Annotated in this window: 50 protein-coding genes, 1 tRNA gene and 1 pseudogene (1 of these 52 running past the window's edge); 34 read left to right on the forward strand and 18 right to left on the reverse strand. The window is 53.5% G+C overall.

The window, feature by feature from the left end; all coding sequences use genetic code 11:
- Positions 1–333: 333 nt before the first annotated feature.
- Positions 334–410: transfer RNA gene (locus tag K2184_RS14510), tRNA-Arg, on the forward strand.
- A gap of 234 nt (positions 411–644) precedes the next feature.
- A complete protein-coding gene (locus tag K2184_RS14515) occupies positions 645–1,328 on the forward strand; it encodes a hypothetical protein (protein WP_004099802.1) in 684 nt (227 codons plus the stop codon).
- 347 nt (positions 1,329–1,675) lie between these two features.
- On the opposite strand, the gene K2184_RS14520 is transcribed toward K2184_RS14515, so the two are convergent.
- Positions 1,676–1,807 (reverse strand): hypothetical protein, encoded by a 132-nt coding sequence (locus K2184_RS14520; protein ID WP_257020572.1) that lies wholly within the window; start codon positions 1,805–1,807, stop codon positions 1,676–1,678.
- Positions 1,808–2,355: 548 nt separating this feature from the next.
- Between K2184_RS14520 and deoD the strand changes: the two genes are divergently transcribed.
- The 3 genes from deoD to K2184_RS14535 all read left to right on the forward strand — a co-directional run bounded on the left by deoD (position 2,356) and on the right by K2184_RS14535 (position 5,168).
- A complete protein-coding gene (gene deoD / locus K2184_RS14525; protein WP_016808742.1) occupies positions 2,356–3,063 on the forward strand; it encodes a purine-nucleoside phosphorylase in 708 nt (235 codons plus the stop codon).
- Positions 3,064–3,098: 35 nt separating this feature from the next.
- The gene (gene tsgA / locus K2184_RS14530; protein ID WP_004099812.1) at positions 3,099–4,262 is read left to right on the forward strand and encodes an MFS transporter TsgA; all 1,164 of its coding nucleotides are present in this window, start codon (positions 3,099–3,101) and stop codon (positions 4,260–4,262) included.
- Between the two features lie 84 nt (positions 4,263–4,346).
- Complete coding sequence (locus K2184_RS14535; RefSeq protein ID WP_004099814.1) at positions 4,347–5,168, forward strand: nucleoside-specific channel-forming Tsx family protein; 822 nt, start codon at positions 4,347–4,349, stop codon at positions 5,166–5,168.
- 32 nt (positions 5,169–5,200) lie between these two features.
- On the opposite strand, the gene K2184_RS14540 is transcribed toward K2184_RS14535, so the two are convergent.
- Together K2184_RS14540 and K2184_RS14545 are read right to left on the reverse strand one after the other, a co-directional pair.
- The gene (locus K2184_RS14540; RefSeq protein ID WP_004099815.1) at positions 5,201–5,887 is read right to left on the reverse strand and encodes a Crp/Fnr family transcriptional regulator; all 687 of its coding nucleotides are present in this window, start codon (positions 5,885–5,887) and stop codon (positions 5,201–5,203) included.
- Positions 5,888–6,169: 282 nt separating this feature from the next.
- On the reverse strand, positions 6,170–8,344 hold the full coding sequence (locus tag K2184_RS14545) for an extracellular solute-binding protein (protein ID WP_029496862.1): 2,175 nt from the start codon (positions 8,342–8,344) through the stop codon (positions 6,170–6,172).
- A gap of 333 nt (positions 8,345–8,677) precedes the next feature.
- Between K2184_RS14545 and K2184_RS14550 the strand changes: the two genes are divergently transcribed.
- From K2184_RS14550 to K2184_RS14560, 3 genes are read left to right on the forward strand one after another with little or no spacing between them, the layout of a single operon-like run.
- A complete protein-coding gene (locus tag K2184_RS14550) occupies positions 8,678–9,502 on the forward strand; it encodes an MBL fold metallo-hydrolase (RefSeq protein WP_004099819.1) in 825 nt (274 codons plus the stop codon).
- A gap of 12 nt (positions 9,503–9,514) precedes the next feature.
- On the forward strand, positions 9,515–10,750 hold the full coding sequence (locus K2184_RS14555) for an MFS transporter (protein ID WP_004099821.1): 1,236 nt from the start codon (positions 9,515–9,517) through the stop codon (positions 10,748–10,750).
- A gap of 31 nt (positions 10,751–10,781) precedes the next feature.
- On the forward strand, positions 10,782–11,495 hold the full coding sequence (locus tag K2184_RS14560) for an MgtC/SapB family protein (RefSeq protein WP_004099822.1): 714 nt from the start codon (positions 10,782–10,784) through the stop codon (positions 11,493–11,495).
- Between the two features lie 363 nt (positions 11,496–11,858).
- Here K2184_RS14560 and K2184_RS14565 read toward each other — a convergent pair whose 3' ends face one another.
- Positions 11,859–12,179, reverse strand: a complete 321-nt coding sequence (locus K2184_RS14565) for a hypothetical protein (RefSeq protein ID WP_004099830.1) — start codon at positions 12,177–12,179, stop codon at positions 11,859–11,861.
- 639 nt (positions 12,180–12,818) lie between these two features.
- Here K2184_RS14565 and K2184_RS14570 point away from each other — a divergent pair.
- Both K2184_RS14570 and K2184_RS14575 read left to right on the forward strand, forming a co-directional pair.
- Complete coding sequence (locus K2184_RS14570) at positions 12,819–13,592, forward strand: winged helix-turn-helix domain-containing protein (protein ID WP_004099833.1); 774 nt, start codon at positions 12,819–12,821, stop codon at positions 13,590–13,592.
- The gene (locus tag K2184_RS14575) at positions 13,585–14,076 is read left to right on the forward strand and encodes a hypothetical protein (RefSeq protein ID WP_024273862.1); all 492 of its coding nucleotides are present in this window, start codon (positions 13,585–13,587) and stop codon (positions 14,074–14,076) included. The genes K2184_RS14570 and K2184_RS14575 overlap by 8 nt, the downstream gene beginning before the upstream one ends.
- A gap of 70 nt (positions 14,077–14,146) precedes the next feature.
- Here the strand turns inward: K2184_RS14575 and K2184_RS14580 are convergent.
- The 3 genes and pseudogenes from K2184_RS14580 to K2184_RS14590 all read right to left on the reverse strand — a co-directional run.
- Positions 14,147–16,120: pseudogene (locus K2184_RS14580) on the reverse strand (glycosyl hydrolase family 28 protein); the annotation flags it as partial.
- A gap of 185 nt (positions 16,121–16,305) precedes the next feature.
- Positions 16,306–17,133: an MBL fold metallo-hydrolase gene (locus tag K2184_RS14585; RefSeq protein ID WP_163524704.1), complete on the reverse strand. Its 828-nt coding sequence runs from the start codon at positions 17,131–17,133 to the stop codon at positions 16,306–16,308.
- A gap of 9 nt (positions 17,134–17,142) precedes the next feature.
- On the reverse strand, positions 17,143–17,685 hold the full coding sequence (locus K2184_RS14590; protein WP_032727901.1) for a hypothetical protein: 543 nt from the start codon (positions 17,683–17,685) through the stop codon (positions 17,143–17,145).
- A gap of 137 nt (positions 17,686–17,822) precedes the next feature.
- Between K2184_RS14590 and K2184_RS14595 the strand changes: the two genes are divergently transcribed.
- The gene (locus tag K2184_RS14595) at positions 17,823–18,698 is read left to right on the forward strand and encodes a LysR substrate-binding domain-containing protein (protein WP_032727902.1); all 876 of its coding nucleotides are present in this window, start codon (positions 17,823–17,825) and stop codon (positions 18,696–18,698) included.
- A gap of 26 nt (positions 18,699–18,724) precedes the next feature.
- Here K2184_RS14595 and K2184_RS14600 read toward each other — a convergent pair whose 3' ends face one another.
- Entirely contained in the window at positions 18,725–19,591 is an 867-nt protein-coding gene (locus tag K2184_RS14600; RefSeq protein ID WP_023320478.1) for a GNAT family N-acetyltransferase, read from the reverse strand.
- A gap of 496 nt (positions 19,592–20,087) precedes the next feature.
- Here K2184_RS14600 and K2184_RS14605 point away from each other — a divergent pair, with 496 nt between their 5' ends.
- The 6 genes from K2184_RS14605 to K2184_RS14630 are packed head-to-tail and all read left to right on the forward strand — an operon-like array spanning position 20,088 to position 26,398.
- Positions 20,088–21,068, forward strand: a complete 981-nt coding sequence (locus K2184_RS14605) for a TIM barrel protein (protein ID WP_023320479.1) — start codon at positions 20,088–20,090, stop codon at positions 21,066–21,068.
- A gap of 46 nt (positions 21,069–21,114) precedes the next feature.
- Positions 21,115–22,155 (forward strand): sugar ABC transporter substrate-binding protein, encoded by a 1,041-nt coding sequence (locus tag K2184_RS14610; RefSeq protein ID WP_023320480.1) that lies wholly within the window; start codon positions 21,115–21,117, stop codon positions 22,153–22,155.
- Between the two features lie 16 nt (positions 22,156–22,171).
- Positions 22,172–23,671 carry a sugar ABC transporter ATP-binding protein gene (locus tag K2184_RS14615; RefSeq protein WP_023320481.1) on the forward strand — a complete coding sequence of 500 codons (1,500 nt, stop codon included), beginning with the start codon at positions 22,172–22,174 and terminating at the stop codon, positions 23,669–23,671.
- Positions 23,672–23,703: 32 nt separating this feature from the next.
- The gene (locus K2184_RS14620; protein WP_023320482.1) at positions 23,704–24,672 is read left to right on the forward strand and encodes an ABC transporter permease; all 969 of its coding nucleotides are present in this window, start codon (positions 23,704–23,706) and stop codon (positions 24,670–24,672) included.
- Positions 24,672–25,529, forward strand: coding sequence for a MurR/RpiR family transcriptional regulator (locus tag K2184_RS14625; protein WP_023320483.1), 858 nt, complete (start codon positions 24,672–24,674; stop codon positions 25,527–25,529). The genes K2184_RS14620 and K2184_RS14625 overlap by 1 nt, the downstream gene beginning before the upstream one ends.
- Before the next feature lie 2 nt (positions 25,530–25,531).
- The gene (locus tag K2184_RS14630; RefSeq protein WP_023320484.1) at positions 25,532–26,398 is read left to right on the forward strand and encodes a PfkB family carbohydrate kinase; all 867 of its coding nucleotides are present in this window, start codon (positions 25,532–25,534) and stop codon (positions 26,396–26,398) included.
- Between the two features lie 105 nt (positions 26,399–26,503).
- Here the strand turns inward: K2184_RS14630 and K2184_RS14635 are convergent, their stop codons facing one another.
- Positions 26,504–26,641 carry a hypothetical protein gene (locus tag K2184_RS14635; RefSeq protein ID WP_162556697.1) on the reverse strand — a complete coding sequence of 46 codons (138 nt, stop codon included), beginning with the start codon at positions 26,639–26,641 and terminating at the stop codon, positions 26,504–26,506.
- A 74-nt stretch (positions 26,642–26,715) separates the two neighbouring features.
- Here K2184_RS14635 and cadC point away from each other — a divergent pair, with 74 nt between their 5' ends.
- The 6 genes from cadC (at position 26,716) to K2184_RS14665 (ending at position 36,355) form a co-directional block, all read left to right on the forward strand.
- The gene (gene cadC, locus K2184_RS14640) at positions 26,716–28,248 is read left to right on the forward strand and encodes a lysine decarboxylation/transport transcriptional activator CadC (RefSeq protein ID WP_016808755.1); all 1,533 of its coding nucleotides are present in this window, start codon (positions 26,716–26,718) and stop codon (positions 28,246–28,248) included.
- Between the two features lie 364 nt (positions 28,249–28,612).
- A complete protein-coding gene (gene cadB / locus K2184_RS14645; RefSeq protein ID WP_004099844.1) occupies positions 28,613–29,950 on the forward strand; it encodes a cadaverine/lysine antiporter in 1,338 nt (445 codons plus the stop codon).
- A gap of 81 nt (positions 29,951–30,031) precedes the next feature.
- Positions 30,032–32,179, forward strand: a complete 2,148-nt coding sequence (gene cadA, locus K2184_RS14650) for a lysine decarboxylase CadA (protein WP_004099846.1) — start codon at positions 30,032–30,034, stop codon at positions 32,177–32,179.
- Positions 32,180–32,239: 60 nt separating this feature from the next.
- The gene (dtpD, locus tag K2184_RS14655) at positions 32,240–33,715 is read left to right on the forward strand and encodes a dipeptide permease DtpD (protein ID WP_004099848.1); all 1,476 of its coding nucleotides are present in this window, start codon (positions 32,240–32,242) and stop codon (positions 33,713–33,715) included.
- Between the two features lie 374 nt (positions 33,716–34,089).
- Positions 34,090–35,607 carry a lysine--tRNA ligase gene (gene lysS / locus K2184_RS14660; protein WP_004099849.1) on the forward strand — a complete coding sequence of 506 codons (1,518 nt, stop codon included), beginning with the start codon at positions 34,090–34,092 and terminating at the stop codon, positions 35,605–35,607.
- Between the two features lie 334 nt (positions 35,608–35,941).
- The gene (locus tag K2184_RS14665) at positions 35,942–36,355 is read left to right on the forward strand and encodes a hypothetical protein (RefSeq protein ID WP_004099850.1); all 414 of its coding nucleotides are present in this window, start codon (positions 35,942–35,944) and stop codon (positions 36,353–36,355) included.
- Between the two features lie 171 nt (positions 36,356–36,526).
- Here the strand turns inward: K2184_RS14665 and K2184_RS14670 are convergent, their stop codons facing one another.
- Positions 36,527–37,399 carry an extended-spectrum class A beta-lactamase OXY-2-8 gene (locus K2184_RS14670; RefSeq protein ID WP_053064676.1) on the reverse strand — a complete coding sequence of 291 codons (873 nt, stop codon included), beginning with the start codon at positions 37,397–37,399 and terminating at the stop codon, positions 36,527–36,529.
- 161 nt (positions 37,400–37,560) lie between these two features.
- Between K2184_RS14670 and K2184_RS14675 the strand changes: the two genes are divergently transcribed.
- Positions 37,561–38,592 (forward strand): Gfo/Idh/MocA family protein, encoded by a 1,032-nt coding sequence (locus K2184_RS14675; RefSeq protein ID WP_004111092.1) that lies wholly within the window; start codon positions 37,561–37,563, stop codon positions 38,590–38,592.
- A gap of 43 nt (positions 38,593–38,635) precedes the next feature.
- Here the strand turns inward: K2184_RS14675 and K2184_RS14680 are convergent, their stop codons facing one another.
- Positions 38,636–39,643: a Gfo/Idh/MocA family oxidoreductase gene (locus K2184_RS14680; protein ID WP_163524651.1), complete on the reverse strand. Its 1,008-nt coding sequence runs from the start codon at positions 39,641–39,643 to the stop codon at positions 38,636–38,638.
- 103 nt (positions 39,644–39,746) lie between these two features.
- On the opposite strand from K2184_RS14680, the gene K2184_RS14685 reads away from it, so the two are divergent.
- The 4 genes from K2184_RS14685 to K2184_RS14700 all read left to right on the forward strand — a co-directional run bounded on the left by K2184_RS14685 (position 39,747) and on the right by K2184_RS14700 (position 44,690).
- On the forward strand, positions 39,747–40,766 hold the full coding sequence (locus tag K2184_RS14685) for a LacI family DNA-binding transcriptional regulator (protein WP_004099857.1): 1,020 nt from the start codon (positions 39,747–39,749) through the stop codon (positions 40,764–40,766).
- Positions 40,767–41,215: 449 nt separating this feature from the next.
- Positions 41,216–42,139 carry a sugar ABC transporter substrate-binding protein gene (locus K2184_RS14690; protein ID WP_004099858.1) on the forward strand — a complete coding sequence of 308 codons (924 nt, stop codon included), beginning with the start codon at positions 41,216–41,218 and terminating at the stop codon, positions 42,137–42,139.
- A gap of 24 nt (positions 42,140–42,163) precedes the next feature.
- Entirely contained in the window at positions 42,164–43,648 is a 1,485-nt protein-coding gene (locus K2184_RS14695) for a sugar ABC transporter ATP-binding protein (protein ID WP_163524653.1), read from the forward strand.
- A gap of 19 nt (positions 43,649–43,667) precedes the next feature.
- Entirely contained in the window at positions 43,668–44,690 is a 1,023-nt protein-coding gene (locus tag K2184_RS14700; RefSeq protein WP_024273870.1) for an ABC transporter permease, read from the forward strand.
- A gap of 45 nt (positions 44,691–44,735) precedes the next feature.
- Here K2184_RS14700 and K2184_RS14705 read toward each other — a convergent pair whose 3' ends face one another.
- Genes K2184_RS14705 through K2184_RS14735 form a run of 7 tightly spaced genes read right to left on the reverse strand, consistent with a single transcriptional unit; the run spans position 44,736 to position 51,205 of the window.
- Positions 44,736–45,980, reverse strand: a complete 1,245-nt coding sequence (locus K2184_RS14705; protein ID WP_004111098.1) for a Zn-dependent hydrolase — start codon at positions 45,978–45,980, stop codon at positions 44,736–44,738.
- Positions 45,977–46,459, reverse strand: a complete 483-nt coding sequence (locus tag K2184_RS14710) for an L-2-amino-thiazoline-4-carboxylic acid hydrolase (RefSeq protein WP_004099867.1) — start codon at positions 46,457–46,459, stop codon at positions 45,977–45,979. Before K2184_RS14710 ends, K2184_RS14705 begins: the two co-directional genes overlap by 4 nt.
- A 17-nt stretch (positions 46,460–46,476) precedes the next feature.
- On the reverse strand, positions 46,477–47,634 hold the full coding sequence (locus tag K2184_RS14715) for a branched-chain amino acid ABC transporter substrate-binding protein (RefSeq protein WP_032727907.1): 1,158 nt from the start codon (positions 47,632–47,634) through the stop codon (positions 46,477–46,479).
- A 27-nt stretch (positions 47,635–47,661) separates the two neighbouring features.
- Positions 47,662–48,381 carry an ABC transporter ATP-binding protein gene (locus tag K2184_RS14720; RefSeq protein WP_163524655.1) on the reverse strand — a complete coding sequence of 240 codons (720 nt, stop codon included), beginning with the start codon at positions 48,379–48,381 and terminating at the stop codon, positions 47,662–47,664.
- Positions 48,374–49,141 carry an ABC transporter ATP-binding protein gene (locus K2184_RS14725; protein ID WP_016809094.1) on the reverse strand — a complete coding sequence of 256 codons (768 nt, stop codon included), beginning with the start codon at positions 49,139–49,141 and terminating at the stop codon, positions 48,374–48,376. Before K2184_RS14725 ends, K2184_RS14720 begins: the two co-directional genes overlap by 8 nt.
- Positions 49,138–50,244, reverse strand: coding sequence for a branched-chain amino acid ABC transporter permease (locus tag K2184_RS14730; RefSeq protein WP_004111103.1), 1,107 nt, complete (start codon positions 50,242–50,244; stop codon positions 49,138–49,140). The genes K2184_RS14725 and K2184_RS14730 overlap by 4 nt, the downstream gene beginning before the upstream one ends.
- Positions 50,245–50,254: 10 nt before the next feature.
- The gene (locus K2184_RS14735) at positions 50,255–51,205 is read right to left on the reverse strand and encodes a branched-chain amino acid ABC transporter permease (protein ID WP_016809096.1); all 951 of its coding nucleotides are present in this window, start codon (positions 51,203–51,205) and stop codon (positions 50,255–50,257) included.
- A gap of 171 nt (positions 51,206–51,376) precedes the next feature.
- Here K2184_RS14735 and K2184_RS14740 point away from each other — a divergent pair, with 171 nt between their 5' ends.
- The 6 genes from K2184_RS14740 to K2184_RS14765 all read left to right on the forward strand — a co-directional run.
- The gene (locus K2184_RS14740) at positions 51,377–52,306 is read left to right on the forward strand and encodes a LysR substrate-binding domain-containing protein (protein WP_004111106.1); all 930 of its coding nucleotides are present in this window, start codon (positions 51,377–51,379) and stop codon (positions 52,304–52,306) included.
- A gap of 211 nt (positions 52,307–52,517) precedes the next feature.
- Positions 52,518–54,398, forward strand: coding sequence for a beta-glucoside-specific PTS transporter subunit IIABC (locus tag K2184_RS14745; protein WP_024273873.1), 1,881 nt, complete (start codon positions 52,518–52,520; stop codon positions 54,396–54,398).
- Positions 54,395–55,819 (forward strand): glycoside hydrolase family 1 protein, encoded by a 1,425-nt coding sequence (locus tag K2184_RS14750; RefSeq protein ID WP_024273874.1) that lies wholly within the window; start codon positions 54,395–54,397, stop codon positions 55,817–55,819. The genes K2184_RS14745 and K2184_RS14750 overlap by 4 nt, the downstream gene beginning before the upstream one ends.
- Positions 55,816–56,655, forward strand: a complete 840-nt coding sequence (licT, locus tag K2184_RS14755) for a BglG family transcription antiterminator LicT (RefSeq protein ID WP_023320493.1) — start codon at positions 55,816–55,818, stop codon at positions 56,653–56,655. The genes K2184_RS14750 and licT overlap by 4 nt, the downstream gene beginning before the upstream one ends.
- A gap of 149 nt (positions 56,656–56,804) precedes the next feature.
- Positions 56,805–57,143, forward strand: a complete 339-nt coding sequence (locus K2184_RS14760; protein ID WP_023320494.1) for a helix-turn-helix domain-containing protein — start codon at positions 56,805–56,807, stop codon at positions 57,141–57,143.
- Positions 57,133–57,671, forward strand: partial view of a type II toxin-antitoxin system HipA family toxin gene (locus K2184_RS14765; RefSeq protein ID WP_032726132.1) — the beginning only. The gene runs 751 nt beyond the window's last position; 539 of the gene's 1,290 nt are visible here — the first part of the coding sequence; it begins with the start codon at positions 57,133–57,135; its stop codon lies off the right edge, out of view. The genes K2184_RS14760 and K2184_RS14765 overlap by 11 nt, the downstream gene beginning before the upstream one ends.

The raw sequence follows: 57,671 nt of genomic DNA on the forward strand, positions 1-57,671 counted from the left end.
GATTCCATCTGTATCTTTACGAAAGGGGGATGGCGATATTTTGTCAGAAGCCAGCCTCGCTGTCAGTCTTCGTTTAAGATTTTATCTTGCTTTGGTAAGGCGACCGCTGCAATCCCTGCATAATCCTGCCGCGAGCGGAGCCAAAAAGCGCATGGAGTCGAAAGCAAAGTTACCGTGCATAAACATAAGGTTGAATAAACTTTATACTCCTTTCGCAGCTAAACCAGGCAGGTTGCACAGACAACCGCAGTTTCGCGGCAAAATACATTGACTCATCAGGCGTGGACCGTATAATTCCGGCGATTGCACATCACGAAGCTCCCGCTTCTCAATGCGCCCTTAGCTCAGCTGGATAGAGCAACGGCCTTCTAAGCCGTAGGTCACAGGTTCGAACCCTGTAGGGCGTACCATTTTGCAGTAAACAGACGTTATTCTACGTCTTTTTTTATGCCCTAAATTCAGTAGGTTGGCTGATTTCTGTGCGATAAGGTCGTTTATTATTCTGCCTGCTTAGCCATTATTCAGCCCTATCTGCTGGCGGAACACTACGTTGTTTTGACCAGCACAAAAATCTTTTACTTTAAATCTCTCCCCTGTATTCTGTGCAGCTGGATTTCTCCCAGCGACAATTCGCAGAGATACCCATGGCCCGCAATCATGTTCTCTTCACCTCACTTTCGCGCCGTAAACGTCGGAGCGCGACTCTCAAAATCAAAAATCTTATCTACAAAGAGCGTGCTGTCTGGGGCGGCGTCTTCTATGACGAATGCGAACATGATGCGGCAGTTGCCAGCGGGGGCTGGACCTGGAGCGATATAGTTTTTCTCGGTCGTGACCCAGCCGTTTTCTGGAATGCGGAGATCATCACGGCGAATGTGGCTTTTAGCGATGAGATAGAAGAGGCTGCTTTCAATGAGGCGCTATTGCGGCTTGACGCTGCCAGCCAGCGTCAGGCAATGCATCTCGATTTCATACCAGATATTAATCGCGATGGAAAAACGATTAGCTATACATGGGGACGAAAGCCTCAACGGAATGACTCGCAGCTTGAGGGATTATCCATAAGTGATTTTGCCGATAAACGTGCGCGAGAAATTGCGCGTACTAATCCACCGCCAGTTTATTGCGGTTACCGCATATTGCCGGGCTACGCAGCAGGAATCGGCTTGAAAATGGTGGTTGACGCTGAAGTGCTCAGTCGGAGTGTAATTGAAAGCGCTATTGCTGATTTTCTCGCTCGCGGAGAACAAAACTGGTTTTCTGACGTGCCTGCCCTTGTCCACTACATTGACAATATCTACTGCAAACCGCTTAACGAGGCATCCTGAGCGAGTCAATATGGCCCCATTGAACGCCAAAATGACTTTCTTCATATCCACGCGGTTGATGACCGCGCTCAATATGAGGAAGAACCATGGCAAGAACCCGTGCGGAACGACGCCATCACATGCGTCGCATGAGGCATAAACGGCGAAACGACAACGCTGTGCGTAACGGCAGTCCAAAAGATCAGGGGCGCCACTATACCACTCCATGTTGTTGTTCCTGTTGGATGTGTGGGCACAAGCGTGACTGGTACGGACCAGGCATACAGGAGCAGCGCGCGCAGGCAAAATATAAGGAGGACATATGAGGTAACTATCCATAGCAGGAACCTTTAATGTCTGTTTTTAATTCACGAAGAGACCGCGATCGTAACGGTAAACCCAAACCACATTGCCATGTTGGCTATCCAGGGTTCGAAGGAAAGATGATGCACCATCGTCATCGCGCTTCCTGGCTTTGGCCCGACTTTAACACTTGTCATTGCCCGTCGACCTGGACGCGTATGTTTATGACCAGACCCCGTCGGGCGAAGGAGTTCGTAGCGCTCCGGCGAATCATGAAAGGAGGCGATCCTGACGGGATCTTATTTCCTCATCGCTCCAGGCCCTACGTGTACTATTACTGAGTCCGGTTTTTTTCCTTAAGGACGCAGAGTGCTGACAAAGCCCTGGCAGAAAAGCCGGGGCTTTCATCTTATTATTATTCTGAATCCGGACGTTATTATAGCGCTGTGGGCCACGCTTCATTATTCCCTGGCGTAAATCTCAAGGGAGTAGAAGGAGGGCTTCGTATCGAGAATAACAATCGTTTCAGAACGTCCCCGGATCTATGTAGCAAAAGGAGCTGTCTTTTCCGAATATGCGGATGCGTCTTTTTATTATTTGTAAAGCCGGGATATTCGTGCCGCTTAAAAGAATAACTCTCAAAAATGAGAAGCCGATCGTTTGAGCAGGACTTTTGTCCTCCGTACCTGACTTACCGCAGGATACACTTTCAGCATATCTTCACTAATAAAATTCTGGAGCTGTTATGACTGCACATATTAATGCCAAATCCGGCGATTTTGCTTCAACTGTTATTATGCCTGGCGATCCCTTGCGCGCTAAATTTATCGCTGAAAATTATCTGCTGGACTATCGGGAAGTGACGAACGTTCGCAATATGCTGGGATACACAGGTTATTATTTCGGGCAGCCTGTATCGGTGATGGGACATGGAATGGGAATACCATCAATGACGCTTTATGCCCATGAACTGGTTAATGACTTTGGCGTTAAGAGAATCATTCGCGTAGGCAGCCTGGGGGCGACTCAGCAGCATGTTAAAATGCGTGACATTATATTGGCTGTTGCCGCCGGAACAGATTCTATCACCAACCTGAAACGCAGTTCAGGTTATTCAATGGCGACATCCGCTGATTTTAAACTGTTGCATCAGGCATGGTTGATTGCGCAAAAAAGTGGCATTGATATAAAAGTTGGCAACGTCTTTAGCGGCGATCTCTATTACGACCCGGATGAAAATCTGATCCCTGCGCTGGAGAAGTTTGGAGTGCTGGGGATTGATATGGAAGTTGCCGGTCTTTATGCCTTAGCTCATCAGTTTGCAATTGAAGCTCTTGCCATTTTAACGGTCTCCGATCATTGCCTCACCGGAGAAGAGACCACAGCTGAAGAACGGCAGTTAACTTTCAATAATATGATCGAGCTGGCTCTGAATACGGCGATTACAGCTTAGCTCTTGTTCAATTGACACCAGTAGGGGTGTTTTATATGAAAAATAAACTCTCACTTACCCTAATTAGCTTTCTGGCGAACTTTATTATGGCGGGGTTTGCCAGCCAGTTTGGCATGCTGATTGAGCCCATTGCAGAGCATTATAATGCGGATATCAACGCGGTTGCGTCTATTTTCTCTTTACTCAACGGAGGAGCCCTGGCAGGGACGATAGCGGCATTTTTCCTTATTGAAAAAATCGGCGTAAAACGCATGACGCTGATGATCTACTCCGTGGTTTTCCTTTGCGCGCTGGCGATGCATGTAAGCAGTGAACTGTGGTCTGTTATGGTGGCGATGACCCTGGTGGGGCTCTGCGGCGGCATTGGCCTGTGCGTAGCGGGTACCATCGTGGTTTCCGTTTGGCAGGACCGTATCCAGAGCACGATGCTGGTGGTCCAGGATGCCACCTTCAACGTTGCGGGCGTGATCTTCCCGCTGATCACCACCTTTGCCCTGACGCACAACATGTCATGGAGCTACAGTTACCTGAGCGTCGGTATGGTGGCGCTTGTCACGCTGGGGATTGTGGCCCTGACCCGCTTCAATGCCTGTGAAGCAGCGCCCTCTTCGGGCCCCTCAGACGCGGTAAAATCCGAATGGAACCCTGGAATTATCAGCGGCGGGATTGGCCTGTTTCTTGGCATGCTGGCGCTTTATACCTTCCTGACATGGGCGCCGCTGTTTGTGAAAAACAAATTTGGCATTCCCTTTGAAGAGGCTGGAAACATCATTACTCAATATTGGGGAGCTGCGCTGGTGGGGGCATTAGTTTCAACCGGTATTGTCGCCCGGGTGAAGATACACTATTTTTTGTTGAGCATTATTTTACTGGCCTGCGTCATTACGACGATTATCGTCACTAAAGAAACGCTTTCTGGCTTAGATTACCTGGCTTACAGCTATGGCTTTGTATGTGCAGCGCTTTACAACTCGTTTATTGCCTATGGCGTATCCTTTGTTAAACGCGCCAGCAGTCAAAATGTATCTTATATATTAATTAGCGGAAGCGCGGGCGCCATGTTTAGCCCGGCGATCAGCGCGTTAATGGAAAAAACGATGGGACTGCAGAAAATCATGTATGCGATACCTGTTTTATATTTCATTATTTTTGTCATGCTGGTGGCTACCCTTAAATTAAAACGTAAAGTAGTACAATAAAACCATCTCTCTTTTCAGTTTAACTTTGCGGAATTGCTCCATTGCAGGAGTAATAAGGCTCAGGTTTTATCAAAGGAATGGAATATGTTTAATGCCAAAAAAACATTATTAGCAATGATAATTAGCGTTGGCTGTTCTCAGGCAATAGCAGCTGACTATCGTGACGGCAATATCAGAAAGAATGACTTTAGCTGGATGCAAATGAATCTTATGCAGAGCGTGGATGCTAAAGTCCCATACGGAATTCGCAACGATACCTATCTTGAACTTGAGTTTGGCGCGCGCTCGGGTATTGTCGATCTTTACGGCTATGTTGATATTTTTGACATCTTTGACAGTAAACATGACGATCGCCATGGCGGAGATAACTTTTTTGCTAAGATATCGCCGCGTTTTTCACTGGATGCCATTTTCAACAAAGATTTATCCGTCGGCCCATTCAACGAGTTTTATATCGCAACGGTCAATAACATTGGCGATCGCGAATTATTTGAGCACTATATAGGGCTTGGTACGGATGTGAAAGTCCCGTGGTTCGGGATGGTAGGGATGAACGTCTATGCTCACTATGTACGGGAAAACTATGGCGCCGAAAACGAAGGCAAGTGGGACGGATATATGTTCTCCACGAACTGGTCAACCCCCTTTTACCAGTTTGCCAATGGTAGCTATTTAAATTACCAGGGGTATTTCGATTATCAGTTTGCGGCGAATAAAAATAGCGATCGGTCGCTTTACAGTAACAATGCGATTGAATGGTATAACGGTATCTACTGGCATACGGAAAATTATGCCGTAGGTTACGGCTTGAAATATTTCCGCAATATGGCGTTGATGCAAAACCACGGCGGCGCAGGCCGTACAACCGGGCTTGGGCACTACTTTAGTCTCACCTGGAAGTTTTAATTGGATATGAATGGCGCGCCGTCTCCGGCGCGTCATTCAGCAATATCGTTGCCGAGAAACTTCCGCAACCCATCAAGATCCTGAATTGCAATGCCTTGTTTAGTTCGTACTACCAGTCCGGCATCAATCAGCGCTTTAACCGCGCGGCGATAAACGCGGTCGGTGGTGCCGAATCTTTCCGCTTCCTGATAATTCTTACTGAATCCATCCATTGGCTGTTTGTTCAGGTGCTGCCGGTAGAGGTCATAGGCAACATTATGAACGATGGGGTAGAGCATGCGATGCAAGAAGATTTCCAGCATATCCTGGTAGTCTACCGCCATGGCGCTGGCAAAAAATATCGCCAGTTTAGGATGTTGATTCAATGCTTCTTCGAGCCGCTCGCAGCTGCATACCGCAACGGTAAGTGGTTCCTCTGCTACGATATCCAGCTGACAGCGATAGCCTGTGAAAAACTCCATTTCACCAAAGAGTTGCTCATCGCATTCCATTGCACCCAGCTGGAAGCGACGGCCGTTTTCCGCGCTGTAACGCAGAGATATTCTGCCCGATTCGACCATGATTAAGCGGTCAACAACCTGGCCCTGATGATAAAGATGCTCATTTTCGGCAATAAGCTGCTTATCTGAGAGTAGCTCGCGAAACGTTCTCTCGATAAATGCATCATCCTGTTGCCAAATGCTATGAAAACGACCTTTGGTGAGTGGTTTAAGCTGCATATTTTGCTATCTGTAAAGAAGCGAATCCCTGCTTTTGAATGATATTAGTAGAGGCTGATGACATGACGTTAATGGCGCATTCTACTCAATCGCCGTGTTAAAAAATATCAATAACTGGATGTCGCGCCTGCGCTGCAGAGAGAGCATCCTGGAAGTGGATTGACACGCTATCCATGCGGTTGCGCTTCGTCTCGGGCGCAGCCGCAGCTAAAACAGCATTTTGCCAGGACACCGGGGCACGCCTGAAGAAAAACGGTGAATGGCACGCTCGCTTTCCTGGCCTCAGGCGCCGGTTTCATTTTTTATTCGCCTGTTAATGTATTCCACGGCCTGAGAGACATCCATAATCCCATTTATCGCGTTCGTCACGCCCTGGCCGATAATAATTTCTGCCTGGCGCAGGTTGAAAGGCTTACCCTGCGTACCCTGCGACTCTCTTATCCCGACCATGCCCTTTTCATTCAATAAATTAAACCATGGATAGAGGTTAAGGACGTTCTGATCGTGACAAACCCCTGACCAGGCGCAGTTTCCTCCGAGCAGAACCAGATGACGCGCAATTTCATCGGAATAAAGCCAGTGGAAGAACTGCTCAACCTGTTTTTCCTTTTTGCTGTAGCGGGACATCCCAATGGATCCCCCTCCCAACTGTGGAAGCTGTCCCGGGACTGAAGCATAGCCGATAGTGGGGGCGATAGGGCTATGCGCGACGTCATTGAACAAATTGAGATACATGATCAACATGGCGAGGTTGCCGCGCTCAAACTGCTTAACGGCGTCACTCCACCATTCTCCTGAGAGATTCACGGCGACGGAGAGCTGTTGCAGGTACTGTTCAAGCGCCGTAGCGGCAAGCGAAGTCTCCAGTTGAACCGGTTCGCCTTCGCGAACCAGACGTCCGCCGAGCGCGTAGTAACGCAGCAGATATTCCGTGGCGATAAGCCCTGAGCTGCCTAAGGTCACCGCCGTGCCCATCGGGCGCAGTCTGTTATCCGGCTGATGCTGGCGGCTGAAGAAAGCCGCTAACTCATCAAATTGCGCAAAGTTTTCGGGTAGCGTTAACTCTTTGCCCGTCGTTTCGTAGAACATCCGTTTTATCGTCGCATCTTCAAAGAGATCGCGTCGGTAAAACAGGAGCTGCATACTGGCATCAAAGGGGATGGCCCACGCGGTGCCATTCACCATGCTGAAGTGCTGTCGAATCTGGTCAGAAAAATGAGTCAGCAGCTGCGGCAGCGCAGGGGAAATCGACTCCAGCGGCAATAACGCTTTTTCTGCAAACCAGGGAAAACAGGCCATATCGATGCGCAGGAGATCGTAATAGGGATGCAGATGAAGATGGGAAAGAATTTCAAACACTTCATCATAAGGATAAACCGCAAGATTTACCTTGATACCGGTCTGACGATAAAAGTGAGGTAACAGTTTTTTCAGCGCATCGGTTGAGGGGCTGGGCAAAATTAACATATTCAGCGTCGCCTCGGTCTCAGGCGGCTGGACGGATTGGCCATCTAATGAAAATCCGCTATTTGTCAGAATTCGATGCGTTACCTGTTTTTTAGGCTGGCGAATATGGGAAGCGATGGCGGTACCCAGGCGACCATAGTCCATCTGGTAGTTTGTGACGCCGTCGAAGGCTGCCGGAAGATTATCACTTAACTGCAGTATCGGCGGACAGGACTGCGCGCTACCAAACCAGGCTGCCTGCGTCACGGCTCGCGTTTTATCACTATCCTGAGTGATGAAAATATCGGGGGGAACGCCGCGGAAAAAATCAAACGCTACGGTGTTAGACTCGCCCGCCTGCGAGGATAAAACGGTGAGCTTAGTCTGCGGACTGACTGTCCGGCAGGTCTCCTGTATCGCCTGAATAAAACATGCGCTATGAGCATATTCAAGCGGTTCGCAAAAGATACCGATATGGCCCGGCCGCTGTGCGAGCGCTCTTCTCGCAAGGTGTTCACCCGCAGTGACGTAATCGAGGCTGAAATAGTTGTCAGCTCCGGCAGGTTGTCGGTACGCAAAAAGGATCTGTTCCGCGGGCAGCTTGAGCATTTCATAATAAGGTTGGCTATTGCTCAGGCAGCTGACGGTAACAATGGTCTGGTAAGATTTTGCCGCCAGCGTTTGCAGAATCTCCAGTTCCAGGTTGGGCAGATCGTTGGTCAGGTAAAGATCCAGCGGTTCGCTTAATGATGGCTGACAGACCTGATGTAAGCCCCGGTAAAGCTGGTAATACTGCTCCGCATTAATGTCTGGCAGCAGCAGCGCCACCCCCTGGCTTTTACTGGCTCTTAACGATTGCGCCTGCGCATTTAACTGATAGCCCACTTCCTTAGCCGCTCGTTGAACCGCTTCAATCTTCTCAACGCTGACATTTCCTCTGCCATTAAGTACGTTCGAGACAGTGCCGTGTGACACACCGGCTATCTTTGCTATGTCTTTGATTGTTGGCATATTTTAATCCTTACCCTCATGCGTTGATGCTAGCACGGCATACCGCTGAAAACTATCGTTACCGGTGTTATTTGAACGTTACAAAATAATTTTGTGTGATTTATAGACATTAAAAATATTAATCTTTTCCGGCTTGAGACGAGTAACCATGTAGTAAAAATGACAATTTGTTGAAATTTAAGATAAATACAATAAGTTTTTGAAGGGGATCACTTCTGGGAAAAAAGATCGTTGTTCCTGTTAAACGGCAGAATCATAATTGACACGTTCCAATTACGTTTGATTACATTTCTGATGATAAAAACAGCAACCTGTTAGTGATAAGAGGAAATCATGAAGATCCATTTTCTGGGAACGGCAGCGTCTGAAGGGATACCTAACCCGTTTTGCCGCTGCGAGCATTGTCAGCAAGCCCGTATACGTAAGGGAAAAGACATTCGTACACACTCTTCCGCGATTATTGATGATCAACTGTTGATTGACGTCGCGCCGGAATTTAGCCAGCAGCTGCTGCGCGACGACATGGACGCAACTGAAATCAGGTCGCTTCTGTTTACCCATACTCATCCCGATCATTTCAACGTCGGCGATCTTTTCAGCCGAATGGAGGGTTACGGATTTGAGATTACCCATCCGCTGAATATCTTTGGTAACGATCGTGCGATTAACGGTGCGGCAGAGGTTTTGCCGGGCTTTAGCGCAGAGCGCTTTGCCTTTCATTGCCTGGTGCCCTTCGTCACCGTAGAAACCCGTGGTTATCGGATAACTCCGCTGCTGGCTAACCATGCTAAATGGGAGCTTTGTTATACCTGGTTTATCGAAAAAGAGGGCCAGTCAATATTTTACGGTCATGACTCTGGCTGGTTTCCTGAGCTCACCTGGCAGTGGCTGGAAGGCAAAAAAATCGATCTGGCCGTTCTGGAGTGTACTTACGGCTTTAATGGAGAAAATCGTACCAATAACCATATGAGTCTGGAAACGGTGTTCGCTGCCAGAGACAGACTGGCGGAACTGGGCTGCCTGAAGAAAACAAGTCAACTTATCGTCTCGCATATTTCACACAGCGGCGGTCTCCTGCACGATGAGCTAGTAGCAGCATGCGATAAAGAGAACATTCTTGTCGCCTGGGACGGGCTTAACCTGAGCATTAACCAATAAAGGATATGCAATATGGACCTTAATAAAACACCACGCCTGTTAATTATGATGTTCATACAGTACTTTATGCAGGGCGCCTGGAATATGACCATGGGGCTGGTATTAAGTACCTATGGAATGGCGACCATAATCGGCTCATCCTATGCCTTGCTCGGATTAGCGACAATTATTTCACCGTTATTTATTGGTATGGTGGCCGATCGCTTCTTTGCGTCACAAAAGGTCATGGCGATCCTGCACTTAGTCAATGCTGGCGTTCTGCTGTTTGTTCCGCAATTTATTGAAGCGCAAAATACTGGCATGACGCTGACCATGATTTTCCTGGTCGGTCTGCTGTTTTATCCGACAACGGCGCTGGCTAACAGTATCAGTTTCAGCCATATCAATGGGGTTAAATATTTCCCATTCATCCGCGTTTTTGGCACCTTCGGCTTTATGGCAATCGGCTTTATCATTGGTGAAATGGGCTATTCCGGCAACACCGTTACCTGGTATATTGCGGCAGCTTCCGGCGTCGTCCTGGGCTTATATTGCTTCACATTGCCGAATACGCCGCCAAAAGCAAAAGGAAACGCTTTTGTGCTGCGCGATCTGTTATGTCTCGATGCTCTGGCACTCTTCAAAGATCGTAGCTTCAGCGTGCTGATGCTGAGTATCTTTGTCTTAATGATCCCCAAAACCGCATATTCCGCCTATATTCCGGTCTTTTTGAAAGCGCTGGGGTTCGAAAATGCCGCATCAATGATGCAGATCGGGATTGCCTGCGAAGTGATTTTCATGTTCCTGCTTTCGTTCTTCTTACTAAAAGCCGGCTTTAAAATCACGCTGATGCTGGGGGCCGTTTGCTGGATCATCCGCACGCTGTTGTTTGCTCATGCCTCGCTGGATGCCAACATGATGTTTGTGCTGATTGGCCTGATGTTACAGGGATTCTGCTGGGACTTTTTCTTTACCGTCGGCGATATTTATGTTGACCGCAAAGCCGCGCCAGAGATCAAAGCGCAGGCGCAAAGCTTGAGGTTTATCGTCTCCAACGGCGTCGGGCTGCTGTTTGCTTCTACCGTTTGCGGGCAGATTTTTAACAGTACCGTGACAGAGCAAGGGCCGGAAGCGTTACCGCAATGGGAAACATTCTGGTTAGTTTCAGCCGGTGTCGCCGCGGTAGTGAGCGTCTTCTTCCTGATTTTCTTCCGCGACGATCTGTCAAAACGCAAAACGGATCTCGCATTGAAGAAAGCGAACTCCTGATTGATAACGGATCTTTCATTAAGGTAATGATATGAATAATCTGGCCGCCACGATCGTCGATCACGGATGGTTTCCGTTATTGACCATCGTCAAAATCAGCATTGCGTTTATTCTGGGAGGCATCATTGGCCTGGAAAGAGAATCGAAAGGGAAACCTGTCGGATTCAAAACCTGCGTCATTTTGTCTGTCGCCAGCTGTGTGTTAACCATCGTTTCAATACAGTCGGCGGAATACTATGCTGAAATTTCGATGAACATTCGTAGCGATCCGATGCGCCTGGCGGCCCAGATTATCAGCGGCGTCGGTTTTCTGGGGGCGGGAGTGATTCTGCATCGACACGACGATGCTATTTCAGGCCTGACGACGGCGGCCATTGTCTGGGCATCAGCCGGGGTTGGAATTACCTGCGGCGCCGGTTTTTATTTTCATGCTTTTTTCGCCACGGGTTTGTTCTTATTGGCGATAAAATTAAGCCCGTTCATTATATTCCTGCAAACTAAAAATCAGTTCCCCGGAAAAGTGAAAGTACGGGTGGTTCTTGATGAACGAGGGGCCCTTGAAAAGCTGATAAGCCGTATCCATCAGCAAAAAAATATTATCGAGAATATTACGATTAGAGACCTTAAAAAGGGAAAGATTGAGGTTAATTTGAAAATGGTTATTCGCCAGAAAATGACCTTACCTGACTTATACCACGATCTGTCTCATGTTGAGCATGTCTGCGCGCTTGCCCTTGAACATTGATTAGTATAAAAATGTAAATTATGTGGCCGCTGGTTCTCTTTCACGTTGGCGGTACCAATACACCCGATATCGGGTGTATTGGTAAGCGTAATGATAGTGAAAATGAGGAATTAAAATGATTAATGCGCTAATTTAGCGTCAGCCCAGTACGTTACAATTCTCTGATGATGATCTCCTCAAGTTGTTCGATGCTTATCTTCCTGATTTGCTCACATGAGAGAGAGGGTCTGATAAGTCGGAGATGCATACTGTCGTTAACAATTATTATCAATGGTTTCTCATTGCTACTGCGAATAATATCCAGAATCGAACATATTTTCCACATTGTCATTATACCTGTAGTTGATAAAACAAGTTTTTCATTTATATCATACAGCCTTGAGTAAAATGATAGCCTATATCATCGCCGGGATGAGGAGAGGGATTCGTCCTAATATAATATCTACCAGCAACTTGGTTGAGAATTATTCTATCCTTCTTTTCCCATTTATTATTGTTTTGATTTAAAGTAAATAAAGTAGAACCATTAACTAATTGGCTTAATACCCATTGTCTGTTTCTGCAAATGCCTGGTTTAATGACGCCATCGAGTTCGTGATGAATATAAAACTCTACCAGCAGGAAATGACTGTCATTATATTTTGCGCCAGCAACCAGGAATTTGGCCCAACGATAGCTGTACATGATATGCCTCTTATTACTTATTGTTTAATCATTAAATTAAAATCTACATATTATTCGCTTTGAGTGCCGGGAAACTACTTTTTAAAATATATAAGGAGGCAAGGATTACTGCAATGGAAGATTTACTAATCAATAATTATAAACATATCAGGCGTAAGAAATTAATTATCATTTTCTTATAACCATTGTTTTAACTTTAAAAGTGATTTTTGTGCGAGATTTAAAGTTTTTTTAAATAAATTTAATAGGTATCGGGCATGGTTAATTAATGCATGATGTAATTTTTTGTTATAGATTATTTCTAGTTCATTCAAAAGTATTGGTTGTTGTTTCATTTGGCGCAAAGAATTTGAAACGGCACACAGAATCCAATTAAATAAAAAATGGTGATAACATTTATTATGTTTTTGTTGTTACTATTGGTTTACTGCTAAAGAGTAGTTTTGTGATGTATGCGCCGTTAGCAGGGATGAGCGGGTGTCGAAGAGCGAACATCAGGGCTCCACTGATGAGCTATAAGCCTCTAAAAAGCTGGCACAACGTGTTGACAATACTTCACTTTCTCCGGGATGCTGTAGGGCCCAATAGCTCCTTGCCTTTTATCAGCATACCCTGCTATTCACAGGATGCAGATAACATATGAAGTACTTAATTGAAAGCAAATTGTTTTATAACGCTGAGTCTGGTGAGCTTATTTATATTGATATCGGTGTAACGGAGAAACACCAGTTAACCAAAACGGCTAACCATATTCTGGCTATACTGATGGCGTCACATGGGAAGGTCGTTTCTCGACAAAGTTTCTTAGAGCAAGTCTGGGAATCCCGTGGACACGAGGCATCAAATTCATCTTTAAACCAATATATTAGTATCCTCAGAAAGAAATTATCATTCCTGATAAGAAAAGATAATATTATATTGACAAGCCCCGGCGTTGGTTTTTATCTCTCGAAAGACATCAAGGTCAAACGGTATGATGACGCAAGCCAGGAAGGACTACCTTCAGAAAAATTACGTCAGCAACGATTTCGTTACCTAAAACACGGAGGCGTGGTAGCTTTGATAGCCAGTTTGATTATTGTTTTTTTTGCCAGGTATGAAGTGGCCGCAACATCGATTCTGGCTAAGAGTTCAAATAACCTGGAAGAAATCGGTAAGTGTCAAATAAGATCTTATGTTCAGATCCCTGAAAGTATGCAGGAAAAATTACTTAATATTTTGGTTAGGCACCATCCTGGGTTACTTGAACATTGCCAAAGCAGTCCAGCCAGGTTGATAATATATGCACAAAGAAACGTTTTGCAGGGTAAGTCTGGGGGGATATTTTCATCTTTTTGCCCTATGGATAGTGTAAATAAGAAAATAATTTATTGTAATAACGTTTATGTAAGTCAATGGAGGCAGCATGACTAACAACGTGCTCTACCGTTCCTGCGGTTTATTAGGCTGCGCTATCATTGTTCTGATTATTTATGTGTTGTGCTTATTCAGTAAGAAAAGCAAAATGAAAACATGTGAGGCCAATGTATACTATAATATATCATCCTTAAATGATTCATATACATTTGATGGTCATGTTTTATTTGATATGAATAATAACACTGGTTATGTTTCCTTGTCCGGAAAAATAGTCGATGGCGATGAGACTTACTATCTGTCACAGGACATCAACTTTGACTACATGGCGGTGGGTGAGGGCCGGTATAAATTATTGCCAGGTAAACAAGGTACTAATAAATATGGAGATGTTCCTGATGATCTTGTAATGCCACTTTATGATATCATGGGCTTATCCGGGAAATCACCCATTTTTATCTTTGCTAAAAATCGGGATTATATAGTCTGGGGAACGCTGAATACGCCGGTTATGACCTGCGTCTTTACTTTGGATCACTGAGCGACAGATCTCTGTCGAGGCAGAAGCGCTGATAAAACCCGGCGACTGACGCCGCCGGGAACGCCATTACTTTATTGCCCCCCTCAAGGATAAGTTTGTCCTTTTCTCCCCGGGTGATGCTCTGCTGATGCAGGCTGTCAGCGAGCGTCACGTCATTGACGGCGAAAAACGCCCAGGCCTGCGGTGTATTAGCGAACGTTACCTCATCAAACTGGCTGTCGCGCAGGAAGGAGATACTGGTCGCTTTGGTGTTACGGAAACTGACGTTGGAAAAACGCAGATTCTGGTGGTAGGCATCGCGAGAATAGGTCAGTCCAAATGATTCTGCCATTTCGGCTACCGTCATGCCGTCAATCAGGATGCTGTGCTTAGCCGAAGTACCATCGACGGTGAGGTCCTGCACCTGAACGTCACGGAACTGAGCGGGCTCGTCGGCAGGGGTCGTATCATTCACGTCGGCGCTGTATTTGATAGTAAAAACGAACGGCTCTTTGGCGATATCTTTCATCGCATTATGGCGGAACAGCACATCCCTTACGCCACCGCCGTAGTAAGGGCGGCTTTTCATGCGCAGGCCGACATCGGTCATATACATGACGTTATCCTCGGCGCGAACTTTTTCGATCCATGCTCCGGTATGGCTACCGGTCACCACGGCGCCGTGGCCTTTACGGAAATAGTTATTAAAGATCCACGCCCCGCTTTGCGGCTGTTGATGAAAAGTTTCCGCGCCTTTACCAAACCCGGCGGCGAAATTGACGCAATCATCCCCGGTATCAAAGAAGTTGTTGAAAACCAGCGCATTCTGGCTATTGCCGAACTCCACGCCGTCGGCGTTATTGCCGTCAAAGGTCTGGTGAACCAGGCCATTGAGCGTGATATTTTTTGACTCCAGCGCCATTACCCCGTGGAACGCGGGGTTGCGGATTGTCAGCCCGGCAAGATAGAGGTTGTGCACGCCGCGCAGAGTCATCAGGCTGGAGCGGCGATTTTTATAGGCGCTATTGCTTTCGATGCCTTCCGCAATAGCCGCTTCGGTCTGATGCTTTGCCAGAATACCGTCTGCGCCAACTTTATTGGCATTACTGGCCCGGTACTGCGGCAGTTCATTGCCCATTTCATCGATAATTGTGGCCTCGCCGCCGCTTTTGACGCCCCGGGTCCAGCCGTTGCCGTCAATCGTACCTTGACCGACGAGGCGAATATTGCGAAACGTCCCGGCCGGAGACTCGCCCTTATCGTCCGCTTCCAGCACGTTAATTAATGATGGCGGGCGACGGGGCTGCGGATGATCGCTGTAGGGATAGAGGTAATAGCCTTTTTCCAGCGGATACTGGGCCGGATCGTCTGAACCCAGCAGGGTGGCGTCAGCCGCAATCTCCAGGGTCATATCGCTGTGCAGGAACAGCGCGCCGCTCTTGAATATGCCGCCGGAAATCAGCACCTTGCAGCCCTGAGGATAGTGCGAGACCGTACAGTTATCGATCGCCTGCTGCAGCGCCTGGGTATTCAGCGTAGTGCCATCACCCTTTGCACCAAAGGTTCTGGCTTCGATGACGTGCGGCGTTTTGCGGGTTTGCGCTTTAACCACCGCGCTGTCCGGAGATTCCTGGCCATCGGCGTAGACCGCGCGCACCGTAAAGGCATATTCCGTATCCGGCTGCAGGTGAGTGACCGTAAAGGTACGCAAATCGATTGGCTGCTGCCAGCCGTCGCTGGCAATCCGCTGATAGAAGTTATCAATATAGGGTTTGGCCGGTGAAAAATGGTTTTGATTTTCGCGCGCCAGACCCAGCCGCTCGCCCTGGCGGTAAATCGCGTAGTCCACCACCTGCTGCGTCTCTGATTCCGGCTTTTCCCAAACCAGCACCAGGCTATTTTCATCAGCAGACAGGACGGGAACCATGACGTTCTGCGGCGCGGAGGCGGGCGCTTCCGCCGGGTTATCGCGGTTTACGCCGCTGTCATTACAGCCGCCTGCGAGTCCGGCCAGGGCGATAGTCAGCGCCAGCATAGGGCGTGAAGGTCGGAAGGTATTGCGCATATATTTTCCTTAATGTCATATCTCATGGGAAAACAAAACAATAATTCATTTATAGTGAAATTCTATTTTATATTTGCTTTGGAAAATAAACGCGAGTCAGCTCAATCTTTCAGCAGATGCTAAATAAATGTGGGTTGGATAAGAGAAACGCGGCCAGAAGTAAACCTCGCTGGCCAGATTTCCTGTTACTGCGCGGCATAATCGAGACGATAGCCGCAGGAGGTCGGTAGCACATGTGCAAATCCCGAGCCGCCAAGATGCATACCGGCGACGAGCAGGTTTTCGCTTGCGGCCCGGGCGAGGAGCGATTCCCGCGTCGCTCTGGCCTGCGCGGGGTCGCTATCAAAAGCGATGGCAGCGGCGGGCCGGGCGGTCTGAACATGCGGAAAATGGACAATATCCCCCCAAATCAGCAGGCTTTGCGGAGCGGAGTCGATGCGAAACCCGCAATGGCCCGGCGTGTGTCCGGGTAGCCAAAGCGGGCGGATACCCGGGACGACCTCTCTCTCATCGAGAAAGCTGAGGCGGCGGGCCCACGCGCCCAGGGTTCGGCGGGCGAGGGCGAAGTTGCGCTGTCCCCGCTCATTTGCCCGATTCAACATACCGTCATCCTGCCAGTACTTCGCTTCCAGAGGATGCAGATGAAGACGGGCGTTGGGAAAGCATGGCGCGCCGTGAGCATCCAACAGGCCGCCAATGTGATCCGGGTGGCCGTGGGTCAGTAGTACGGTATCGATCTCTTCTGCTCCAACCCCCGCCGCTTGCAAACTCGCGGCAAGCGTGCCGCCTCCTGTACCTGCATCGACCAGAATCGTCCTTCCCTGGCCGCGAATAAGATAGGCATTAATGTCGATATCATCCGGCGCAATGATGCCGGCATGGCGCTGGATTTCCAGAGCATCATCGCTATTGATACCGGACAGCAGCGTCAGGCTGGCGGCCATACTGCCGTCGCTAAGGGCCATCACCTGAAAGTCGCCAATCTGGCGGGAGATAAAAGCGGGATTGCGCATCATGGCCTCTTAGCGTGCATCAGGTTGATTATCAAGGGAGCTGAGCAGCTGAGCGCCCATGGTCTCGTAGAGGCGGTATTTTTCCTGTCCCGCAAGCAGCCTGGCCTCCCGACGCGGCAGAATGTAGGCCACGCGCTGCGGTGGATTGTTATCCAGCCCGGCAGCGTGCAGTATTGTCGGCGGATACCCCAGTTCTGCGTCAATGAAGTCCAGCGGCGCCGGGCTGAGTAGCAGAACCTCATCCTGTGAGACCTGCGGAAATACACCGTCGTACCGATACAGGTTGCGGCGCCAGTCGCAAATATGCGCCTGCCAACGCGAAAAGTTGCCGCCGCCTTTAAGCCGATACTCTTCGCTGGCGATAACGGCTGCATCGGTAATGGTATGAATCGCCAGATACAGCGGGCTGCGGGAGGAAAGGGCGCGAAAGCGCTGCGAGGCGCGGAAACCGCCGACGGAAACCAGCGCCGGCAGCTTGTGCTGGCTGTAAAACGTATTCCAGCTGGCTTCGCTTTCCGGATCGGCGTAACTGCACTCAACGATATATAGCATGGGCAAGCCTCTGCATGATTGAAGGGTGATATTGACGTTTAATCATCCTACGTGCTGCACTGAGCCGCCTGAAACGATATTATTTCATCCTTCAATGATCTTTTGTCATCAATGCACCGCGTAAACCGGATACCCGTATGCGAAAAAAACTCCCCAGCAGCGCCTCTCTGCAGGCCTTTGAGGCCGCCGCCAGGCACGGTAATTTTGCCCGCGCGGCGGAAGAGCTGTCGCTTACCGAAGGGGCGATAAGTCGGCAAATCGCCCGCCTGGAATCGCTGCTGAACTGCAAACTGTTTGAACGGACGGGAAGCCGGGTGCGGCTGAATCCTAACGGCGCGCGCTATGCGCACCATGTGCGCGAGACGCTGGAGCGGCTGGAACGCGACGCTCAGTATCTGATGGGCGTCGCGGACGGCAGCCGAAGCCTGGAAATCGCCTCCCCCCCGACCTTTGCCAGCCGTTGGTTGATTCCCCGTCTGGGGGATTTTCATCGCCGCTACCCGGACATCATGCTGAACATCGCGGTCAGAACCGAGCCGTTTATTCTTACCGGCAGTGGTTTTGATGCGGCGGTGCACTTTGAGCATCCCGCATGGGCCGGAATGCGCCGGCAATTTTTGTTTGAGGAGCGGCTAGTGCCGGTATGCCATTCTGCGTTGTTCACGGGAGGCGAAGCCTTGAGCCAGTTGAACCTGTTACCGCGCATTCACCGACGGCAAAACCCCGACGCCTGGCCGCGCTATGCTGAAGAGTGTGGGATCGCGCTGGATCATCCGGCGCGGGGCGTGCGCTACGATCTGCATGAGATGGCGATAGCCGCCGCGCTGGCCGGGCAGGGCGTTGCGCTGGTACCGCACGTGTACGTTGAAAAAGAGCTTCAAAACGGGACGCTGGTTGCGCCCTGGCCTTTGGCTCGCAGTCTGAGCAAGCGCTTTTGTCTGGTTAAACCGCTGGAGCCCGGGATCAATGAATCGGCGCTACAGGCGTTTGAACAGTGGCTACTGGCGCAATAAGGCCCGAACGCGGGCCCTGGTCTCGGTCAGGCGTGGGATAAAAGCGGGAACATCAGCTTATGCGCTTTGAAGATATTTTCTTTTTGTCCGTAGATAAACAGAAGATCTTCGCCTTCAATTTTTTCATACTCACCAACCCGGTTCTCTTTGGGAGTAAAGCCCAGCACGGCCTGATAGGTATTTTCATCGGCGAGCTCATTAATAATGGCCGACAAAGAACGGCCGCTGTCGCAAAAAATATCAAAACAGATCAGCGCCGGTCCGTTTTGCATCGCGATGGCGATAGCCTGATTTTTCTCGGAATAAAAGACGAAGTGCTTCATAAACGCGGAACAGTAAAACATCAATAAACCGAAGTTATTCTGTACGCGCAGCTGCGAAAAGGGATTCGATTTTTCATAATACCGCTGTAATAGCGCGACATCCTCCGGCCGATCCATATCGAGCTTGCGGAAGTCGCCCGCCGCCGGCATTACCGGCAGGATAGCCTGATGCTCCTCGGTGCGCTCGAAGCCGAATTTTGGATAAAAATCAACGGTGTTTGGGTTAGCGAACAGAAAGAAAGCATCGGCTTTATCCTGCCAGTCCGCCAGAATGGCATTCACGAGCTGACCGGCGAGGCCCTTATTACGATGATCGACATCGGTCATCACGGTACCGATTTGAATATAGCGGCGGGGTTCATCCTGCCAGACCAGATCGATAATATTGGCGGAGGCGTTAGCAATCACTTTATTGTTGCTGACGAGGGCGTAGGGAATATAGGCGTCGGTCCAGTATCCTTTGCGGTACCACTCTTTAAAGGAGAGATCGAAGGTTTTAAGCGCAAGATCAATGAAGCTATTTCTTAAAACGTCATTGTGCACAATTTGCTTGTTTATTTTCCAGGTCATCGCCTTGTTCCTTTTTTATCTATTCTAATATCCGCCAGGGTTTATGGTAAGACAGCTTTTTAAGCACTGATTTTGCGTTGAGTATGGTGTTTATATCCTGTTTGTACAGTAGCAGTCTCAATGCATTATTCAGGACGTTGACTCTGTCACAGTTAGCCGATTCGTAGCTAAAGCAGTTAGGGTATCAGTCCACGGCTTCTCTTAAAGCAGTTCTGATAAGCCAACGTATCTGCTTAAAGGTTTTTTTACGGATTAATTTATTTTTGTAAAGTTAAGCTGCGTTTAACGTCTTTCTTTAACCCTTCCTGGGCCGCTTCTACCCGCCAATAATTTCTTTCTAACCGATCTGTATGGCTTTCGTGAGGGATATCGCAAAACGAAATGACGCATCGCAAATGCGCTTGCTTATTTAGTCATCTTGCGTACGTTTAAAACAACTTCACAAAAAATCGTGAATAAATAAAGTACATCACAACCGCGTTTGAAGGATTGCAAAATGTCAGAACTAAAGTTTGCCACCCGACTCAACTCTTTTGCATCAGGAGCTTACCTGTATTGGTCGGATTTAAAAGGAAAGCCAACCGTACTGCAGATGATTGAGCGGGCAGGGAAAGTGAAAGGACTTACCCATCTCGATCTGAATTATCCCCAGCATATGAGTGACAATGTCAGTACGATGCGCCGGGCTATTGAAGACGCCGGCCTTGCGGTTAACGGTATGCAGATGCGTTGGGATGCCCCACAGTTTCGTATTGGCGCGTTTACTCACCCGGACCCAAAAATTCGCCGCGAGGCTATCGATTTAACCAAGCGGGGTATCGATACCGGGCGCGAGTTTGGCTCCAGACTGATGACGCTGTGGATGGGGCAGGACGGGTTTGATTACTGTTTTCAGGCTGATTACAAAAAAATCTGGGAGGATGCGGTCAGCGCGGTGCGTGAGATCGCGGAATATGCGCCAGACGTTGATATCAGTATCGAATATAAACCGAATGAACCACGCGCGTTCAGTATTTTCCCTAACGTAACCACCTGCTTGCTGGCGGTGGAAGAGGCCGGCGCGCCAAACCTCGGGATTACCCTCGATTTTGCGCACGTCCTTTACGCCAATGAAATTCCGGCCTATGCGGCGGCGATGGTCGCGCGTCGTTCCCGCCTGTTAGGACTGGATCTGAATGACGGTTGGGGAAAACGAGATGATGGGCTGATGGCGGGCTCGGTTAATCCGCGCGCGACGCTGGAGTTTTTGTGGCAAATGCGTCGCGATGGCTATCAGGGCGCCTATTATTTTGACACCTTCCCGGATGCCAGCGGTCTCGATCCCGTTCGTGAGGCGCAGACCAATATTGCGACCGTCACGCGACTGCTGAAGCTGTGCGAAAAGCTGGAAAACAACCAACCTCTGCTGGATGCAATTAGCCGCCAGGACGCCGTTGCCTCTCAACAAATTGTTAATGACATCATGCTGGCCAGGTAGCGCCTGTGGCGCTGACAAAAAACATACTGAGAATAAAGGCTGAAAAATGAAAAAAATATTACTCTCTGTACTCGCTTCATCTCTGTTGTGTTCTAGCGTTTATGCGGCAGATTTACCGCCGCTGCAATCTGATACTGAACCCGATCGGACCGACTGGTCTCAATTGGAAAGCAAGTACGGCCCGCTACCGGCGGCTGATAAGTCGCTGAAAATTGGCGGTGTATCCAAAACATTAACCAATGAATACTGGCGTTCTTTAGGTGAGGGCTATAAAAATGTCGCCGGTCGTTATGGTTTCACCGTCGCCTACCAGGCAGCGGCGAATGAAGAAGATCAGCTAGGCCAGCTTTCCATTGCTGAAACGCTAATTTCTCAGGGATTCAACGGCCTACTGGTATCGCCTCAGACGGACATTAACCTGTCGCCTGCGCTGGAAAGCGCGAAGAAAAAGAATATCCCGGTCATTAACGTGAACGACGCTGTGATGCCTAATGCTCAGTATTATGTCGGAAACGTGCAAAAGGATAATGGCGTTCGCGTGGCTAAATGGTTTATCGAACACCATCCGCAGGGTGGAAAAGTAGCGGTAATCGAAGGCCAGCCGGGCGTTTATGCGGCCGGACAACGTACGCGCGGATTTAAAGAGACGTTGGCCGAAAAGGGTAAATTTAACATTGTCGCCAGCGTTCCGGCGAACTGGAGTCGCGAACAGGCATTCAATGCGGCGACCACTATCCTGCAACAACATCCCGATCTGATAGGTTTCTATTCCAATAACGACACCATGGCCCTCGGCGTTGTGGAGGCCGTTCGCTCTCTTAAAAAATCCGGGCAGGTAGCCGTATTTGGAACCGATGGGATTTCCGACGCCTATGCCTCAATCAAACGCGGTGAACTAACCGGTACAGTGGATAGCTTCCCTGTCCTTACTGGTGAAGTGGCGATGGATGTCATGATTCGCCTGATTAACGGTCAGAAACTGTCGCGCGTGATCTCCACCCCTCAAGCCTTAATCACCAAAGAAAACGTTGATGCATTTTCAACTAAAGATAACAACGCGTTACGCCAGCTACTGACTCAACAATAAGGTGAGCGGAGAGTTTATGGAACAGTATCGTTTAGAGATGCGCGGCATCAATAAAACTTATGGAAATACCGCAGCGTTACAGGATGTGGATTTTTGCGTCAAACCAGGGGAAGTACACGCGCTTATTGGCGAAAATGGCGCTGGAAAATCAACGTTGTTAAACATCCTTTCCGGCGTGCGCAGTGCAGATAAAGGCGATATCAGCGTTGGTGGTCATCAGGTGCAGATAAAAAATCCGCTTAGCGCGCGTCATGCCGGTATCGCTATGATTCATCAAGAGTTGCAGCACGTTCCTGAACTCTCCGTAGCGCAAAATATGTTTCTTGGACGCCCGCTTACTAAAGCGAAGGGAATGTGGCTAAACAAGAAGGAGCAAGAAGAGAGGGCAAGGCGGGTATTAAAGCAGCTTGATCCCTCTATCGATCCCGGCGAGCCGATCAAAAACCTGAAGGTCTCGCAGCAGCAAATCGTGGAGATTGCCCGGGCGCTGCTTGATGATGCAAAGATTATCGCCATGGATGAGCCGACATCAAGCCTGACGCCCAGAGAGTTCGAGCGCCTGGCTGAGCTGATTGCTGACCTGAAAGCGATGGGTGTTTCTCTCATCTACGTCTCTCACAAAATGAATGAGATATTCAAAGTGTGCGATCGAGCTACCATCATGCGCGACGGCAGGCAGGTTGGGGTGGTGAACATCTGCGATGAAAATGAAGAAAGCATTGTCGCCAAAATGGTGGGCAGGAAAATTGAGCATGTCGCGCATAACTCCTGGGCTACTGAACGCCACGTTCTGATGGTTGAAGGCCTGGCGAGTGCCGCGGTCAGCCCGGCGACATTTTCCGTTTGCGCCGGCGAGGTCCTGGGCGTCGCTGGCCTGGTTGGCGCAGGGAGAACGGAACTGCTGAAACTGATTGCCGGGATAGATAAGCGTACCGGCGGTACCATACGGGTCAACGATCGGCTGGTTGAACGTCAGGATGTCCGAACGGCGATAAAAGCCGGGATAGGATTAGTTCCGGAAGATCGTAAAAAAGAAGGGATTATCAAGGCGCGGGCGGTAAAGATGAATATGGCCTTACCGTCAATGCGTCACTTTACAAGCGCAGGACTGGTCAATACCTCAAAACTTAACCAAGTGGCGAATAGAGTGATGGCGGATCTGAAGCTGCGCCCGCTGGACATTGAAAAAACGATTGGTACGCTGAGCGGAGGGAATCAGCAGAAAGTCATCATTGGGCGCTGGGTGGCCGCTGATGCTCAGGTATTCTTATTTGATGAGCCGACCCGCGGAATTGATATTGGCGCGAAATCAGAAATTTATAATCTGATAGAAAAACTCGCCGCAGCAGGTAAGGCTATTATTGTTGTTTCATCAGAAATGACAGAAATCATCAGAATCTCAGATCGGGTTCTGGTTATGCGAGAAGGAAAAATCACTCAGGAGCTGACGGGGAATTCGATTACTGAAGAGAATATTGCCCGTTTTGCCATTAATGATGCGGGCCATATTGCCTGACCTATCACCAGTAATTTTGAAAGGCTATAATCATGATGACACATGCAGGTAAAAATAGAGTTTTACCGTCCTCGCTGGTTAAATTCAACGTGCGCGATGCCGGAACCCTAATTGGGTTGCTAATCATTATTGTCACGTTTTCTTTTTTATCTCCGGTATTTCTCACACTGCCGAATTTACTTAACATACTTCAGCAATCGTCAATTAATGCGTTAATCGCTTTAGGAATGACTCTGGTCATTATTTCTGGCGGCATTGATTTATCGGTTGGTCCGACGGCGGCAATGTCCGCCGTGTTCGGCGCATCACTAATGGTCGCCGGTATTCCGCTGCCGCTTGCCGTTGTGTTGACCCTCGGCGTCGGCGCCGCGTGCGGACTTTTCAGCGGGACGCTGATTGCGTGGGCCGGTCTCCAGCCGTTTATCGTGACTCTGGGGGGGTTATCGCTATTCCGCGCTATTGCGCTGATCTTTACCGGCGGTAATCCGGTATTCGGTATCCCATCCTCCTTCCGCGATATGATTAATAGCTCGCTGTTTGGTATACCGACTCCGATTGTTATCGTGGCAATTATTGCGCTCATACTGTGGACGGTAATGAACAAAACCCCGCTGGGAGAATATATTCTGGCGATTGGTGGCAATGAAGAGGCCGCCCGCGTGGCGGGGGTTCCGGTTAGACAAACTAAAATTACGGTTTACGTTATCTCCGGTATTCTTGCCTCGTTGGCATCGCTGATTCTGATTGGCCGCCTGGGCGCAGCGGAACCCACTATCGGCACATTATGGGAGCTGGACGCTATTGCCGCCGCAGCGATTGGCGGCGCCTCATTGATGGGCGGCAAAGGCAGCATATTCGGCACCCTGATTGGGGTTATTATTTTGGGGGCGTTACGAAACGGGCTGACGTTGCTTAATATTCAGGCATTTTATCAATTGCTTGCAACAGGTCTTATTATTATCATAGCGATGTTAATTGACAGAGCAACCCGAGGCAAGTAATGAAGCAGGATCCACGAGCCATTGGCGCTCAGATACGTATGCGTTTGCCACAGCTGACACCGCTTGAACGGCGTGTTATTGAGGCAATAATTTCCCGAACCGATCTGACAGAGCAAACTTCTTTAAAAGAAATCGCTCAAGAAAATAATGTTTCGGAAGCCATGATCGTTAAAATAACTAAAAAGCTTAACTTCACGGGGTTCAGGCATTTCAGAAGCAGCCTGATTTATTATAACGAATCAGAAGTGGCGGGATTGCATGCGGAAATCGAGCCTGGTGATACCTCTGAGCAGCTTCTGGCTAAGGTATTTCGCACCTCAATTCAGGCTATCGAAGAGACCATGTCTATTCTTGATATTTCTGAATTTAATCGTGCGGCGGATCTTATATTTAAAGCGCGCCATATTGATCTGTATGCTGTGGGGGGATCCGCGACCGTGGCTCGCGATCTCGCACACAAATTGCTAAAAATAGGCATAAAGTCATCTGTTTATGATGACGCGCATATTATGTTGATGTCTGCCGCCGTTTTATCTGACGATGACGTGGTGATTGCTATAAGCCATTCCGGAGCAACCCGTGCGGTGAATGCTCCGGTAAAACTTGCCGCCCGTAATGGCGCTAAAGTTATTGTCGTCACTAATTATGCAGAGTCGCCCATTGCGCATAACGCGCATGTAGTACTCAATTCAACATCTCAAGGGTCGCATTTACTTGGCGAAAATGCCGCATCGCGTATTGCTCAACTCAATATACTGGATGCGCTGTTTGTGGCTATCGCTAAAAAGGATCTCAGTCAGGCAGAGAAAAACCTGATGAAAACCCAGCGTGCGGTTCAGGATCTTCGGGAGTTCTAGTCATGAACAAAATTGCAGTTGCAGGCAGTCTCCATTACGACATCATGATTGATGCGCATCATCGGCCTGAGAAAGGTGAAACGGTAATGGGGACCGCCTGTCGCTATAAGTTTGGCGGTAAAGGGGGGAACCAGGCTATCTCGGCGGCCAAACATGGCTCAGAGGTCCGATTCGCCGGCGCCGTTGGCGCAGATGAACAGGGACGTTTTCTGGTTGAAACATTACGTCAGGCGGGCGTTGACGCGAGCGCCGTTGCGGTGGTGGCAGACGCGCCTTCGGGAATGAGCGTGGCCATTTCCGATCGTGAAGGCGATTACGGGGCTGTTGTGGTATCCAATGCTAATCAGAAAATCCCCGCCAGCGTATTCCAGAACGCGCGCTTCTGGGATAGCGTCAGCATGCTGGTGTTGCAGAATGAAGTTCCGGAGACGATTAATATTGAAGCCGCCAGCGCGGCAAAGCAGCGCCGTATTCCGGTATGTATTAACGCTGCGCCGGCACGCCCGCTTAGCGAACCCTTCGCGGCGCTGATCGATATTCTGATCGTCAATGCCATTGAGGCACGCGATATGTGCGGCATCGAGGTTGAAGATTTGGCTTCGGCACAGCATGCCGCGACGCTGCTGGCGGAGCGCTTTGCTAAGGTGGTTGTTACCGCTGGCGAGCACGGTGTTGCCTGGTGCGAAGCGGGTAAAGCCGCGCAAGCTTTGCCCGCCCGGAAGATTAAGCTGGTCAGCACTCATGGGGCAGGGGACTGCTTTGTTGGGGCGCTGTGCGCATCTTTCACGGCAGGCCATTCGTTAGCGGAAGCGGTGGCAAGCGCCAACGCTGCCGCAGCCCGCCACGTCTCTCAGCCAGCGACGCCTTAATCCTCTACGGGCTGAAGGCCAGCCGTCCTGTCGCTGGCCTTAAGTAGCGCAACGGAGCCTCACCTTCAGGGAGGTGAGGATTGCATCCTAATCGGAATACTAGCTCTAGCTTTCAGACCCACCCTTTGTTGCTATTTTTTGCAATATTTCAAATTGATAATCGATTACTTGTTCTTTATCAATGGCAAATGAAAATTTGTCAGCCATTAAAAACGGAGAAGAATATATTGCGTTCATGGTCATGACCCCTATCATTAATAGGTAGGGGAAATGTGTTATCATCCCGCCTTTCCCTTTTCGTCCTGGGGCTCTTTTTTATGCAACAACCTGTTGTTCGCGTTGGAGAATGGCTGGTTACTCCCTCTGTTAACCAAATTAGCCGCAAGGGGCGTCAGCTAACTCTCGAACCGCGCTTAATCGATCTTCTGGTTTTCTTTGCCCGCCATCCTGATGAAGTACTGAGTCGGGATGAGCTTATCGACAACGTCTGGACCCGCAACGTTGTGACCAGTCACGTCGTCACGCAAAGCGTTTCTGAGCTACGTAAGTCGCTGAAAGATGGCGACGATAGCAGCATGGAATATATCGCTACCGTTCCTAAACGCGGCTATAAGCTAACGGTGCCGGTGATTTGGTGTACGGAAGAGGGGGAGGAACTGACGCCGGTTATTCCTGCAGAAACGCCGACGGTCGCCGTGGACGCGCCATCGGTTTCCCCGCAGCCTGAGGCGGCTGCGCCAGAGATGGCGCCGGTGGCGAAGCCGGAAAAACGTAAGCGGCTGAGTACCTTTATCGTCTGGGGCCTGTTTTTGCTGGCGCTCGCAAGCTGCGTGGCGCTGGTGGCATTATCCACCCTGGAGTCGCGCCCGCCGGTCACAAAAACCCGCATACTGCTCAACCCGCGGGATGTTGATATCCACCTGCTCAGCGGCAATACCTGTAACAACTGGTCATCGCAGCACTCCTATGCCATCGGCCTGGGGAGCCTGATTACCACCTCGCTGAACACGTTCTCCACCTTTATGGTGCATGATAAAACCAACTACAACATCAATGAGCCGAGCAGTTCCGGAAAAACCCTGACCATTGAGTTCGTCAACCAGCGGCACTATCGCGCGCAGCAGTGCTTTATGTCGGTCAAAGTGGTGGATAACGCCGACGGATCGACGATGATGGACAAGCGCTACTTCGTGACCAGCGACAACCAGCTGTCGATTCAAAACGACCTGCTGAGTAGCCTGTCGGACGCGCTTAAGCAGCCATGGCCGGCGCGAATGCAGGAGATGCTTAAGCAGTATCAGCCGTCGCAAAGTATCGCGCTCACGCATTTCTATCAGGCACATCAGTTATTAATGAACGGAGACGTCGATTCGCTGGGCAAAGCCAGTAGCCTGCTTGCCGATGTGAATAAGCAGTCGCCGGACTTTACCTACGCCTGGGCGGAAAAGGCGCTGGTGGACGTATTACGCCATTCCCAACAGCCGTTAGATGATAAACAACTGGCCGATCTTTACAGCGAAATAACCCGGGTGGGTAATATGCCGGGGATTAAAGATATGGCAATATTTTATCAAATTAAAACGGTAGACATGCTGGGTAAAGGCAAAGTCGATGAAGCCTACAGCGCGATTAATTCCGGGATTGATCTGGAAATGTCGTGGATGAACTATGTGCTGCTGGGCAAAGTGTACGAAATGAAAGGACAGAACCGGGAAGCTGCCGATGCCTATCTGACGGCGTTTAATTTACGGCCGGGAGAGAATACGTTTTACTGGATTGAAAACGCGGTATTCCAGACCTCCGTAACCCGAGTGGTACCGTATCTCGATAATTTCCTCGCTTCAGAATAAGTAAACCCTCATCACGGCCATGGTTTTGGCCGTGATGAGGTTAAAATTATGTTTCTCATGAGCCGCCAGATTGTTATATCTTATAACCAGTCCGGTCCCGCATGTAACACCTTTTCAACACGATTTAGAGTTCACAACTTATTGAAAAATAACTTCATTTATCTTTTCCTGATATCAACATGTCATCCTGATATGTTGCACGAAAAAGGTCAAAATATCATTTGTCTGATGTTTGCAGTTATTTCACTTTATCTTTAGGACTTATCTCGTACTAATCCGTAATCTTGTTGGCAGTTGGTCGGGTCAATAAAAGGTTCATCATCATGATCTGTACCTCCCAAATAAACTTAGGAGAAAAGCAAACATGAGTTCTGCCAAGAAGATCGGGCTATTTGCCTGTACCGGCGTCGTCGCCGGTAATATGATGGGGAGCGGTATCGCATTATTACCTGCAAACCTCGCTAGCATCGGTGGTATTGCCATCTGGGGTTGGGTGATTTCTATTATTGGCGCGATGTCTCTGGCTTATGTTTATGCCCGACTGGCGACCAAGAACCCGCAGCAGGGCGGCCCTATTGCCTACGCCGGTGAAATATCTCCGGCGTTCGGTTTCCAGACCGGTGTGCTTTATTATCACGCCAACTGGATCGGTAATCTGGCAATTGGTATTACCGCCGTCTCTTATTTATCAACGTTCTTCCCAATTTTAAATAACCCGGTGCCGGCAGGTATTGCCTGTATTGCCATCGTATGGATATTCACCTTCGTGAATATGCTCGGCGGGACCTGGGTTAGCCGCTTGACAACCATTGGCCTGGTGCTGGTACTTATTCCGGTAGTTATGACCGCCGTGGTCGGCTGGCACTGGTTTGATGCCGCAACCTATCAGGCAAACTGGAACACCTCCAGCACCACTGACAGTCATGCGGTAATCAAAAGTATTCTGCTCTGCCTGTGGGCCTTTGTCGGGGTGGAATCCGCCGCCGTCAGTACCGGAATGGTGAAAAACCCGAAACGCACCGTGCCGCTGGCTACCATGCTGGGCACTGCGATGGCCGGTATCGTCTACATCGCAGCGACTCAGGTTATTGCGGGTATGTATCCTGCTTCTCAGATGGCCGCATCCGGTGCGCCGTTTGCAGTGAGCGCCTCCACTATTCTCGGCGGCTGGGCTGCGCCGATGGTTTCCGCCTTCACCGCCTTTGCGTGCCTGACTTCGCTCGGTTCGTGGATGATGCTGGTGGGTCAGGCCGGCGTACGTGCCGCCAATGACGGTAACTTCCCGAAAGTGTATGGCGAAGTCGACAGCAACGGGATCCCGAAAAAAGGCCTGCTGCTGGCCGCGGTGAAAATGACCGCGCTGATGGTACTGATTACCCTGATGAACTCTACCGGCGGCAAAGCTTCTGACCTGTTCGGCGAGTTGACCGGTATCGCGGTACTGCTGACTATGCTGCCTTACTTCTACTCCTGCGTTGACCTGATTCGCTTCGAAGGCATCAATGTACGCAACTTCGTCAGCCTGATTTGCTCCGTACTCGGCTGCGCGTTCTGCTTCATTGCCCTGATGGGGGCAAGCTCCTTCGAACTGGCCGGTACCTTTATCGTCAGCCTGATTATCCTGATGTTCTACGGTCGCAAAATGCACCAGCGCCAGAACAACGACAACTCAGCAGATAGCAACACCGCCAGCGCGCATTAATCAGCAACCCTATTCCTGAGGCTCCTTCCATCACCTGTCACGACGTGGCGGGAGGGGCTTTCTTTATCTGGAGATTTGACTATGAACGTTATCGCAATCATGAATCACATGGGTGTCTACTTCAAAGAAGAACCCATCCGTGAACTGCATCGCGCCCTCGAACGCCTGGACTTCCGTATTGTCTACCCGAACGACCGTGAAGACTTATTAAAACTTATCGAAAACAATGCGCGTCTGTGCGGCGTTATCTTCGACTGGGATAAATACAATCTCGAACTGTGCGAAGACATCAGCAAAATGAACGAATATATGCCGCTGTATGCCTTTGCAAATACTTACTCAACGCTGGACGTCAGTCTCAACGATCTGCGGATGCAGGTTCGCTTCTTCGAATATGCGCTGGGCGCCGCGGAAGATATTGCGAACAAAATCAAACAGAATACTGACGAGTATATCGACACCATTCTGCCGCCGCTGACCAAAGCGCTGTTTAAATACGTACGTGAAGGCAAATATACCTTCTGTACGCCAGGCCATATGGGCGGTACCGCGTTCCAGAAAAGCCCGGTCGGCAGCATCTTCTACGATTTCTTTGGTTCCAATACCATGAAATCCGATATCTCCATTTCGGTATCTGAACTTGGTTCTCTGTTGGACCACAGCGGCCCGCACAAAGAAGCGGAAGAGTACATCGCTCGCGTCTTCAACGCGGAACGCAGCTACATGGTGACGAACGGGACCTCTACCGCTAACAAAATCGTCGGGATGTACTCTGCGCCAGCAGGTAGCACCGTACTGATTGACCGTAACTGCCATAAATCGCTGACCCATCTGATGATGATGAGCGACATTACGCCAATCTACTTCCGCCCGACGCGTAACGCCTACGGTATCCTCGGCGGTATTCCGCAGAGCGAATTCCAGCATGCGACCATCGCGAAGCGCGTAAAAGAAACCCCGAACGCGACCTGGCCGGTGCACGCGGTGATCACCAACTCCACCTATGATGGTCTGCTGTACAACACGGACTACATCAAGAAAACCCTGGATGTGAAATCCATCCACTTTGACTCCGCGTGGGTGCCTTACACCAACTTCTCGCCGATTTATGAAGGCAAATGCGGGATGAGCGGCGGCCGCGTTGAAGGCAAAGTGATTTATGAAACCCAGTCCACGCACAAATTGCTAGCGGCGTTCTCTCAGGCTTCGATGATCCACGTCAAAGGCGACGTTAACGAAGAAACCTTTAACGAAGCCTACATGATGCACACCACAACGTCTCCGCACTACGGCGTGGTGGCTTCTACGGAAACCGCGGCGGCGATGATGAAAGGCAACGCCGGTAAGCGCCTGATCGACGGCTCTATCGAACGTTCTATCAAGTTCCGTAAAGAGATCAAACGTCTGAAAGGCGAGTCCGACGGCTGGTTCTTCGACGTCTGGCAGCCGGAACATATCGATGGTCCTGAATGCTGGCCGCTGCGTTCCGACAGCGCATGGCACGGTTTCAAAAACATCGACAACGAGCACATGTATCTCGACCCGATTAAAGTCACCTTGCTGACCCCGGGGATGAAGAAAGACGGCACCATGGATGAGTTCGGTATTCCGGCCAGCATCGTGGCGAAGTATCTCGACGAGCACGGTATCGTGGTCGAAAAAACCGGCCCGTACAACCTGTTGTTCCTGTTCAGTATCGGTATCGATAAAACCAAAGCGCTGAGCCTGCTGCGCGCGCTGACCGATTTCAAACGCGCGTTCGACCTGAACCTGCGGGTGAAAAACATGCTGCCGTCGCTGTATCGTGAAGATCCTGAATTCTACGAAAACATGCGCGTTCAGGAACTGGCGCAGAACATTCACAAATTGATTGAGCATCACAACCTGCCGGACCTGATGTTCCGCGCGTTCGAAGTGCTGCCGACCATGGTGATCACGCCGTACGCCGCGTTCCAGAAAGAGCTGCACGGTCAGACCGAAGAGGTGTATCTCGAAGAGATGGTGGGTCGCGTTAACGCCAACATGATCCTGCCGTATCCTCCGGGAGTGCCGCTGGTCATGCCGGGTGAAATGATCACCGAAGAGAGCCGTCCGGTGCTGGAGTTCCTGCAGATGCTGTGCGAAATCGGCGCCCACTACCCGGGCTTCGAAACCGATATCCACGGCGCCTATCGTCAGGCGGATGGTCGTTACACCGTTAAAGTGCTGAAAGAAGAAAACAACAAATAATCGATGCACAACAGGGAAGTGGCTTGCCACTTCCCTTTTTTCACGCTGCAAGGAGAACATATGAAAACACCCTCACAGCCGCGCGCGATTTATTACATCGTTGCGATCCAAATCTGGGAATATTTCAGCTTTTACGGCATGCGTGCCTTGCTTATCCTCTATCTCACCCATCAGCTCGGCTTTGATGACAGCCATGCCATCAGCCTGTTCAGCGCTTACGCCTCTCTGGTGTACGTCACTCCTATTCTCGGCGGCTGGCTTGCCGACCGCCTGCTCGGCAACCGCACGGCGGTGATTGCCGGCGCGCTGTTAATGACGCTTGGCCACGTGGTGCTGGGCGTCGAATCCACTTCCACCTGGAGCCTGTATCTCGCGCTGGCGATCATTATCTGCGGCTACGGCTTGTTCAAATCCAACATCAGCTGCCTGCTGGGCGAACTCTATGCCGTTGACGATCGGCGCCGCGATGGCGGTTTCTCGCTGCTGTACGCCGCCGGTAACGTCGGCTCCATCGCCGCGCCCATCGCCTGCGGGCTGGCGGCGCAGTGGTACGGTTGGCATATCGGCTTTGCGCTGGCGGGGATCGGCATGTTTGTCGGCCTGATGATCTTCCTCAGCGGTAGCCGCTACTTCCGTGATACCCGCGGCGTCGATAAACAGGCGCTGCGGACGGTGAAGTTTGTGCTGCCGACCTGGGGCTGGCTGGTGGTGATGCTCTGCGTTGCGCCGGTGTTCTTTACGCTGTTGCTGGAAAATAACTGGTCCGGCTACCTGCTGGCGATAGTTTGCGTGTTCGCCGCCCAGATGGTAGCCCGCATTATGGTCAAATCCCCGGAACATCGCCGCGCGCTGTGGCAGATCGTTCTGCTGATGCTGGCCGGTACCCTGTTCTGGGTTCTGGCGCAGCAGGGCGGGAGCTCGATTAGCCTGTTCATCGACCACTTTGTGAACCGCCGCTTGCTGAATATTGAAGTGCCGACCGCGCTCTTCCAGTCGGTTAACGCCGTGGCGGTGATGGCGGCGGGCGTCGTACTGGCGTGGTTGATGCGTCCGGAAGGTTCCGTGCGCTCGGCGCTGCGCGTATGGCTGAAGTTCGCCTTTGGCCTGGTGCTGATGGGCTGCGGCTTTATGCTGCTGGCGCTTAACGCACGCCACGGCGCGGCGCAAGGGCAGGCATCGATGGGCATGATGGTGGCCGGACTGGCGCTGATGGGCTTTGCCGAACTGTTTATTGACCCGGTGGCGATGGCGCAGATCACCCGCCTCAATATGCCCGGCGTTACCGGCATGCTGACCGGCATTTATATGCTGGCGACCGGCGCGGTCGCTAACTGGCTGGCGGGCGTCGTCGCCCAGCAGACCACCGAGTCGCAAATCAGCGATACGGCAATTGCCGCGTATCAGCACTTCTTTGCGCAGATGGGCGAATGGACGCTGGGCTGCGTGGCGATCATTGTCGTCGTCGCCTTCGCCGCCGCGTTCAGCGTTGGCAAACGCCGCGCGGCCGCCGGTGAGCTTCCCGGAGGCGGCGCCTAGCCTTCGGCTGGCGACAGATGCGGCTTTGCGGGAAATCTCCCCCCGGTCGCGCTGCGCTTACCGGGGCGACAAAATTGTGCTGCCTGGTAGCCCGGCTAAGGCGTTTACGCCGCGAGCCGGGGATCGGCAATCTCAACAGCGGAGCGACAAGCCGCTCCTTGCACCCTTTACTGAACAGGAGGAGGATATTCTGGCGAGCGCGGAAGCCGAAGATAAAAAAGTGTTACTGAAGCGATGGCTGAGTGAAATCAGCCGGAATTGAAGCCAGGCTCCTGAAGATTGTTCTTTGGTGTCGTCACCGGGACAGGCCGCGCTGGATAGCACCTGGTTCAATTATCGAAGCAAGTTTGCAAGCAGGGTTATGAGGAACCAACATGTCTGAACAACAAGCACAAGGTGCCGATGAGGCAATTGACCTTAATAATGAACTGAAAACCCGTCGTGAAAAACTGGCCGCGCTGCGCGAGCAGGGCGTGGCGTTCCCGAACGATTTTCGCCGTGACCACACTTCTGACCAGCTTCATGCGGAGTTCGATGGTAAGGAAAACGACGAGCTCACCTCTCTGAACGTCGAGGTCTCCGTGGCTGGCCGCATGATGACTCGCCGTATAATGGGTAAAGCCTCTTTCGTTACTTTACAGGACGTCGGCGGCCGCATTCAGCTGTACGTCGCGCGCGACGATCTGGCGGAAGGCGTCTACAACGAACAGTTTAAGAAATGGGATCTCGGCGACATCATCGCCGCCCGCGGTAAGCTGTTTAAAACCCAGACCGGCGAACTCTCCATTCACTGTACCGAGCTGCGCCTGCTGACCAAGGCATTGCGCCCGCTGCCGGACAAGTTTCACGGCCTGCAGGATCAGGAAGCGCGCTATCGTCAGCGCTATCTGGATCTGATTTCCAATGAAGAGTCGCGCCACACCTTCAAAGTGCGTTCGCAGATCCTCGCCACCATGCGTCAGTTCATGGTCGCGCGCGGCTTTATGGAAGTGGAAACCCCGATGATGCAGGTGATCCCCGGCGGCGCTTCCGCGCGTCCGTTTATCACCCATCATAATGCGCTCGATCTGGATATGTATCTGCGCATCGCGCCGGAGCTGTATTTGAAACGGCTGGTGGTCGGCGGCTTTGAACGGGTATTCGAGATCAACCGTAACTTCCGTAACGAAGGTATTTCCGTACGTCATAACCCAGAGTTCACCATGATGGAACTCTATATGGCGTATGCGGATTATAAAGATCTGATCGAACTGACCGAGTCTCTGTTCCGCACGCTGGCGCAGACCGTGCTGGGTAAAACCGAAGTGCCGTACGGCGACCAGGTGTTCGACTTCGGCAAACCGTTTGAAAAACTGACCATGCGCGAAGCGATCAAGAAATACCGTCCGGAAACCGAGATGGCGGATCTGGATAACTTCGATGCGGCAAAAGCGCTGGCGGAATCCATCGGTATTCACGTTGAGAAGAGCTGGGGACTGGGGCGTATCGTCACCGAAATTTTCGATGAAGTCGCGGAAGCGCATCTGATCCAGCCGACCTTTATCACCGAGTATCCGGCGGAGGTTTCGCCGCTGGCGCGCCGTAACGACGTGAACCCGGAAATCACCGACCGCTTCGAGTTCTTTATCGGCGGGCGTGAAATCGGCAACGGCTTTAGCGAGCTTAACGATGCGGAAGATCAGGCGCAGCGTTTCCAGGACCAGGTCAACGCCAAAGCGGCGGGGGATGACGAAGCGATGTTCTATGACGAAGACTACGTCACCGCGCTGGAATATGGCCTGCCGCCGACCGCTGGCCTGGGCATTGGTATCGACCGCATGGTGATGCTGTTTACCAACAGCCATACCATCCGCGACGTGATCCTGTTCCCGGCAATGCGCCCGCAGAAGTGATTGCGTGGCGTGAAAGCAAAACCCCGGCCTGCCGGGGTTTTTTAGCACTTGCAAAGCGACTTTCATCCTGCACTTGCATTTCATCAAGAGTTAACCCGCTGCCTTACAGCAGGTTATAAGGGAGCAGGACTCCGATTAGGAAAACTATCGCAGCGATCTCCGAGGCTGTATTACGTACGAAATTTCCCCCTTTTCTGATGAACAGGCATAGCGATTTTTTAAAATACCGCTCCGGATTTTAAACCTTAAATACGTGACTCTATTTAGAAGTAGCTTACTCCATGCATCTTATATGCTATAACAGCGCGCATAAAAAACATAAGGTGTTAATTAAATGAAAAAAATAAAGCTAATTGTTGGCAGCGTGATCTGTGCAAGTTATTTATTAGCGTCAGTGTTATCAATGGCAAGTGATAAAATAAACAGTAATGCTGTCCATTTTGATAAAGGCAGCAGCGGTACGATAATAAAAAGTACTGTGACCGGGAACGATGTCAATGATTTTACGCTGGTGGCGAAAGCGGGCCAGATGATGCATATCAGCATGACGAGCCAGTGGCCGCATCCTTATTTTAATGTTATCGCGCCTGATAATAATGCCATTTATAACGGTTCAATGAGCGGAGATACCTTTGAGCAGCGTCTGGCCGTCAGCGGTCAATATACGGTGCGGGTCTATCAGATGGGCGGCGCGCGTGATGAAGGTAAAACCAGCGGTTATGCGCTGACGTTTAAAATCACCGACTAATATTTGGCGGCTGTCTGTTCAGTCTGTCCCGGAGGCGGCGCGCTGCGCCTGTCCGGGCTCCCGGTCCGCAGACGGTGGTGAACCCGTAGAACCCGTAGCCCGGGCAAGGCGCGTTGAGCACCGCCCCCGGGAGCAGAGTGCAGAGTGTTGCAGAACGGGCCTGTTCCCGGCTTAAAGCCCTTCGGTCACGATTTTTGCCGCTGCGGCTAACACCTCCTTGCGGTTTTTCGCATCCTGCTGCGGCTGGGTAAAGTAGGTGACTAATACCAGCGGAGCGTGATTTTCCGGCCAGATAACCGCAATATCATTGGTGGTGCCGTAATCTCCGGCGCCGGTTTTATCGCCGACCACCCAGCTTTCAGGCAGGCCCGCGCGAATGCTTTGCCCGCCGGTGGTATTGCCTTTCAGCCAGGTGACTAACTGGGCGCGTTGCTGTTCGCCCAGCGCATTGCCAAGCGTCAGCTTGCGCAGGCTTTCAGCCATCGCCAGCGGCGTGCTGGTATCACGCTCATCGCCCGGGATGGCGGTATTCAGCGTGGGCTCCGTACGATCGAGACGAAAGGTGGCATCGCCGATACTGCGGGCGAAGGCGGTGACTTTTTCCGGCCCGCCAAGGTAGCCGATGATCAGATTCATCGCCGTATTGTCGCTATATTGCAGCGTCGCCGCGCTTAGCTCAGCCAGCGTCATTCCGCTCTGGAGATGTTTTTCGGTAATCGGACTCCAGACCACCAAATCGGCTGCGTTAATCTCCAGCCTTTTATTTACCACCTCTTTATTGCTTTCGCTCTGTTTTAATACCGCGGCGGCGGCCATCACTTTACTGGTGCTGCACATGGCAAAACGCTCGTCGCCGCGATATAAGATTTGAGAATTATCTGCCGTGTTGATTAGCGCCACGCCCAACCTGCCGCCTGAACGCTTCTCGAGATCTGTCAGCTTCTGATGGATAGCATCGGTACTGGCCCACAGTGCGCTGCTCGCCAGCAGCAGCGGAACGGCGGCGGCTAGCATTGCAATTTTACGCCACGAACTTTTTATCATTTCTGATTCCTTGAGAGTGATAAGTCGCAGCGGATTATCTGCGACTCCCGCTATTTTGACAAGCAATTTATTGATGATGGAATTCCATCATCAATTCGATATTTGTCCTTCCAGCGCCTGCTTATAGTGTCTCGCCAGACCCATAAAAATAAGGAGCCGCTATGTTCCCGTCACAGTTACCGAAACCGCGCCATCCTGCCGCTGCGGCGATCCCCTCGCTGCGCTGGGCCATTATTGGCCCCGGCTGGATTGCCGAGCGCTTTGTGAAATCGTTAAAAGAGCTCAGCCGCCAGCGGGTGGTTGCCGTCTCCTCGCGGACGCAACAAAAGGCCGATAGCTTTGCCGCCCGCTGGGGGATTCCGCAGGCTTACGCTCAGGTGGACGAGATGCTGGCGCGACCGGATATTGATGCGGTTTACGTTGCCACCCCGCATAACCACCACTTCCCGGACGGGCTGCGGGTTCTGCAGGCGGGCAAACATGTACTGATTGAAAAGCCGTTTGCGCTGAACCGGCGGGAAGGCGCGGCGCTAAAAGCAGAAGCCCTGAAACAGGGGAAGCTGGCGATGGAGGCGATGTGGTGCGATTACGCGCCGAAATATGACGTGATTCGCCAGCTGCTGGATGACGGCGCGCTGGGCGATCTGCATACGCTGCTCGCCGATCACGGTGAATATTTTACTCCGGATCATCGCATTTTTAATGCCGATCTTGCCGGTGGACCGATGATGGATCTCGGCAGCTATCTGACCTCATTCAGCGTGATGGTCGGCGGCGTGCCGCAGGACATTGTCGCCCGCGGGCGCCCCGCCCAAAGGGGCATCAATGGGCAAATTTCGATGCTGTTTAACTGGGAAAACGGCTTACAGGGATTGCTCAACACCACGCTATTCAGCAATACGCCGGGCGGCGCGGTGGTGGCCGGGCGCGACGCGACCCTGGTCCTTGACGGGCAATTCTATGCGCCGGGGAATTTTACCCTCGCCGCCAGCCAGGGGGGACAGGTACTGCGCTGGGAAGAGCCGCGCAACCGCTACGACCAGCTGTTTTATCAGGCCGAACATTTTGCCTGGTGCGTGGGGCAAGGGCTCACGGATTCGCCGATTCGCCCGCTGACCAGAGTTCTGGAAAACCTGAGCGTCATGGATGAAGTGCGGCGGCAGATTGGCGTAATATTTAACGAGGAGCGTTAACGGCGCGCCGTTGCCCCGTATGCCGACCGCATACGGGGCTTTTTTACGCCAGCGGTTCGACGCTGACAAATTGCCCTTGCTGCAGGGAAAGCACGGCGGCTTCGGCGATAGCCTGCGCCCGCAGCCCGTCCAGCAGCCCCGGCAGGTCCGGCTCCTCTTCTCCGCCTGACGAGCGGACAAAAGCATCCAGATGCGCGTAGTACGACTCCTCGACGCGGCTGAACCAGTCCGGATAGAGGCCGGGCTGAATGCAGCGCGCTCCCTGCCACAGCGTCACGCCGCGCGAGGCCTGACTGCCGGACTCCAGCACGCCCTCCGGGCCGAGCAGGCTGATGCGTTCATCGTAGCCGTGGCCGGTGCGCCGGGTGTTGTCCAGCTGCGCCAGCGCGCCGCCGCGCATCCGCAGCATGAGAATGGAGGTATCGACATCGCCGAACCCGGCGAGCTCTGGCAGCGCCAGCGCCTCTCCCATGGCGGCAACCGTTGTCACTTCATCGCCGGTAAGAAAACGCAGCAGATCGAAAAAGTGGATCGCCTGGTCGCGCATCTGTCCGCCGGAGCTGCGCAGATACGCCAGCGGCGGCATAACCGATGCCCGGCACACCATCTGCACCAGTTCAATTTTACCGATAACGCCAGCCTCGACCTGGCGACGCAGCTGCTGGTGGCTGGCGTCAAAGCGGCGGTTAAAGCCCACGGTCACCGGCACGCCTAGCGGCAAAACCCTGTCGACAACCTGGCGCGCGCGGGTCAGCGAAAGGTCGATCGGTTTTTCGCAGTAAACGGCCTTCCCGGCGCGCGCGGCGGCCTCCAGCAGTTCCGCATGTGAAGGGGTCGAGCTGGCGATGAGCACCGCATCAATGGCATCGCTACTGATGGCCTCGGCGACGGTTGTTGCCCGCGCGCCGTAGCGGGAGGCCAGCGTTTTCGCCCGCTCGGGCTCGGCGTCCGCCACCATGGCCAGAACGGTTCGCTCATGTCGAGCGAGGTTGGCGGCGTGAACCTGGCCTATAAAACCGCTGCCTAATAACGCAAAACGAATGCAGGTCATTTTATTCTCCAGAAAGAGGGATTTAGCGTTGCCAAATTAATCTGTTTGCTACACTGACCAACACGGGCGTTTTGATGGATTTCCATCATGGGTGAGGGGAACGATGAAAAGCATTTCACTGGCGGCGCTGGCTAAACGGATCGGCGTGGGCGTGGCGACGGTTGACCGGGTGCTTAACGAACGCGGCGGCGTGTCGCCGGAAACCACGCGCCGGGTGCTGCAGGCGGCGCGTGAAGCCGGTTTAAAGCGTATTTTGCCGGAAGAACGTCGTCTGCCCTGGCAAATCGAAGTGTTCCTGAGCGCTAACGACTCGCGCTTTTTCTCTCGCCTGACGCAGGATTTCGCCGACGTGGCGGATAGCCTTGGCTATCGCCGACTGACGCTGCACCGCACGCTGGTGGCGGAATCCTCCCCGGAAAAACTGGCGAAAAGCCTTCTTCGCAGCAGTAAAAAGCGCCATGCGATAATTGTCTTCGGCAACGAACATCCGCTGGTCTATGAAGCCCTGCGCCAGTGTCGCGAAGCAAACGTACCGGTAATTACGCTGGTCACCGACCTGCCCGGCGCGCAGAGGCTTTGCCATGTGGGAATCGATCAGCAGCAGGCGGGACGTACCGCGGGCATGATGATGGGGCTGATGGCCCATCAGCCCGGGGAAGTGTTGATGCTCTGCGGTCGTCAGGATTTCAGCGCCCACCGCTCGCGGATTCAGGGATTTCGCGAGGTGATAAGCCAGCGCTTTCCGCATCTGCAGCTTGGTGAGGTGCTGGCGGGTGAGGATAACCGGCAGCGGATCGACCGTTTGCTGGAAGAAGCCCTGAACCGTAACCGCGACGCGGTGGGCATCTACAATACCGGTCTGGGCAATAGTCTGGTGGCGCAGGCGCTGGCCCGCCATCGCCGTTATGGTAAGTGCTGTTGGATTACTCATGAACGCTATAGCACCACCCGCGAACAGCTGGCGCAGGGTGGGATGGCGTTGACGGTCGATCAAAATCCTCATCAGCATGCCAGGCTGGCGGTGGAGCTGGCCCTGCGCCACCTGGAAACCGGCTATCAGCCCCATCTCTTTCGTGACGGCAAGGTCGAGTTTATCCTCTATAGCGCTGAAAACGTCGACTGAGCGCCCGCGGCCTGCCGGGCGACATCCCTTTTTACACCGTATCTCCTGTCCCGTTTTAAACCGCTGCCGCTATCGCCGCGCCGGGCGGCAAACCGTCGCCTGCCTCTCATTTTTTGCGCATTTATGCGTCAATGTTAGATGTGTGTCAAAGTTCTGTTAACACGCAGTTTTAAAATTTTCATTTCGGTTATTTACTTATAAACGTTTCATATGTGTTGTTAATGAAATAAACGGTCTGTAATTTTCACCTCGTGATAAATGGACTGATGTTTCAGAAAATCATTTTAAAACAACTGAATTTTGCGATGGCGGTCGGCATTAAAAAATGACGTAGCGCGAAGCCTGTTTTTCCGAAACGCTGAAAAAGCAGGCGCTTAATGCACAATTAATGAAACTAATTTTTCATTTTACCTTACCTAACCGATGTACCTGTGAATAAAGGATCAACTATGAATATCAAGAAAACGGTTGTTGCCTCTTTGATAGCCTGCATGCTGCCAGCGGTCGTGATGGCGAAAGATATTTCGGTCGGTGTTTCTATGGCGCTTTTTGATGACAACTTCCTGACCATTCTGCGCACCGCCATGCAAAAAGAGATGCAAAAAGAGGGCGTGAAGTCACAGATGGAAGATGCGAAGGGCGACGTCTCGCAGCAGCTACAGCAGGTGCAGAATTTTATTGGCCAGGGCGTCGACGCCATTATCGTTAACCCGGTCGATACCAACGCGGTCAAACCGATTATGGACCAGGCGACCAAAGCGGGCATTCCGCTGATCTTCGTTAACCGTCGTCCGCAGGCGCAGCTGACCGATAAAATGGCCTACGTCGGCTCCGACTCCGTGCTGGCGGGGCGCTTACAGATGGAAGCGCTAGCCAAAGCGATGAACGGCAAGGGCAACGTCGCCATTCTGCTCGGCGACCTGGCGAATGAATCGACCCGCGACCGGACCAAAGGGGTCGAAGAGGTGGTGGCGAAATACCCCGATATCAAAATCGTGCAGAAGCAGACCGCCAAATTTATGCGTAACGACGCCGTTGACGTAGTCAGCAACTGGATGACCAGCGGCGAAGACATTCAGGCGATCGCCTCCAATAACGATGAAATGGCCATCGGCGCGCTGCAGGCGCTGGGGAAAAACCCCAACCATATCCTGATTGCCGGGGTGGACGGGACGCCAGATGCCCTGCAAATGCTTAAAAACGGCAAGATGATCGCCACGATTTTCCAGGATGCCAAAGGGCAGGGCGAAGGCGCGGTAGATGCCGCTATTAAGCTGGCCAATGGCGAAAAAGTGGAAAAGGTCATCGACGTCCCTTACCAGCTGATCACCAAAGACAACATGGCTGAATTCATCAATCGCAACCAGAAATAGTCATTCAGGGTACGGAGGTGAAGTATGAACGCTTTTGCACTTGAAGCCGAAGGGATCAGCAAATTCTTCCCCGGCGTGAAGGCGCTCGACAACGTCTCATTACGCGTGCGCCCGGGGACGGTGCACGCGCTGATGGGCGAAAACGGCGCCGGGAAATCCACGCTGATGAAATGCCTGATCGGGATCTACCGTCCCGATAAGGGCGCGATCCGCGTCAAAGGGGAGCCGGTCCAGTTTCAGGATACGATGGACGCGCTGCGCTCCGGGATTTCGATGATCCATCAGGAGCTTAATCTGGTACCGCATATGACGGTGGCGGAAAATATCTGGCTCGGTCGCGAGCCGATGAAATACGGTTTCGTCGATCATCGCCAGCTTGCCCGGCAGACTCAGGAACTACTGAATAAACTGAATATTCGTTTATCCGCCGATCGCCTGGTAGGGGAATTAAGCATCGCCGCCCAGCAGATGGTGGAGATTGCCAAAGCGGTTTCGTGGAATGCGGATATTGTGATTATGGACGAACCGACCTCGGCATTAACCGAGAGCGAAGTGGCGCATCTGTTTACCATTATTCGCGATTTACGCCAGCAGGGAAAAGCCATTATTTATATTAGCCATAAGATGGATGAAATTTTCACCATTACCAATGAGATCAGCGTATTTCGCGACGGCTCCTGGGTAGGAAGTCAACCTACCACCGAGTTTACCCGCCAGTCGCTGATTACCCGGATGGTCGGGCGGGAGCTTACCCAGCTCTTTCCCAAATTCAATAATACCATTGGCGAAGAGGTGCTGACCGTGCGCAACCTGTCGCGCAAGGGGGTCTTTCACGATATCAACTTTAGCGTGCGCCGCGGGGAGATCCTCGGCGTGGCGGGGCTGGTGGGGGCCGGGCGCAGCGAAGTGATGGAAAGCCTGTTCGGCATGGAGAAAGCCGATAGCGGCGAAGTGCTGATTGACAGTGTGCCGGTCACTATTGATTCGCCTTCGACGGCAATTGAAAAAGGGATGGCGCTGCTGACAGAAGACCGCAAAAAGTCCGGCCTGTTCCTCGTACTGTCGGTGCTGGAGAATATGAGTATCGTCAAAATGCCGGAATATATCGGTAAAACCGGTTTTGTTCAGCACCTCAAAATGGCCGAGGACTGTATGGAGCAGATCCGCCGCCTGAATATTAAAACTCCCACCATGGATCAGATTATTAATAACCTTAGCGGCGGCAATCAGCAGAAGGTGCTTATTGCCCGCTGGCTGCTGGCTCAGCCGAAAATACTCATTCTCGATGAGCCGACCCGCGGAATTGACGTCGGGGCGAAAGCGGAAATATATCATCTGATTAGCGAACTGGCCAACCGCGGCGTGGCGGTCATTATGGTTTCTTCTGAATTACCTGAAATTCTCGGGATGAGCGACCGGGTGATGGTGATGCATGAAGGTCGGATTACCGGCATCCTCGATAAAGAGGACGCCGATCAGGAAACCATTTTGTCGTTGGCATCCCATTGAGGCACAGAGAATGAGCAATATGAAAATAACGGCGACCCCGATCGATGAGAAACCCTCTTTCTTTGGGCAATTACGCCACCGGCTGCCGAAAGATACCGGCATATTTATCGTCATGCTGGTGATTGCCCTGACTTTTGAAATTGCTGGCTGGTACGTCCGCGACCAGTCCTTTTTATTAAACACCAATCGCCTGATATTAATTGTTTTACAGGTAGCGATTATCGGTATTATCGCAGTCGGGGTTACTCAGGTCATTATTACCACCGGGATTGACCTCTCCTCCGGTTCGGTGATCGCGCTCGCCGCCGTGGTGGCGGCGAGCCTCGCGCAAACCTCCGACAGCCTGTCGCCGATGTTCCCGTCGCTGGTCAATATGCCGGCGATAATCCCGATTGGCGCCGGCATCGGCGTCGGTCTTCTGTGCGGCTTAACCAACGGTTTTCTGGTGACCCGCACCGGCATCCCGCCGTTTATTGCCACCCTGGGGATGATGGTGTCGGCGCGCGGTCTGGCGCAGTATTACACTCAGGGCAACCCGATTAGCTTCTTATCCGACAGCTTCACCGCCATCGGTCAGGGCGCGATGCCGGTGATTATTTTCTTCGTCGTTGCCGCGGTCTTCCACATCGCCCTGAAGCATACCCGCTACGGTAAATACGTTTATGCTATCGGCGGCAATATGACCTCGGCGAAGGTCTCCGGTATCAACGTGAATAAATACCTGGTGATCGTCTATACCATCGCCGGGGCGCTCTCCGGCCTTGCAGGCGTAGTGCTGGCGGCGCGCGTCAGCAGCGGCCAGTCGAGCATGGGAATGTCCTACGAGCTGGATGCGATCGCCGCGGCGGTTATCGGCGGCAGCAGCCTGATGGGCGGGGTAGGGCGCATCACCGGCACTTTAATCGGCGCCATGATCCTCGGCCTGATTAAGAGCGGGTTTACCTTTGTCGGCGTTGACGCCTACGTGCAGGATATTATCAAAGGCATCATTATCGTCGCGGCGGTGACTATCGATATGCGCCGCAACCGCAAAAAGCATTGATCGGCAATAGCCCACGGCCCTGGCTGGCGTGGGCTGTATCGCGTTTTACGTCGCGCTGCGAGCGGGCAGCTCATCGGCGGCAAGGCGTAAACTGTTGAGCAGCACGTTAGCCCCTTTCTCGGCCCACGCGGGCAGAATATTTTCCGCCTCGTTATGGCTAATTCCCTTCTCGCAGGGAATGAAAATCATGCTGGCGGGCGCGACCTTGCTGATATAGCAGGTATCGTGACCGGCGCCGGAGACCATGGTTCGCGCGCTATAGCCCAGTTCGTCCGCCGCTCGCTGGCTGCGCGCCAGACACTCGCGATCAAAAGCAATGGGCGCATAATCAAAAATGCGCTCGACGTTTGCCGCCACGCCGCGCGCCGCCAGCGCTTCAGCGGCACGATGCAGCGCCCGTTCCATGGCTTCCAGCGCCGGGGATTGCGGATGACGAAATTCGACGCTGCACGCCACGCCTCCCGGTACTACGTTGCGCGATCCCGGAATGACCTGCGCCATCCCGATAGTCGCGCGCCCGTCTGGATTATGGGCGATGCCGATTTGCTCCACCGCCAGCGCCAGCTCGGCGAAGGCGGTCAGCGCGTCGCGGCGGCTGCCCATCGGCGTGGTTCCGGCGTGGGCGGAAAAGCCCTCCAGGGTGACGTTGAACCAGCGCTGGCCCATTGCCGCGTGAACGAGGCCGATATCAACGCCTTCTTCTTCCAGAATCGGCCCCTGTTCGATATGCACTTCGTAGCAGGCGTGGAGCGGGCAGGCGGCGGCAGGACGCTCCCCACGATAGCCGATAGCCTCCAGCGCCTCGCCGACGCTGATGCCGTCGCGATCTTCGCGGGCGAGCGCGAAGGACTCGCTAAACTGCCCGGCCCAGACGCCGGACGCCAGCATCGCCGGGGCAAAGCGCGCCCCTTCTTCGTTGGTCCAGTTCACCAGCACGATATCGCGTTCGGTCGCAATGCCGCGGTCGTTCAGCGTGCGCAGCGCCTCCAGCCCGGCGAGGACGCCGTAAATGCCGTCATAGCGGCCGCCGAGCGGTTGGGAATCGACGTGCGAACCGGTCAACACCGGGGGCAGATGCGAATGTTTACCGCAGCGGCGAATAAACATATTCCCCATACTGTCGACTTCGCAGGGGAAGCCAGCTTCACGCGCCCACTGGCGCAGCAGATTGCGCGCCTGGCGGTCCTCTTCGCTAAGCGCCAGTCGGGTCACGCCGCCCGCCGGCGTGGCGCCGAGCTGCGCCATCTCGTTGAGCGTCGACCACAGACGTGCGCCGTTGACGGTTATCATGGCTTATCCTTTTTCACGCGATAGCGGAAGTCGCAGCACTTTCCGCCCTGCATAATGGTGGTGGTACGGGTCAGCTCCACATCCGGGGCATAGCCGACGATAAACTTATCGTCGCGGGCGCAGGAGAGCAGATGGCCAATTTCGCCGAGGCCCATTTCGTGGTACATCTCGGCGTAGCGGCAGCGGTTGACGTTGTAGTTATACTGCTGGTCGTCGGCGTCCAGTACCTTGACCTCCAGGGCGTTATCTTTTTCCCACAGGTACTGCAGCGCGACAAAGCTGCGAATATCCGCGCCGTTCGGCTCCTGGCGGGCAAAGGCTTTCCCCGCCTCAATCGCAGCGTTTTCAATCGCTTCGCCGATGACCGCCTGGGCGCGAGCCTTACCTATCTCCCGCACCAGGATGTCGTAAATCGGCTTGATTATTTCTGCTTCAATTTTGCGGCGGGCGAGAATGCCCAGCTCGTTATTATCACTCATCACATTGCCTCACTGCGTTACTTCGTTGTTGCGCCGCCGAGTACGGTTTGCGGCTGCCATTTGCCGTCGACGACTTTATAAACGGTAAAGGTTGGCGATTTCAGGTTGCCCTCTTTATCAAAGGCGATTTGTCCGGTCACGCCGGCGTAGTTAATGGCGCGCAGGGCGGGCAGATAGTCGGCGGGATCGACGGAGTCGGCTTTTTCCATCGCCGCGACCAGCACGCGGGTAGCGTCATAGGCGAACGGCGCGTGCAGTTCGATATGGGTGTGATAGCGTGACTGGTAGGCCTGCTCGAAGGCTTTACCGCCCGGCATCTGCTCAACCGGCAGTCCCGGCTCCAGCGCCACCACGCCGTCGCCCTCTTTTTGCGCCAACTGGAGGAAGGTCTGGCTAACGAAGCCGCCTGCGCCCATCAGGGTGGCATTCATGCCCAGCTGTTTGATGCGGCGCGCCAGCGGGGCGGCCTGACTATCGACGCCGCCAAAGAAAATCAGATCGGCGTTTTTGCTGCGGATAGCGGTCAGCACGGCGCTGAAGTCGACGGTTTTGTCATCGACGTACTGGCGGTCGACGATGTTGATTCCCTGTGCTGCCAGCGACTTAATAAACTCATCCGCCAGCCCCTGGCCGAAGGCGGTACGGTCATCGATGACCGCGATGCGTTTGGCCTTCAGGGTTTGTACCGCGTACTGTCCGGCAAACTGTCCGCCGTCATCGTCGTGGCCCATCACGCGGAAGCTGGTGTCGAAACCCTGTTTGGTGTAGGCGTGCCCGGTTGCAACCGGCGCGACCTGGGCGATGCCCGCATCGTGGTAAACCCGCGCAGCGGGAATGCTGGTGCCGGTGTTCCAGTGGCCGACGACGCCCGCGACGCCGCTATCCACCAGACGCTGGGCGACGGCGACGGCGGTGCGTGGGTCGGACTGATCGTCTTCCGATTGCAGCTTGAAGGTCACCGCCTTGCCGCCGATGGTCGGGTGCTGCTTGTTGATATCGTCAATCGCCAGCTGCGCGCCGTTTTCCAGATCCTTGCCGATACGCGCGGAAGGGCCGGTGAGCGGGCCTGCCAGGCCGATAATGACGGTTTCGCTGGCCGCGGACCACGCGGCGGATGAGGCAAAACCACTGAGCAGAATAGCGGCGCTGAGCGCGCTGATTTTTACGGTTTTCATTGTTTTTCCCTGATGCTGGTTGGTGTGTTAAACGGACATTTCGCCCAAATAAATCTGTGCTATACGATCGTCGGCCAGCAGCGTCTGCGACGGACCGCGCTCGACGATGCTGCCGCTATCCATTACCCAGGCGCTGTCGGTCGCCTCCAGCGCCAGGCGTGCGTTCTGCTCGATCAGCAGCAGCGCGACGCCGCGCTGGCGCAGGGTGGCGATAACGCGAAAAATGTTCTCGACCATCAGCGGCGCCAGGCCCATTGACGGCTCGTCGAGGATCAGCAGGCGCGGCTGGCTGAGCAGGGCGCGGTTGAGCGCCAGCAGCTGCTGTTCACCGCCGGAGAGCAGCCCCGCCAGCTGATGCTGGCGTTCGGCGAGGCGCGGGAAATTAGCGAAGATGGCGCGCATCTCCTGTTTGACCGCCGTCGCGTCGCGTCGTAGCCAGGCGCCCATTTGCAGGTTTTCCAGCACCGTCATGCGCGCAAAGATGCCGCGTCCTTCCGGCACCATCACGAGTCCTTCGCGCAGCAGGGATTCGGCCCGACGTTTGCGTATCGGTTTGCCGTTAAACAGAATTTCGCCGCTAAAGGGTTCCAGCCCGGTAATGGCGCGGACGGTGGAGCTTTTGCCCGCGCCGTTGGCGCCGATAAGCGTGGTCTGCTCGCCCGCTTTCACGCTGAATGAGACGTCGCGCACCGCCTGGATGCCGCCGTAGTGGACGCAAAGCTGGTTAACGGTTAATAAATCAGACATGGGCGCTGCCTCCCAGCCAGGCGGCGATCACCGCCGGATCGCGGCGTACGCTATCCGGCGTGCCGCTGGTTAACGTTTTGCCGTAATCCAGCACCATCAGGCGATCGCAGATCCCCATCACCAGCTTGACGTCATGCTCAATCATCAGCAGCGTTTTGCCGTCGTCGCGAATACGCAGCAGCAGTTCGCCAAGGGCCATCTTCTCGGCGGCGTTCATCCCGGCCGCTGGTTCATCCAGCGCTAACAGGCGCGGATCGGTCGCCAGCGCGCGGGCGATCTCCAGCCGCCGCTGGTGGCCGTAGGCGAGGTCGCAGGCGCGGTAGTGGGCGAACTGCGCGATACCGGTATAATCCAGCAGGTGCCAGGCCAGCTCGCGGGTTTGCGCTTCCTCGGCGCGGGCGCGTTTATGGCGGGAGAGCGCGGCCCACAGACCATTACGGGTGCGCACGTGGCGGCCCACCATTACGTTCTCCAGCACCGACATGTCGTTAAACAGCCGCACGTTCTGAAAAGTGCGGGCGATCCCTGCGGCGGTCACTTTCTCAATATTCTTCGGAAAATAGGCTTCGCCGCCGATAGCGAACTCGCCGCTGTCCGCCGGGTAAAGCCCGGTAATCAGATTAAAACAGGTGGTTTTTCCCGCGCCGTTGGGGCCAATCAGGCCGTAGATTTCGCCCTCGTTGATGCTCAGCGATACGTTGTCGACCGCCGTCAGACCGCCGAAACGCTTGGTCATATGGCGTACGCTTAACAGGCTCATGCTTTTGCTCCTTGATGTCGCGCGGGCCAGATGCCCTGCGGGCGCAGCAGCATGACCAGCACCAGCGCCAGACCGTAGAACAGCTGGCGCAATACTTCCGGGTCAATCAGCACTTCGCCAAACAGCGCCTGCTGTACCGGCGCCGCCTGGCTGCGCAGCAGTTCCGGCAGCGCGGTCAGCAGCACCGCGCCGAGGATCACGCCGGGGATGTGCCCCATCCCGCCCAGCACCACCATCGCCAGGACCGCAATCGACTCCTGCAGGGTAAAGGATTCCGGCGAAACAAAGCCCTGAAATGCGCCGAACAGCGCGCCCGCCACGCCGCCGAATGAGGCGCCGATAGCGAAAGCCAGCAGTTTGTAATTACGCAGGTTGATGCCCATCGCGCGGGCGACGTCTTCGTCCTCGCGGATCGCGTGCCAGGCCCGACCAATGCGTGAATGCTGTAGCCGCAGGCAGACGAAAATAATCGCCACGATCGCCAGCATCAGCAGGTAGTACCACAGCCACAGCGCTGGGACTTTAAAACCAAACCAGTGATAGACGCCGCTAAACTTGAGGCCGAACAGATTCAGCGAATCGACCCCGGAAATGCCTTTTGCGCCGTTGGTGATGTTGACCGGACGGTCGAGGTTGCGCATCAGGATGCGAATAATTTCACCGAACCCGAGGGTGACGATGGCCAGATAGTCGCCGCGCAGCTTGAGCGTCGGCGCGCCCAGCACGATACCGCAGCCTGCCGCCACCAGCGCGGCGAGCGGAATAATCACCAGCCAGGAGGTGTGCAGGCCGTCCGGAAACCAGCTATTTAAAATCGGGAAGACGTCCAGCAGATGCGGCGAGGCCAGCAGCGCCGCCAGATACGCGCCGACGGCGTAAAAGGCGATAAAGCCCATATCCAGCAGGCCGGTGTAGCCGACCACAATATTCAGCCCCAGCGCCAGCATAACGTAGAGCAGGGCGAAGTCGATGACTCGCACCCAGTAGTTGCCGCCGAGCTGGCTGGCGACCATCGGCGCCACCAGCAGCGCGCAGACCAACAGGGTCATCCCGGACCAGAAGCGGCGGGAGACGACAGGCGTATCGAGTTGTGCCGTTGTCATGATTTTTCTCCTAAGCCCGGTGCGCGACGCGTTCGCCGAGCAAACCGGCCGGGCGGAAGACCAGCACCAGGATCAGCACCATAAAGGCGAAGATATCCTGGTAGTTGCTGCCGAAGACGCCGTGGGTCAGGTCCCCGAGATAGCCTGCGCCAAGGGATTCGATAAGGCCCAGCAGCAGGCCGCCGATCATCGCGCCGCGAATATTACCGATGCCGCCGAGCACCGCGGCGGTAAAGGCTTTAATGCCGGGCAGAAAGCCCATGGAGAAGCTGGCATTGCCGTAGTTGCTGGCCATCATGACGCCAGCGAGCGCGGCGAATATGCCGCCGATGGCGAAAGTGAGGGCGATAATTGCGTTAGGGTTAACGCCCATTAGCGTGGCGATGCGCGGATTTTCCGCTACCGCGCGCATACCGCGACCTAAACGGGTGTACTCCACCAACAGCCACAGGCCAAGCATCACCGCGAAGGCCAGCGCGACGGTGACGATACCGGTGACGGTAACGAGAGCCGGCGGATGCGCTGCGCTGCCGTGGGTCACGGCGATGGCATCCATTGACAGGATCTGCGGGAACATCAGCGGATTACGCGACCAGACGATCATTGCCACGGTTTGCAGCAGTACCGAGACACCGATCCCGGAGATCAGCGGCGCCAGGCGCGGGGCGTTGCGCAGGCGGCGGTAGGCAAAGCGTTCGACCGCCATCGCCAGCAGGGCGCAGACCGCCATGGCCAGCACCAGCGCCAGCCCCAGCTGCGCCAGCGGCGGCAAAGTGGGGAAATGGGCGTTCAGCGCGTGCATCCCGGAAAGCGTGGTCAACGCGCCGACCATCAGAATATCGCCGTGGGCAAAGTTAATAATGCGCAGGATGCCGTACACCATGGTGTAGCCGAGCGCGATCAGGGCGTAGATGCTGCCGAGCATGACCCCGTTGATGATTTGTTGTATGAGTGTGTCCAACTGATTGTTCCGACAAGATGCTCAAATAATAGCTACCATCCAACAAATGAATTAAATTGTAAAATACGCATATATTCTTTCTTATTATAAATGTGTGGTTAACTATCTTTATGATTTTAAATATAATTCAATAATGCATCGGATAGCGAAATGCGCTAAGAAAATCAACATATGAAAAAAACAGAACAATCAGAGGGGCCGGTTAGCTGGTCGGAGAGTACGTTGGCCAACGATCCCCCGCTGCGGGCGGTGCGCGCCTTCGAGGCGATCGCACGCCTCGGCAGCGTAACCCTGGCGGCGCAGGAGCTGGCGATATCGCCCTCGGCGGTCAGCCATCAGCTCAAAGTGCTGGAAGGCTATTTGCAGATCCCGCTCACCGCACGTCAGGGGCGACGGCTGACCCTCAGCCAGCAGGGGCGGGAGTATTACCGCTCGATCCGCGCGGCGTTTAACGTGCTGCGTCAGGCCACTGAGCACCTGGTCGATCAGGTGCAAACCCAGCAGGTGACGATCAGCCTGATCCCGCTGTTTGGCATGGGCTGGTTTATTCCCCGGCTGCCGTCATTCGTGCACGCGAATCCGCATACCGAAATCAACGTGGTTTACGCCAACCACCGCAACTATCTTAGCGACGCTTCCGATATGTCGATCCGCTTTGGCAACGGTCACTGGGTTGGCTATCAAAGCGAAAAGCTGATCTCCGGCAGAATGGTTCCGGTATGCAGTCAGGCTTTTCTCCGCCTCCATGGGCATATTGATACCCCGGAACAGCTGTTACAAATGCCGCTGCTGCATGATGAGGAGCGCACCACGTGGAACCAGTGGTTTGTGCAGCAGGGAGTGAAGCGCCCGCCGCGATCGACCGGGCCGATGTTTGAGGATGGTCTGCTAACCCTGGCGGGCGTACAGGCCGGGTTGGGCTGTGCGCTAATGCGCGAGCCGCTGATCGCTCCCTATCTGAAGAGCGGCGAGCTGGTGAAAATCTTCGATGCGGCAATAGATGATGGCCGGGATTATTATCTCTGCGTGCGCCAGGATAGCGAGATGACCCCCAATGGCAAACTATTACAAAGCTGGCTTCGTCAGCAGGCCTTCGGCTGATATTTACTTAAGAATTTACTTAATCCAGCTCACACTTTTGTCCGGTCATCATTGAATTCATCAAAGGCCGCTTAGATAATCCGCCGAAATAACCCATTTTTATGATGGCGTGCTACTGCGAAAGCAGGCAAGACCAAAATAGAAATGCTCTCCCGCCAAGGGGAGCGTCTCTGTTTTGGTCTTTTTTTTTGCCCCAACACCAGGGAACACTATGAACTATAACGAAACAGCAGACAAAATCCTCCACGCGGTGGGCGGTGCGGAGAACATCCGTATGCTCACCCATTGCGCGACCCGGCTGCGCATGGAGTTCAACGACCGCGCAAAGGTTAACGATGCGCAGATTGGCGCCCTCCCCGGCGTGATCAGCGTAGTGGAGAAGGGCGGCCAGTTCCAGATAGTTATCGGCAATGAGGTGCAGCAGGTTTATCGCCTGCTCAATAAGGCGCTGCCGGAGAAAAAAGGCCCGGCAGGCGGCGATAAAAACGCGAAGCCGGCCGGCATCGTCGCCCGGATTATCAGCGTTATTTCGACCACCTTTACCCCGGTGATCCCGGCGATTACCGGCGCGGGGATGATTAAAGCGCTGCTGGCCATTCTCAAGCTCACCGGGGTGATTAGCGAAACCAGCTCGACGTATCAGCTGCTGAATATTATTGCCGACGCCGCCTTCTTCTTCCTGCCGGTGCTGCTGGCCTACGGCGCATCGCTGAAGTTTGAATGCAACCCGATTCTGGCGATGACCCTCGCGGGCGTGCTGCTGCATCCGGGCATCGGCCAGATGCTGGCGGCCGGTAAAGCGGTGGATTTTGTCGGCATCAACGTCCTGCTTTCCGATTACGCCGGTTCGGTGCTGCCGATTATTCTGACCGTGTGGCTGATGTCGTGGGTGGAGCGCTTCGCCGAAAAAGTGTCGCCATCGATTATCAAGTTTTTCGTTAAGCCGATGCTGATTCTGCTGATTACCGCGCCGCTGGCGCTGGTGGTGGTCGGCCCGGCGGGCATTTTGCTTAACGACCTGGTGGCTGCGGGGGCGGGCGCTATCGACCGCCACGCCAGCTGGTTAATCCCGATGCTGATGGGCACCCTGCAGCCCTTCCTGATCATTACCGGCACCGCCTGGGCGATGACGCCGATCGCCACCGGTCAGCTGAGTAAAAGCGGTTACGAGATGATTAACGGCCCGGGGATGCTGGCCTCAAACGTGGCGATGGGAGCGGCGACGCTGTGCGTGGCGCTGAAAACCAAAAATAGCAACCTGCGCCAGCTGGCCTCCTCGTCGGGATTTACCGCACTGCTGGGGATCACCGAACCGGCGCTGTACGGGGTGCTGCTCAAGTTCCGCCGCGTGCTGATTGCCGCGATGATCGGCGGCGGCTGCGCCGGGGTCTATGCCGGGGTGAGCGGGCTGGTGCGCTACGCGTTTGTCTCGCCAGGCCTCGCGGCGCTGCCGGCGTTTATCGGTGAAAACCCGATGAACATCGTTCATGCGCTGGTGACCTGCGCGATTTCGATCGTGGTGACCTTTACCCTGACCTGGTTTCTCGCCTTCAAAGATGTTCCTGAGGAACAAGAAGCGGTGGACGAGGCGCCGCAGCCTGCGGCGAGCGCTAAAAGCGAGGGGGAGACGGAGGTATTAAGCCCGCTGCGCGGTCAGGTGGTGGCGCTCAGTGAAGTGAATGACGACGTCTTTTCCGGCGGTCTGTTGGGCGAGGGGCTGGCGATTCGTCCCGAAGAGGGAGTACTGCGCGCGCCGTTTAGCGGCACGGTGATGATGTTCCTGCCCTCCTGCCACGCCGTTGGCCTGCAGAGCGACAGCGGGGTTGAGCTGCTGATCCATATCGGTATTGATACCGTTAATCTTAACGGCCAGCACTTTAGCTCATCGCTGAAGGTGGGGGATAGGGTGGAGGCGCGGCAGGTGCTGATCCGCTTTGATATTCCCGCCATCGAACAGGCCGGATACGACCTGATTACGCCAGTCATTGTGGTCAACGGCGATGGGCAGTACGCTCTGCGCTTTACCGACGCCGCCCGGGTGGATTACGGCGAGACGCTGATGGTGCAATCCGTTAAGGAGGCGCAGCCATGATTTATCAACAGCAGGCCCGGTTCCCGGACGGTTTTCTGTGGGGCGCGTCCACCTCAGCCTATCAGGTTGAGGGCGCGTGGAATGAAGACGGTAAAGGACCGTCGGTAGTCGACATGCTTAGCCATCCGCCGGGAACGGCGGACTTCCGCATCGCCAGCGACCACTATCATCGCGTGGAGGAGGACGTCGCGCTGATGGCGCAGATGGGGCTGAAGGCCTACCGTTTTTCGGTGGCCTGGTCGCGGGTGATACCTGACGGCGATGGCCCGGTGAATCAGGATGGGCTGGCCTTTTATCACCGCCTGATCGACGCCCTGACGCGCCACGGGATCACCCCCATCGTGACACTCTACCACTTCGACCTGCCGTGGGCGCTGGAGCTAAAAGGCGGCTGGCTGAACCGCAAAACCGGGGAGGCATTCGTGCGCTATGCCAGGCTGCTGTTCAGCGAATTTGCCGCCAAAGTTCCGCTCTGGCTGACCATCAACGAACAGAACACCATGATTCTGCATCCCGGCGCGATTGGCGTGCCCGCCGATCGTGAACTGCCGGATAAGAAGGCGCTGTACCAGCAGAATCATCATATGATGCTGGCCCAGGCGCAGATCTTCGCCCTGTGCCACCGTGAGTTCCCCGGGCTGCGCATCGGCCCGGCGATAAACACCACGTCGATGTACGCCGAAAGCTGTAAGCCGGAGGACGCCATCGCCGCGCATAACTGGGAGACGCTGCGTTGCTGGAGCTTTCTGGATGTTGCGGTGCATGGGCGCTACAACGCCCTGGCGTGGGCCTATATGCAGGATCGCGGCCTCGCGCCGGAACTGCAGCCGGAGGATGCGCTGATTTTGCAGCAGGGGAGGCCGGACTTTATCGCCATTAATTACTACTCGACCGCCACCATTGCCGCCAGCCGGGGCGACGGCGGGGACGTTGCGCCCCGCGCGGGCGATCAGCAAATTATGCTGGGCGAAGAGGGGGTTTATCGTCCGGCGGAAAATCCATGGGTCGGCAAAACCCCCTACGGCTGGGTGGTCGATCCGGTTGGGCTGCGTCTGACGCTGCGTAAAGTGTGCGAGCGCTATGGTCTGCCGATTCTGATTAGCGAAAACGGGATGGGCGCGCCGGACAAGCTGGAGCCTGACGGGACGGTGAATGACGACTATCGCATCGCTTTCCTCGACGCGCATATCGCACAGATGCGGCTGGCGATTGCCGACGGCGTCGAGCTGATGGGCTACTGTCCGTGGGCGGCGATTGACGTGGTCAGCACCCATCAGGGATACGCCAAGCGCTACGGTTTTATTTATGTCGATCGCGGCGAGGATGACCTGAAGCGCCTGCAAAGGATCCGCAAACGCAGCTTCTGGTGGTATAAGGATGTCATCGCGCAAAACGGCAACCACGACGAGTCGCAGAGATGATTGTTCAGAAGGTGCTCAATAATAGCCTCGTGCTCTCGATGGACGACGATAACAGGGAAGTTATCGTCATGGGGAAAGGCATTGGTTTCAATAGCAGGCCCGGCGATGCAATCGCCCCGGAGAAGATAGAGAAGCTATTCGTAACCCAGGCGCTCGGCGCGCGCAGCGGCTATCTTGAGGCGCTCTCCGCCATTCCGGATGAGGTCATTGAGATGGCCGCAATGATTATTTCCCGCGCCAATATGCAGCTCGCCAGCAAAGTCCGCGAGCAGATTTTCTTTACCCTCGCCGACCATCTGACTTTCGCCATCGAGCGCAGCCGCAAAGGGATCGCTATTCAGAACCGCCTGCTGCCGGAAGTCAGGCGCTTTTATCCGCAGCAGTTCCGCGTCGCCAGTGAGGCGGTGACGATTATTCGCCAGCAGTACGGGATTGAACTGCCGGAGGAGGAAGCCGGGAATATCGCCTTTCATCTGGTTAACGGCCAGAGCGAGGGCGACGACGTAGCGCAGACCATGCAGTCGGTGAAAATGCTGAAGGATATTTTTAATCTCGTGCAGTACCACTTTAAGCAGCAGATAGACACCGAATCGATAAACTACTCGCGCTTTCTGGTCCATATGCAGTTTTTCCTCCAGCGTTTACAGGAGGGGGAGCTGGACGGCGCGCGGGACAGCTTTCTGCTGGTGCAGGTGATTAAGGCGTATCCGGACGCTTACCGCTGCGCGCTGCTGATCCGCGACTACGTCAAAGCCCAGCTCGATATCACCCTCGGCGGCAACGAGCTGCTGTGGCTCACCGTTCATCTGGTGCGGATCGCGGGGCTGGATGTGTGATTTTGTTCTATTAATGGGGCGTAATAGCCATTTCTGTTTTTTTTATGGGACATGAGCTCTTTGGAATGACTGAGTTGGCTCATTTGTAGTGTTCTATAAACGGGTTATAATCGCTAACTACGTTCTATTAATAAGGCATGAGAAGCATTATGGCAAAGCCGTCGACCCGAACCTACTCTCGTTACAGTCGCGACGCAGCACGGTTGCTGGGAATGATGATCCGTACCGCACGCATAGAATCCAGACTCACTATCGAGGAGCTGGCAGAACGTGCTGGCGTGTCGCGTGGGCTGGTTTATCGTGCTGAGGAAGGCGATATGGGATGTGCGATTGGCGCGGTATTTGAACTGGCGACAATAGTGGGCGTGCCGCTGTTTACGCCAGAGCGTTCTGCTCTGGCGTTACATATTGCTAATGCAGAGAAAACGCTGTCATTAATGCCGCGTGCGGTTCATCACTCAAGGAAGGTGATAAATGATGACTTCTGAGAATAGCCTTGAGCAAGTGTATGTCTGGATCTGGCTGCCTGGAGCAACAGAACCCGTTGTCGCCGGAGTGTTAAGCAGAGACAACGGTCGGTTTATTTTCAACTACGGCCGCAGTTATCTGGAGCGGAAAGAGGCGATAGCGGTTTATGTGCCGGAGCTTCCTTTAGTCAGAGGCGCAATTGTACCTGCCCCTGGTTTGCAAATGGCTGGCGCGTTACGCGATGGCGCTCCTGATGCCTGGGGGCGGCGAGTTATTCTGAACCGACTGATGGGCGCACAAGGCAGAGATACCGATCCCAACACCCTGGATGAAATGACCTACTTACTTGAGTCCGGTTCCGATCGGATTGGTGGGCTTGATTTTCAGCGCTCTGCGACGGAGTATGTTCCACGCGCGGCCCGAGGAGCATCGCTTGAAGAGCTTATGCAGGCAGCGTCGATGGTGGAAAACGGTATACCGTTAACCGTCGATCTTGAACAGGCGTTATTTCACGGCACTTCACTCGGTGGAGCACGACCAAAAGCGAT

The organism is Klebsiella sp. K5-306 (assembly GCF_051835185.1).
Lineage (GTDB): Bacteria > Pseudomonadota > Gammaproteobacteria > Enterobacterales > Enterobacteriaceae > Klebsiella > Klebsiella oxytoca.

Excerpts from the sequence above, each read along its gene's own strand:
- K2184_RS14535 (WP_004099814.1), top strand. The coding sequence starts at position 4,347 with ATGTTTAATGCCAAAAAAACATTATTAGCAATGATAATTAGCGTTGGC.
- K2184_RS14560 (WP_004099822.1), top strand. The coding sequence starts at position 10,782 with ATGAATAATCTGGCCGCCACGATCGTCGATCACGGATGGTTTCCGTTA.
- K2184_RS14605 (WP_023320479.1), top strand. The coding sequence starts at position 20,088 with ATGTCAGAACTAAAGTTTGCCACCCGACTCAACTCTTTTGCATCAGGA.
- K2184_RS14555 (WP_004099821.1), top strand. The coding sequence starts at position 9,515 with ATGGACCTTAATAAAACACCACGCCTGTTAATTATGATGTTCATACAG.
- K2184_RS14545 (WP_029496862.1), bottom strand. The coding sequence starts at position 8,344 with ATGCCAACAATCAAAGACATAGCAAAGATAGCCGGTGTGTCACACGGC.
- K2184_RS14595 (WP_032727902.1), top strand. The coding sequence starts at position 17,823 with ATGCGAAAAAAACTCCCCAGCAGCGCCTCTCTGCAGGCCTTTGAGGCC.
- K2184_RS14760 (WP_023320494.1), top strand. The coding sequence starts at position 56,805 with ATGGCAAAGCCGTCGACCCGAACCTACTCTCGTTACAGTCGCGACGCA.
- K2184_RS14610 (WP_023320480.1), top strand. The coding sequence starts at position 21,115 with ATGAAAAAAATATTACTCTCTGTACTCGCTTCATCTCTGTTGTGTTCT.
- K2184_RS14695 (WP_163524653.1), top strand. The coding sequence starts at position 42,164 with ATGAACGCTTTTGCACTTGAAGCCGAAGGGATCAGCAAATTCTTCCCC.
- K2184_RS14710 (WP_004099867.1), bottom strand. The coding sequence starts at position 46,459 with ATGAGTGATAATAACGAGCTGGGCATTCTCGCCCGCCGCAAAATTGAA.
- tsgA (WP_004099812.1), top strand. The coding sequence starts at position 3,099 with ATGAAAAATAAACTCTCACTTACCCTAATTAGCTTTCTGGCGAACTTT.
- K2184_RS14715 (WP_032727907.1), bottom strand. The coding sequence starts at position 47,634 with ATGAAAACCGTAAAAATCAGCGCGCTCAGCGCCGCTATTCTGCTCAGT.
- cadC (WP_016808755.1), top strand. The coding sequence starts at position 26,716 with ATGCAACAACCTGTTGTTCGCGTTGGAGAATGGCTGGTTACTCCCTCT.
- K2184_RS14540 (WP_004099815.1), bottom strand. The coding sequence starts at position 5,887 with ATGCAGCTTAAACCACTCACCAAAGGTCGTTTTCATAGCATTTGGCAA.
- K2184_RS14705 (WP_004111098.1), bottom strand. The coding sequence starts at position 45,980 with ATGATAACCGTCAACGGCGCACGTCTGTGGTCGACGCTCAACGAGATG.
- K2184_RS14635 (WP_162556697.1), bottom strand. The coding sequence starts at position 26,641 with ATGACCATGAACGCAATATATTCTTCTCCGTTTTTAATGGCTGACAAA.
- K2184_RS14620 (WP_023320482.1), top strand. The coding sequence starts at position 23,704 with ATGATGACACATGCAGGTAAAAATAGAGTTTTACCGTCCTCGCTGGTT.
- K2184_RS14700 (WP_024273870.1), top strand. The coding sequence starts at position 43,668 with ATGAAAATAACGGCGACCCCGATCGATGAGAAACCCTCTTTCTTTGGG.
- K2184_RS14565 (WP_004099830.1), bottom strand. The coding sequence starts at position 12,179 with ATGTACAGCTATCGTTGGGCCAAATTCCTGGTTGCTGGCGCAAAATAT.
- K2184_RS14720 (WP_163524655.1), bottom strand. The coding sequence starts at position 48,381 with ATGTCTGATTTATTAACCGTTAACCAGCTTTGCGTCCACTACGGCGGC.
- K2184_RS14685 (WP_004099857.1), top strand. The coding sequence starts at position 39,747 with ATGAAAAGCATTTCACTGGCGGCGCTGGCTAAACGGATCGGCGTGGGC.
- K2184_RS14520 (WP_257020572.1), bottom strand. The coding sequence starts at position 1,807 with ATGACAAGTGTTAAAGTCGGGCCAAAGCCAGGAAGCGCGATGACGATG.
- K2184_RS14745 (WP_024273873.1), top strand. The coding sequence starts at position 52,518 with ATGAACTATAACGAAACAGCAGACAAAATCCTCCACGCGGTGGGCGGT.
- K2184_RS14515 (WP_004099802.1), top strand. The coding sequence starts at position 645 with ATGGCCCGCAATCATGTTCTCTTCACCTCACTTTCGCGCCGTAAACGT.
- cadB (WP_004099844.1), top strand. The coding sequence starts at position 28,613 with ATGAGTTCTGCCAAGAAGATCGGGCTATTTGCCTGTACCGGCGTCGTC.
- K2184_RS14740 (WP_004111106.1), top strand. The coding sequence starts at position 51,377 with ATGAAAAAAACAGAACAATCAGAGGGGCCGGTTAGCTGGTCGGAGAGT.
- K2184_RS14725 (WP_016809094.1), bottom strand. The coding sequence starts at position 49,141 with ATGAGCCTGTTAAGCGTACGCCATATGACCAAGCGTTTCGGCGGTCTG.
- K2184_RS14630 (WP_023320484.1), top strand. The coding sequence starts at position 25,532 with ATGAACAAAATTGCAGTTGCAGGCAGTCTCCATTACGACATCATGATT.
- licT (WP_023320493.1), top strand. The coding sequence starts at position 55,816 with ATGATTGTTCAGAAGGTGCTCAATAATAGCCTCGTGCTCTCGATGGAC.
- K2184_RS14575 (WP_024273862.1), top strand. The coding sequence starts at position 13,585 with ATGACTAACAACGTGCTCTACCGTTCCTGCGGTTTATTAGGCTGCGCT.
- K2184_RS14570 (WP_004099833.1), top strand. The coding sequence starts at position 12,819 with ATGAAGTACTTAATTGAAAGCAAATTGTTTTATAACGCTGAGTCTGGT.
- lysS (WP_004099849.1), top strand. The coding sequence starts at position 34,090 with ATGTCTGAACAACAAGCACAAGGTGCCGATGAGGCAATTGACCTTAAT.
- K2184_RS14690 (WP_004099858.1), top strand. The coding sequence starts at position 41,216 with ATGAATATCAAGAAAACGGTTGTTGCCTCTTTGATAGCCTGCATGCTG.
- K2184_RS14670 (WP_053064676.1), bottom strand. The coding sequence starts at position 37,399 with ATGATAAAAAGTTCGTGGCGTAAAATTGCAATGCTAGCCGCCGCCGTT.
- cadA (WP_004099846.1), top strand. The coding sequence starts at position 30,032 with ATGAACGTTATCGCAATCATGAATCACATGGGTGTCTACTTCAAAGAA.
- K2184_RS14585 (WP_163524704.1), bottom strand. The coding sequence starts at position 17,133 with ATGCGCAATCCCGCTTTTATCTCCCGCCAGATTGGCGACTTTCAGGTG.
- K2184_RS14680 (WP_163524651.1), bottom strand. The coding sequence starts at position 39,643 with ATGACCTGCATTCGTTTTGCGTTATTAGGCAGCGGTTTTATAGGCCAG.
- K2184_RS14750 (WP_024273874.1), top strand. The coding sequence starts at position 54,395 with ATGATTTATCAACAGCAGGCCCGGTTCCCGGACGGTTTTCTGTGGGGC.
- K2184_RS14550 (WP_004099819.1), top strand. The coding sequence starts at position 8,678 with ATGAAGATCCATTTTCTGGGAACGGCAGCGTCTGAAGGGATACCTAAC.
- K2184_RS14600 (WP_023320478.1), bottom strand. The coding sequence starts at position 19,591 with ATGACCTGGAAAATAAACAAGCAAATTGTGCACAATGACGTTTTAAGA.
- deoD (WP_016808742.1), top strand. The coding sequence starts at position 2,356 with ATGACTGCACATATTAATGCCAAATCCGGCGATTTTGCTTCAACTGTT.
- K2184_RS14590 (WP_032727901.1), bottom strand. The coding sequence starts at position 17,685 with ATGCTATATATCGTTGAGTGCAGTTACGCCGATCCGGAAAGCGAAGCC.
- K2184_RS14625 (WP_023320483.1), top strand. The coding sequence starts at position 24,672 with ATGAAGCAGGATCCACGAGCCATTGGCGCTCAGATACGTATGCGTTTG.
- K2184_RS14665 (WP_004099850.1), top strand. The coding sequence starts at position 35,942 with ATGAAAAAAATAAAGCTAATTGTTGGCAGCGTGATCTGTGCAAGTTAT.
- K2184_RS14615 (WP_023320481.1), top strand. The coding sequence starts at position 22,172 with ATGGAACAGTATCGTTTAGAGATGCGCGGCATCAATAAAACTTATGGA.
- K2184_RS14730 (WP_004111103.1), bottom strand. The coding sequence starts at position 50,244 with ATGACAACGGCACAACTCGATACGCCTGTCGTCTCCCGCCGCTTCTGG.
- dtpD (WP_004099848.1), top strand. The coding sequence starts at position 32,240 with ATGAAAACACCCTCACAGCCGCGCGCGATTTATTACATCGTTGCGATC.
- K2184_RS14675 (WP_004111092.1), top strand. The coding sequence starts at position 37,561 with ATGTTCCCGTCACAGTTACCGAAACCGCGCCATCCTGCCGCTGCGGCG.